58 protein-coding genes (2 of these 58 running past the window's edge) are annotated in these 54,999 nt (G+C 72.4%); 26 read left to right on the top strand and 32 right to left on the bottom strand.

All coding sequences use genetic code 11. The annotated features are described in order from the left end of the window. Together N912_RS0134255 and N912_RS0134250 are read right to left on the bottom strand one after the other, a co-directional pair. Positions 1–528, bottom strand: partial view of a purine-nucleoside phosphorylase gene (locus N912_RS0134255; protein ID WP_028925970.1) — the 5' portion only. 261 nt of this gene lie to the left of the window's left edge; 528 of the gene's 789 nt are visible here — the first part of the coding sequence; the start codon lies at positions 526–528; its stop codon lies beyond the left edge, outside the window. Continuing rightward, entirely contained in the window at positions 525–2,378 is a 1,854-nt protein-coding gene (locus N912_RS0134250) for a serine/threonine-protein kinase (RefSeq protein ID WP_051581197.1), read from the bottom strand. The genes N912_RS0134255 and N912_RS0134250 overlap by 4 nt, the downstream gene beginning before the upstream one ends. A gap of 114 nt (positions 2,379–2,492) precedes the next feature. Between N912_RS0134250 and N912_RS0134245 the strand changes: the two genes are divergently transcribed. The 3 genes from N912_RS0134245 to N912_RS0134235 all read left to right on the top strand — a co-directional run bounded on the left by N912_RS0134245 (position 2,493) and on the right by N912_RS0134235 (position 6,699). Next, complete coding sequence (locus N912_RS0134245) at positions 2,493–4,040, top strand: acyl-CoA mutase large subunit family protein (RefSeq protein WP_028925968.1); 1,548 nt, start codon at positions 2,493–2,495, stop codon at positions 4,038–4,040. A gap of 332 nt (positions 4,041–4,372) precedes the next feature. Beyond that, complete coding sequence (locus N912_RS0134240) at positions 4,373–5,623, top strand: amidohydrolase (RefSeq protein WP_037068093.1); 1,251 nt, start codon at positions 4,373–4,375, stop codon at positions 5,621–5,623. 155 nt (positions 5,624–5,778) lie between these two features. Beyond that, positions 5,779–6,699: a hypothetical protein gene (locus tag N912_RS0134235; protein WP_051581196.1), complete on the top strand. Its 921-nt coding sequence runs from the start codon at positions 5,779–5,781 to the stop codon at positions 6,697–6,699. Positions 6,700–6,725: 26 nt separating this feature from the next. Here the strand turns inward: N912_RS0134235 and N912_RS0134230 are convergent, their stop codons facing one another. Next, a complete protein-coding gene (locus N912_RS0134230) occupies positions 6,726–7,178 on the bottom strand; it encodes a gamma-glutamylcyclotransferase family protein (protein ID WP_028925965.1) in 453 nt (150 codons plus the stop codon). 59 nt (positions 7,179–7,237) lie between these two features. Between N912_RS0134230 and N912_RS0134225 the strand changes: the two genes are divergently transcribed. The 3 genes from N912_RS0134225 to N912_RS56415 all read left to right on the top strand — a co-directional run bounded on the left by N912_RS0134225 (position 7,238) and on the right by N912_RS56415 (position 11,719). Then, a complete protein-coding gene (locus tag N912_RS0134225; protein WP_028925964.1) occupies positions 7,238–8,638 on the top strand; it encodes an NAD(P)H-quinone dehydrogenase in 1,401 nt (466 codons plus the stop codon). 17 nt (positions 8,639–8,655) lie between these two features. Further along, complete coding sequence (locus tag N912_RS0134220; protein ID WP_084211488.1) at positions 8,656–10,437, top strand: glycerol-3-phosphate dehydrogenase/oxidase; 1,782 nt, start codon at positions 8,656–8,658, stop codon at positions 10,435–10,437. Between the two features lie 76 nt (positions 10,438–10,513). Continuing rightward, positions 10,514–11,719, top strand: coding sequence for an alpha/beta hydrolase family protein (locus tag N912_RS56415; RefSeq protein WP_156994227.1), 1,206 nt, complete (start codon positions 10,514–10,516; stop codon positions 11,717–11,719). 5 nt (positions 11,720–11,724) lie between these two features. On the opposite strand, the gene N912_RS0134210 is transcribed toward N912_RS56415, so the two are convergent. The 7 genes from N912_RS0134210 to N912_RS65335 form a co-directional block, all read right to left on the bottom strand. Then, on the bottom strand, positions 11,725–12,546 hold the full coding sequence (locus N912_RS0134210) for an ESX secretion-associated protein EspG (protein WP_028925962.1): 822 nt from the start codon (positions 12,544–12,546) through the stop codon (positions 11,725–11,727). Further along, positions 12,543–13,778 carry a hypothetical protein gene (locus tag N912_RS63995; protein ID WP_028925961.1) on the bottom strand — a complete coding sequence of 412 codons (1,236 nt, stop codon included), beginning with the start codon at positions 13,776–13,778 and terminating at the stop codon, positions 12,543–12,545. The genes N912_RS0134210 and N912_RS63995 overlap by 4 nt, the downstream gene beginning before the upstream one ends. A 6-nt stretch (positions 13,779–13,784) precedes the next feature. Then, the gene (locus N912_RS0134200; RefSeq protein ID WP_037068085.1) at positions 13,785–14,114 is read right to left on the bottom strand and encodes a hypothetical protein; all 330 of its coding nucleotides are present in this window, start codon (positions 14,112–14,114) and stop codon (positions 13,785–13,787) included. A gap of 75 nt (positions 14,115–14,189) precedes the next feature. Continuing rightward, entirely contained in the window at positions 14,190–16,004 is a 1,815-nt protein-coding gene (locus N912_RS0134195; protein WP_028925959.1) for an acetyl-CoA carboxylase biotin carboxylase subunit, read from the bottom strand. Between the two features lie 122 nt (positions 16,005–16,126). Beyond that, positions 16,127–16,567, bottom strand: coding sequence for an SCO6045 C-terminal-like domain-containing protein (locus tag N912_RS0134190; protein WP_028925958.1), 441 nt, complete (start codon positions 16,565–16,567; stop codon positions 16,127–16,129). Beyond that, the gene (locus tag N912_RS0134185) at positions 16,564–17,439 is read right to left on the bottom strand and encodes an MbnB/TglH/ChrH family RiPP precursor modification enzyme (RefSeq protein WP_028925957.1); all 876 of its coding nucleotides are present in this window, start codon (positions 17,437–17,439) and stop codon (positions 16,564–16,566) included. The genes N912_RS0134190 and N912_RS0134185 overlap by 4 nt, the downstream gene beginning before the upstream one ends. Then, a complete protein-coding gene (locus tag N912_RS65335; RefSeq protein ID WP_028925956.1) occupies positions 17,436–18,398 on the bottom strand; it encodes a TIGR04222 domain-containing membrane protein in 963 nt (320 codons plus the stop codon). Before N912_RS65335 ends, N912_RS0134185 begins: the two co-directional genes overlap by 4 nt. A 138-nt stretch (positions 18,399–18,536) precedes the next feature. On the opposite strand from N912_RS65335, the gene N912_RS0134175 reads away from it, so the two are divergent. Beyond that, positions 18,537–19,478, top strand: coding sequence for a hypothetical protein (locus N912_RS0134175; RefSeq protein ID WP_156994226.1), 942 nt, complete (start codon positions 18,537–18,539; stop codon positions 19,476–19,478). On the opposite strand, the gene N912_RS0134170 is transcribed toward N912_RS0134175, so the two are convergent. Continuing rightward, positions 19,405–21,465, bottom strand: coding sequence for an NACHT domain-containing protein (locus N912_RS0134170; protein ID WP_169748007.1), 2,061 nt, complete (start codon positions 21,463–21,465; stop codon positions 19,405–19,407). The genes N912_RS0134175 and N912_RS0134170 overlap by 74 nt on opposite strands. 210 nt (positions 21,466–21,675) lie before the next feature. On the opposite strand from N912_RS0134170, the gene N912_RS65330 reads away from it, so the two are divergent. Further along, positions 21,676–21,978, top strand: coding sequence for a hypothetical protein (locus N912_RS65330; protein WP_028925953.1), 303 nt, complete (start codon positions 21,676–21,678; stop codon positions 21,976–21,978). Between the two features lie 29 nt (positions 21,979–22,007). Here N912_RS65330 and N912_RS0134160 read toward each other — a convergent pair whose 3' ends face one another. Genes N912_RS0134160 through N912_RS0134150 form a run of 3 tightly spaced genes read right to left on the bottom strand, consistent with a single transcriptional unit; the run spans position 22,008 to position 23,984 of the window. Further along, positions 22,008–22,451, bottom strand: coding sequence for a SufE family protein (locus N912_RS0134160; protein WP_245645624.1), 444 nt, complete (start codon positions 22,449–22,451; stop codon positions 22,008–22,010). Beyond that, complete coding sequence (locus tag N912_RS0134155) at positions 22,448–23,341, bottom strand: sulfurtransferase (protein WP_028925951.1); 894 nt, start codon at positions 23,339–23,341, stop codon at positions 22,448–22,450. Before N912_RS0134155 ends, N912_RS0134160 begins: the two co-directional genes overlap by 4 nt. A 10-nt stretch (positions 23,342–23,351) precedes the next feature. After that, positions 23,352–23,984, bottom strand: a complete 633-nt coding sequence (locus N912_RS0134150) for a Maf family protein (protein ID WP_028925950.1) — start codon at positions 23,982–23,984, stop codon at positions 23,352–23,354. 306 nt (positions 23,985–24,290) lie between these two features. On the opposite strand from N912_RS0134150, the gene N912_RS60980 reads away from it, so the two are divergent. The 5 genes from N912_RS60980 (at position 24,291) to N912_RS0134125 (ending at position 27,919) form a co-directional block, all read left to right on the top strand. Continuing rightward, positions 24,291–26,156: an ATP-binding protein gene (locus N912_RS60980; protein ID WP_169748006.1), complete on the top strand. Its 1,866-nt coding sequence runs from the start codon at positions 24,291–24,293 to the stop codon at positions 26,154–26,156. Then, on the top strand, positions 26,153–26,557 hold the full coding sequence (locus tag N912_RS0134140) for a roadblock/LC7 domain-containing protein (RefSeq protein ID WP_028925948.1): 405 nt from the start codon (positions 26,153–26,155) through the stop codon (positions 26,555–26,557). Before N912_RS60980 ends, N912_RS0134140 begins: the two co-directional genes overlap by 4 nt. A gap of 53 nt (positions 26,558–26,610) precedes the next feature. Further along, positions 26,611–26,949, top strand: coding sequence for a DUF742 domain-containing protein (locus N912_RS0134135; RefSeq protein WP_169748005.1), 339 nt, complete (start codon positions 26,611–26,613; stop codon positions 26,947–26,949). After that, entirely contained in the window at positions 26,930–27,523 is a 594-nt protein-coding gene (locus N912_RS0134130) for a GTP-binding protein (protein ID WP_028925946.1), read from the top strand. The genes N912_RS0134135 and N912_RS0134130 overlap by 20 nt, the downstream gene beginning before the upstream one ends. Positions 27,524–27,613: 90 nt before the next feature. Next, on the top strand, positions 27,614–27,919 hold the full coding sequence (locus N912_RS0134125; protein ID WP_156994225.1) for a hypothetical protein: 306 nt from the start codon (positions 27,614–27,616) through the stop codon (positions 27,917–27,919). Positions 27,920–28,050: 131 nt separating this feature from the next. On the opposite strand, the gene N912_RS0134120 is transcribed toward N912_RS0134125, so the two are convergent. Then, entirely contained in the window at positions 28,051–28,641 is a 591-nt protein-coding gene (locus tag N912_RS0134120; RefSeq protein WP_156994224.1) for a hypothetical protein, read from the bottom strand. 171 nt (positions 28,642–28,812) lie between these two features. Next, positions 28,813–29,526 carry a helix-turn-helix transcriptional regulator gene (locus N912_RS0134115; protein ID WP_028925943.1) on the bottom strand — a complete coding sequence of 238 codons (714 nt, stop codon included), beginning with the start codon at positions 29,524–29,526 and terminating at the stop codon, positions 28,813–28,815. An 88-nt stretch (positions 29,527–29,614) separates the two neighbouring features. Here N912_RS0134115 and N912_RS0134110 point away from each other — a divergent pair, with 88 nt between their 5' ends. Further along, a complete protein-coding gene (locus tag N912_RS0134110; protein ID WP_051581195.1) occupies positions 29,615–30,046 on the top strand; it encodes a hypothetical protein in 432 nt (143 codons plus the stop codon). Between the two features lie 23 nt (positions 30,047–30,069). On the opposite strand, the gene N912_RS64705 is transcribed toward N912_RS0134110, so the two are convergent. From N912_RS64705 to N912_RS0134090, 4 genes are read right to left on the bottom strand one after another with little or no spacing between them, the layout of a single operon-like run. Next, on the bottom strand, positions 30,070–30,492 hold the full coding sequence (locus N912_RS64705) for a PIN domain-containing protein (protein ID WP_028925941.1): 423 nt from the start codon (positions 30,490–30,492) through the stop codon (positions 30,070–30,072). Beyond that, complete coding sequence (locus tag N912_RS64700; RefSeq protein WP_169748004.1) at positions 30,489–30,776, bottom strand: DUF6364 family protein; 288 nt, start codon at positions 30,774–30,776, stop codon at positions 30,489–30,491. Before N912_RS64700 ends, N912_RS64705 begins: the two co-directional genes overlap by 4 nt. Positions 30,777–30,815: 39 nt before the next feature. Continuing rightward, a complete protein-coding gene (locus tag N912_RS0134095) occupies positions 30,816–31,067 on the bottom strand; it encodes an acyl-CoA carboxylase epsilon subunit (protein ID WP_028925940.1) in 252 nt (83 codons plus the stop codon). Next, positions 31,067–32,701 (bottom strand): acyl-CoA carboxylase subunit beta, encoded by a 1,635-nt coding sequence (locus N912_RS0134090; RefSeq protein ID WP_028925939.1) that lies wholly within the window; start codon positions 32,699–32,701, stop codon positions 31,067–31,069. The genes N912_RS0134095 and N912_RS0134090 overlap by 1 nt, the downstream gene beginning before the upstream one ends. A 22-nt stretch (positions 32,702–32,723) precedes the next feature. On the opposite strand from N912_RS0134090, the gene N912_RS0134085 reads away from it, so the two are divergent. Beyond that, positions 32,724–33,545: a biotin--[acetyl-CoA-carboxylase] ligase gene (locus N912_RS0134085; protein WP_028925938.1), complete on the top strand. Its 822-nt coding sequence runs from the start codon at positions 32,724–32,726 to the stop codon at positions 33,543–33,545. Positions 33,546–33,549: 4 nt separating this feature from the next. On the opposite strand, the gene N912_RS0134080 is transcribed toward N912_RS0134085, so the two are convergent. After that, on the bottom strand, positions 33,550–34,458 hold the full coding sequence (locus N912_RS0134080) for a hypothetical protein (protein ID WP_156994223.1): 909 nt from the start codon (positions 34,456–34,458) through the stop codon (positions 33,550–33,552). Between the two features lie 89 nt (positions 34,459–34,547). Between N912_RS0134080 and N912_RS0134075 the strand changes: the two genes are divergently transcribed. Continuing rightward, complete coding sequence (locus tag N912_RS0134075) at positions 34,548–35,033, top strand: PH domain-containing protein (protein ID WP_028925936.1); 486 nt, start codon at positions 34,548–34,550, stop codon at positions 35,031–35,033. A gap of 60 nt (positions 35,034–35,093) precedes the next feature. Continuing rightward, the gene (locus N912_RS0134070; RefSeq protein ID WP_028925935.1) at positions 35,094–36,257 is read left to right on the top strand and encodes an LLM class flavin-dependent oxidoreductase; all 1,164 of its coding nucleotides are present in this window, start codon (positions 35,094–35,096) and stop codon (positions 36,255–36,257) included. 6 nt (positions 36,258–36,263) lie between these two features. On the opposite strand, the gene N912_RS56400 is transcribed toward N912_RS0134070, so the two are convergent. Together N912_RS56400 and N912_RS62635 are read right to left on the bottom strand one after the other, a co-directional pair. After that, positions 36,264–39,560 carry a DEAD/DEAH box helicase gene (locus N912_RS56400; protein ID WP_245645622.1) on the bottom strand — a complete coding sequence of 1,099 codons (3,297 nt, stop codon included), beginning with the start codon at positions 39,558–39,560 and terminating at the stop codon, positions 36,264–36,266. Between the two features lie 173 nt (positions 39,561–39,733). Next, positions 39,734–41,452 carry a 2Fe-2S iron-sulfur cluster-binding protein gene (locus N912_RS62635; RefSeq protein ID WP_051581193.1) on the bottom strand — a complete coding sequence of 573 codons (1,719 nt, stop codon included), beginning with the start codon at positions 41,450–41,452 and terminating at the stop codon, positions 39,734–39,736. A gap of 344 nt (positions 41,453–41,796) precedes the next feature. On the opposite strand from N912_RS62635, the gene N912_RS0134035 reads away from it, so the two are divergent. Beyond that, positions 41,797–42,534 (top strand): hypothetical protein, encoded by a 738-nt coding sequence (locus N912_RS0134035; protein ID WP_028925930.1) that lies wholly within the window; start codon positions 41,797–41,799, stop codon positions 42,532–42,534. A gap of 25 nt (positions 42,535–42,559) precedes the next feature. Here the strand turns inward: N912_RS0134035 and N912_RS0134030 are convergent, their stop codons facing one another. The 3 genes from N912_RS0134030 to N912_RS0134020 are packed head-to-tail and all read right to left on the bottom strand — an operon-like array spanning position 42,560 to position 44,336. Continuing rightward, a complete protein-coding gene (locus N912_RS0134030) occupies positions 42,560–43,018 on the bottom strand; it encodes a MaoC family dehydratase (protein WP_037068076.1) in 459 nt (152 codons plus the stop codon). Continuing rightward, positions 43,015–43,776 carry an inositol monophosphatase family protein gene (locus tag N912_RS0134025; protein ID WP_245645642.1) on the bottom strand — a complete coding sequence of 254 codons (762 nt, stop codon included), beginning with the start codon at positions 43,774–43,776 and terminating at the stop codon, positions 43,015–43,017. Before N912_RS0134025 ends, N912_RS0134030 begins: the two co-directional genes overlap by 4 nt. Before the next feature lie 41 nt (positions 43,777–43,817). Next, on the bottom strand, positions 43,818–44,336 hold the full coding sequence (locus N912_RS0134020; protein WP_028925927.1) for a GtrA family protein: 519 nt from the start codon (positions 44,334–44,336) through the stop codon (positions 43,818–43,820). Positions 44,337–44,423: 87 nt separating this feature from the next. On the opposite strand from N912_RS0134020, the gene N912_RS0134015 reads away from it, so the two are divergent. The 4 genes from N912_RS0134015 (at position 44,424) to N912_RS0134000 (ending at position 48,484) form a co-directional block, all read left to right on the top strand. Further along, positions 44,424–45,638, top strand: a complete 1,215-nt coding sequence (locus N912_RS0134015; protein ID WP_028925926.1) for a 5-(carboxyamino)imidazole ribonucleotide synthase — start codon at positions 44,424–44,426, stop codon at positions 45,636–45,638. After that, positions 45,638–46,144: a 5-(carboxyamino)imidazole ribonucleotide mutase gene (gene purE / locus N912_RS0134010; RefSeq protein WP_028925925.1), complete on the top strand. Its 507-nt coding sequence runs from the start codon at positions 45,638–45,640 to the stop codon at positions 46,142–46,144. Before N912_RS0134015 ends, purE begins: the two co-directional genes overlap by 1 nt. Before the next feature lie 75 nt (positions 46,145–46,219). After that, entirely contained in the window at positions 46,220–46,882 is a 663-nt protein-coding gene (locus N912_RS60965) for a DUF4190 domain-containing protein (protein ID WP_156994222.1), read from the top strand. A gap of 444 nt (positions 46,883–47,326) precedes the next feature. Beyond that, positions 47,327–48,484 (top strand): acyl-CoA dehydrogenase family protein, encoded by a 1,158-nt coding sequence (locus N912_RS0134000; RefSeq protein ID WP_028925924.1) that lies wholly within the window; start codon positions 47,327–47,329, stop codon positions 48,482–48,484. A gap of 207 nt (positions 48,485–48,691) precedes the next feature. Here N912_RS0134000 and N912_RS0133995 read toward each other — a convergent pair whose 3' ends face one another. Genes N912_RS0133995 through N912_RS56390 form a run of 3 tightly spaced genes read right to left on the bottom strand, consistent with a single transcriptional unit; the run spans position 48,692 to position 50,300 of the window. Then, positions 48,692–49,528: a DUF5753 domain-containing protein gene (locus N912_RS0133995; protein WP_028925923.1), complete on the bottom strand. Its 837-nt coding sequence runs from the start codon at positions 49,526–49,528 to the stop codon at positions 48,692–48,694. 5 nt (positions 49,529–49,533) lie between these two features. Continuing rightward, a complete protein-coding gene (locus N912_RS0133990) occupies positions 49,534–50,088 on the bottom strand; it encodes a DUF6879 family protein (RefSeq protein WP_028925922.1) in 555 nt (184 codons plus the stop codon). After that, positions 50,088–50,300, bottom strand: coding sequence for a hypothetical protein (locus N912_RS56390; protein ID WP_037068073.1), 213 nt, complete (start codon positions 50,298–50,300; stop codon positions 50,088–50,090). Before N912_RS56390 ends, N912_RS0133990 begins: the two co-directional genes overlap by 1 nt. Before the next feature lie 112 nt (positions 50,301–50,412). Here N912_RS56390 and N912_RS0133980 point away from each other — a divergent pair, with 112 nt between their 5' ends. Then, positions 50,413–50,649: a hypothetical protein gene (locus tag N912_RS0133980; protein ID WP_028925921.1), complete on the top strand. Its 237-nt coding sequence runs from the start codon at positions 50,413–50,415 to the stop codon at positions 50,647–50,649. On the opposite strand, the gene N912_RS0133975 is transcribed toward N912_RS0133980, so the two are convergent. Continuing rightward, positions 50,650–51,285 carry a hypothetical protein gene (locus tag N912_RS0133975; RefSeq protein WP_051581190.1) on the bottom strand — a complete coding sequence of 212 codons (636 nt, stop codon included), beginning with the start codon at positions 51,283–51,285 and terminating at the stop codon, positions 50,650–50,652. Between the two features lie 91 nt (positions 51,286–51,376). Here N912_RS0133975 and yczE point away from each other — a divergent pair, with 91 nt between their 5' ends. Beyond that, entirely contained in the window at positions 51,377–52,051 is a 675-nt protein-coding gene (gene yczE / locus N912_RS63985; RefSeq protein ID WP_051581189.1) for a membrane protein YczE, read from the top strand. A gap of 83 nt (positions 52,052–52,134) precedes the next feature. Then, positions 52,135–52,824, top strand: a complete 690-nt coding sequence (locus N912_RS0133965) for an SDR family NAD(P)-dependent oxidoreductase (RefSeq protein ID WP_028925919.1) — start codon at positions 52,135–52,137, stop codon at positions 52,822–52,824. Here N912_RS0133965 and N912_RS56380 read toward each other — a convergent pair. After that, positions 52,821–53,387: a TetR/AcrR family transcriptional regulator gene (locus tag N912_RS56380; protein WP_051581188.1), complete on the bottom strand. Its 567-nt coding sequence runs from the start codon at positions 53,385–53,387 to the stop codon at positions 52,821–52,823. The two genes, N912_RS0133965 and N912_RS56380, sit on opposite strands and share 4 nt — an antisense overlap. Before the next feature lie 82 nt (positions 53,388–53,469). On the opposite strand from N912_RS56380, the gene N912_RS0133955 reads away from it, so the two are divergent. Then, a complete protein-coding gene (locus tag N912_RS0133955) occupies positions 53,470–54,216 on the top strand; it encodes an SDR family NAD(P)-dependent oxidoreductase (protein ID WP_037068069.1) in 747 nt (248 codons plus the stop codon). Here the strand turns inward: N912_RS0133955 and N912_RS56375 are convergent. Beyond that, a protein-coding gene (locus tag N912_RS56375) for an MFS transporter (RefSeq protein ID WP_037068067.1) crosses the window boundary here: on the bottom strand, positions 54,148–54,999 show its 3' portion. The gene runs 609 nt beyond the window's last position; 852 of the gene's 1,461 nt are visible here — the last part of the coding sequence; its start codon lies off the right edge, out of view — the gene reads right to left on this strand; the stop codon is at positions 54,148–54,150. The two genes, N912_RS0133955 and N912_RS56375, sit on opposite strands and share 69 nt — an antisense overlap.

The raw sequence follows: 54,999 nt of genomic DNA, 5'->3' as shown, positions 1-54,999 counted from the left end.
CCCGGCGTACACCCCGTCGGCCAGCGAGCCGTCCACCTCGCGGGCGAGCGCGCGCAGCCGCGCGGAGTACAGGTCGGTGAGGTCCACGAACCGCGCCCCGACCAGCGGCGAGCGCGCGGTCAGGTTGACGTGGTCGCTGATCAGCACGGGCTGGCCGACGGACAGCCCCTCCCGGATGCCGCCGGCCGCGTTGGTCAGCACCAGGATCCGGCAGCCGGCGGCGGCGACGGTCCGGGTCGCGTGCGCCACGGCCGCCACGCCGTGCCCCTCGTACAGGTGGGTCCGTCCGAGCAGGACCAGCACCCGGTGCTCCCCGACGCGGACCGACCGGACGGTGCCGCCGTGGCCGACCGCGGTGGGCGGGGTGAAGCCGGGCAGCTCGGCCATGGCCAGCTCGGCGTCGGCGGTGCCGAGCGCGTCGGCGGCCGGGCGCCAGCCGGAGCCGAGCACCAGCGCGACGTCGTGCTTCGGCACCCCGGTGCGCTCGGCGAGCGCGGTCGCGGCCTCGGCGGCCAGACCAGCGGTCACGGGCGGAAGCCCTTGACGATCGACGTGAACAGCTGCTGGGTGCCGGTGCCCGCGCGGTCCGCCGGCACCGTCAGCCGTACCACCCACAGGTCGGTGCCCTGCTGGGTGAGCTGGGCGTAGGTGACCCTGCTCACCGCGCCGCGCGCGCCGGTCACGTTGGTCCGGTAGCGGATCTGGTTGCCGGCGTTCTCCAGCACCGTGACGTTGCTCACGCCGAGCCCGGCCGGGGTCAGCCCGTTGACGAACTCGGCCGCCTGCGCGGGATGGGTACGGGTACCGGGGGTCTTGTCGAAGCGCAGCTCGCGGGAGCCGTCCGGGCTGACGTACCGCACCGACATCACGTCGTTGTCGCCGACCAGCCGGTACTCCTCCCAGCCGTTCGGCACCGTGGCGTTGAACCCGAGCGCGCTGTTGCCGTATCGCTGGGTGGAGTCGACGTGCGGCTTGAGCTGCACGGCCTGGCCACCGGCCGGGCTGACCACCGAGGTGCTCCACGGCGACTGGCCGACGAGCACCCGGGTGGCGACCCAGCCGACGCCCGCGCCGCCGACCACCGCCAGCGCCCCGGCCAGCGCCAGCGGCATCGCCAGCCGGGCGGACAGCTTGGCCTGCGGGCGCGGTGCCGGCGGGGCTTGGCGGGCCATCGGCGGGCGGTTGGGCGCCATGCCGGGCCCCGGCGCGGGCTGCCAGCTCGGCCGGGGACGCCTGGCCGGCATGCCACCGGGCGGGCTCTGCGCGGGCGGGGGGCGCTGGGGATCCTGGCGGGGCGGGGCCGGCAGCGGTCCGGGCTGGGTGGACAGCGGGGTGGCGCCGGAGCGCGCGTTCCAGTGGCCCGAGCCGGTCTGCGCCGGCGGTGGCGCCGGGGCCGCCATGCCGGACGAGGTGCCGCGCGCCGAGGAGCCGTTCATGCCCTCCGGCGGGCTCTGCGGGCCGACGTCCTGCTCGAGCGGTGCCGACGGCGGCGGCGAGAACGCGTCGGCCGAGCCGGGAAACAGCGGGTCGTCCGGGTCCGCCAGCAGCGGGCGCAGCCGGCGGCGCACCTCGCTCAGCGCCATCCGCTGGTCCGGCTCCTTGACCATCAGCGCCGCGATCACGTCCGCCAGCGGGCCGCCGACGTGGACCCGGGGCACGTCGCCGTGCACCACGGCGGTGACCGTCTTGACCGGGTCGCCGTCCACGTCGTAGGGCGGGCGGGCCTCCACGGCGGCGAACAGGGTGGCGCCCAGGCCCCACAGGTCCGCCGCGGGGGTGACGTCCTGGCCGGCGGCGACCTCCGGCGCGATGTAGGCCGGCGAGCCGAGCACCAGGCCGGTCGCCGTCATCGTCACGTCGTCGCGCTTGCGGGCGATGCCGAAGTCGGTCAGCTTGATCCGCCCGTCGTGCGCGACCAGCACGTTGCCCGGCTTGACGTCGCGGTGCGTGATGCCCGCCCGGTGCGCGGCCTGCAGCGCGGCCGCCGTGGCCAGCCCGACCGAGGCGGCCTGGCCGATGCCCAGGCGGCCCTGCTCGCCGATCACCTCGGAGAGGTTGCGGCTGGGCAGCAGCTCCATCACCACGAACGGGTCGCCGGAGACGTCCACCACGTCGTACAGCGTGATCACGTTGGGGTGGGAGAGCCCGCCGAGCGTGCGCGCCTCGCGCATCATCCGCTCGCGCATCGACTCCATCTCGCCCTTGGGCACGCCCGGCGGCACCCGCAGCTCCTTGATCGCCACCGCGCGGTGCAGCACCTCGTCATAACCGGACCACACGGTGCCCATCGCGCCCGCGCCCAAGGGTTCGGTCAGCCGATAGCGCTCGGCGATACGGCGCGGCTCGGTGTCCTCTGGGGTGGAACCCGGTGCCGACATACCCGCCATTCTCCCGATCCGGTCCGACAGTGTTGCGCCTACCTTCATTCTTTTACCCTCGGCGCCGCCCCGAGTAGCGTTTTCCGCACGTCCACGGGTCGGAGGTGGTCAGCGGTGACGGGCAGGCGGGCCGAGTCCGGGTTCGAGATCCGAACGGTGTACGGACCCGAGCGGCCGGGCGAGTACCCGTTCACCCGAGGCGTCTACCCGTCGATGTACACGACGCGGCCGTGGACCATGCGACAGTACGCCGGGTTCGGCACCGCCGCGGAGTCCAACCGCCGCTACCACCGGCTGATCGAGGCCGGCACCACCGGACTGTCCGTGGCGTTCGACCTGCCCACCCAGATGGGCCTGGACTCCGACGACCCGCGGGCCGCCGGCGAGGTGGGCAAGGTCGGCGTGGCCATCGACTCGCTGGACGACATGCGGGTGCTGCTCGACGGCATCCCGACCGGCGAGGTGTCCACCTCGATGACCATCAACGCCCCGGCAGCCGTGCTGTTGCTGCTCTACCAGCTGGTCGCCGCCGAGCAGGGCGTCGACGGGTCCGCGCTGACCGGGACCGTGCAGAACGACGTGCTCAAGGAGTACATCGCGCGCGGCACCTACATCTACCCGCCCGCCGAGTCGCTGCGGCTGACCAGCGACCTGTTCGCCTACTGCGCCGCCGAGCTGCCGCGCTGGAACACCATCTCGATCTCCGGCTACCACATGGCCGAGGCCGGCGCGAACCCCGCGCAGGAGATCGCGTTCACGCTCGCCAACGGCATGGAGTACGTCCGGGCGGCGATCCGCGCCGGGCTGGCCGTGGACGACTTCGCGCCCCGGCTGTCCTTCTTCTTCGTGGCCCGCACCACGCTGCTGGAAGAGATAGCGAAGTTCCGCGCCGCGCGGCGGATCTGGGCGCGGCTGATGCGCGAGGAGTTCGGCGCCACCAACCCGAAGTCGATGATGCTGCGGTTCCACACCCAGACCGCCGGCGTCCAGCTGACCGCCCAGCAGCCCGAGGTGAACCTGCTCCGGGTCACCGTGCAGGCGCTGGCCGCCGTGCTCGGCGGCACCCAGTCGCTGCACACCAACTCCTTCGACGAGGCGCTCGCGCTGCCGTCCGAGAAGGCCGCGCGCCTGGCCGTCCGCACCCAGCAGGTGCTCGCCTACGAGACCGACCTGACCGCGACCGTCGACCCGTTCGCCGGCTCGTACGCGGTGGAGGCGATGACCGACGAGGTGGAGCGGGCGGCCGTCGACCTGATCGACGCGGTGGAGAAGCGCGGCGGGGCCGTCGAGGCGATCGAGCAGGGCTTCCAGAAGTCCGAGATCGAGAAGACCGCCTACGGCACCGCCCAGGAGATCGAGGCCGGCGAGCGGGTGGTGGTCGGGGTGAACAGGTACCGCCTGGACACCGAGGAGCCCTACGAGCCGTTGCGCCCGGACCCGGAGCTGGCCCGCGAGCAGGCCGCCCGGCTGGCGGCGCTGCGCGACGAACGGTCGTCGCACGAGGTCAGAACGGCCCTCGACGCCCTCCGGAAGGCCGCTTCCGGAGGCACGAACGTGCTCTATCCGATGCGGAACGCCCTGGCCGCGCGGGTAACTGTGGGTGAAGTCTGTTCTACGCTGCGTGATGTGTGGGGCTCCTACCAGCCACGCGATTCCTTCTAACGGGCTCGGCGGTGCGCCCGGTGGCTCGAGGGGTCAGTCTTATGTTGAGAGTCAGGCGGTCGGCCACTGCTGCGAGAGGTGAGCGGCATCACTAGCCGTTCGTCCTCACGGTTTCGACCGGTTGTCCGGGGCGCCCCACCGTCCGCAGCAGATCAGTAACCCCTTACCGAGGCGGTGTCCGGTAACGCCCTGTTTCCGGGTTCCCGGCCATCTGGGTGATGCACCATATGGGATAGCGACGTTGGTCGGGGTTCGTTCCGCGCTCACGAGGCCGCGATTCGGCCACCCGGGTCATCGTCGACAGGGACTGATCGAATCGGTGGTGGTACCCGGTGTCTGTGCTCGACGGGCGCACCGAACTGTTGGCCGCTCAGGCCATCAGCCCGGCGCGGCCGGTGACCGACGTCGGCCAGGGTAAGGGGCCGAGCTGGCTGGACGGCTGGCTGACTGCGCACAACCGCGAGCTGGTGACCTGGCGGCGTGCCCTGCACGCGCGCCCGGAGCTGGCCCGCCAGGAGAGGCTGAGCACCGCGATGGTGGCCTCTCGGCTGGTGGACGCCGGTTTACGGCCGGAGATCATGGCCGGCGGCACCGGTCTGATCTGCGACGTCGGCTCCGGCGACCACTGCGTGGCGCTGCGTGCCGACCTGGACGCCCTGCCGCTGCACGAGCGCACCGGGCTGCCGTTCGCGTCCAGCGTGGACGGTGTGATGCACGCCTGCGGGCACGACGCGCACACCGCGATGCTGCTCGGCGCCGGGCTGGCGCTGGCCACCGCGCCCACCCTGCCCGGCCGGGTGCGGCTGATCTTCCAGCCGGCCGAGGAGGTGCAGCCCGGCGGCGCGCTCGACCTGGTCGCCGCCGGCGTGCTCAAGGACGTCGAGCGGATCTTCGCGCTGCACTGCGACCCCCGCCTGCCGGTCGGCCAGCTCGGCACCAAGGTCGGCCCGATCACCTCGGCCTGCGACGTGCTGGAGATCCGCCTCACCTCGCCGGGCGGCCACACCTCGCGCCCGCACCTGACCGCCGACCTGGTGCACGCGCTCGGCCTGCTGATCACCCAGCTGCCCTCGCTGCTCTCCCGCCGGGTCGACCCGCGCTCGGGCACCGTCCTGGTCTGGGGCGCCGTCGAGGCCGGCCAGGCCGCCAACGCCGTGCCCCAGGCCGGCATGCTGCGCGGCACCCTGCGCACCGGCGACCACCAGATCTGGACCGAGCTGGAGCCGCTGGTCCGCTCCCTGGTGACCGCCATACTCGCCCCCCTCGGCGTCGGCTACGTCCTGGACCACCGCCGCGGCGTCCCCCCGGTCCACAACGACGCCCTCTCCGCCGGCCTCCTCCACGACGCCGCCGTGGCCGCCCTGGGCCCCGACGGCGCCACCGGCACCGAACAGTCCAGCGGCGGCGAAGACTTCGCCTGGTACCTAGAAGACGTCCCCGGAGCCATGGGCCGCCTAGGCGTCTGGTCCGGCGACGGCCCGCGCAAAGACCTCCACCAACCCACCTTCGACCTGGACGAACGCGCCCTCCCGGTCGGAGTCCGCGTCCTAGTCCACGCCGCCCTAGCAAGCCTGGCCGCCTAAACCCTCAAGCTCGCGCGCGCAACCGCCCGCGAGTCGCGGATTTTGTCAGGGTGAGTCGCGGATTTTGTCAGGCCGCCCATCCACAGGTGGACGGGTTGTCCACAGCCGCGCGCTGACCCGGCTCGCTGCCGGCCGACACGCGCGACCGTGGAGGCATGACCGGTGAGCGAGGGCTGCACGGCGCCTACCTCCGCAAGGACCTGATCGAGCGTCTCGGCCGCTATCGGGTCGACGCGGACATCCAGCGCGGTGTCCTGCGGCGGCTGTGGCCGGGCGTGCTGGTGGATGCGAGCCGGTTCCTCGACCCGCGCACCAGGGCCGCGGCAGCGCTTCTGTCGCACGGGAGCCGCTCCGTGATCGCGGGGGCCACGGCCACCGGACTGCACGGCTGCACGGCGATCGAGTGCGCCGACACACACATCGCCGTTCCCTACGGCCACCCCTCACGCAGCCGTGACGGACTCGCGGTGCACAACTGCCCGCTGCCGCCGGACGATGTGATCGATATTGACGGCCTGCGCGTCCTCACCCTGGACCGGGTGATCAGCGATCTGCTGTGCACCGCCCGGCCGCGCGACGCGATCGCCGCCACCGACCAGGCGCTCGCGTGCCAGCCCGACGAGCGGCGCGCGGCCTTCCGCGCCCGGGTCGGCCAGCGGCTTGCGGACCGCCGTGACCCGCGCGGAACGAAACGCGGCGCTCGGCTGCTCGGGCTGGCTTCGGGCCGGGCCGAGTCGCCGCCGGAGAGCTGGCTGCTGCTCGAAGTCGTCGACCTCGGGTATCCGGTGCCCGAGGCGAACTGGGAGTTGCGCGCTCCGGACGGCGTCCTGTTGTACCGGCTGGACCTGGCCTGGCCGGAGCAGCGGATCGTGGTGGAGTACAACGGGTACGCGGTTCACGTCGATCGTGAGGCTGAGGACGAGTGCCGGGCCGAAGACCTGCGGAGACGAGGGTGGATCGTGATCGTCGCCACGAAGGACGACCTGCGGGACAACACCCGGCTCGCGCTGGTCCTTAGGCAGTCGTTTCGGCGGCGGGGCCACCGTTGGTCTGACGAAATCCGCGACTCACCCTGACAAAATCCCCGACTCGCGGTGGGGTTTTACGGGCCTACGTTTCGGGAGGGGCGGGTGCGGAGGGCTTGGACGTAGTCGGCGGGGGCGCCGGCTTGTTCGGCGGCGTCGGCCATGACGCCTAGGTAGCGGGCGGAGGGGAGGCCGCCCTCGTAGGCGTCCAGGACGTAGAGCCACGCCAGTTCGGTGCCGGAGAGGGTGTGGACGCGCAGGCGGAGTTTTTTGTGCAGGCCTAGTTCGCCGCCTTCCCAGCGGTCCAGGACGGCTACGTCGGCGTCTGTTACGTCGTAGAGGACTACGAAGACTTGGGAGGTGGGGTCTTCGACCACGGTGGCGAGCGCGCCCTCGGGGCCGTAGTCTTCGCCGCCGAACGTCAAACGCCAGCCCATCAGCCAGCCGGTTCCGGCCATGGGCGAGTGTGGGCACCGCTCCTTCATCTGAGCGGGGTCCATGTTGGACCCGTAGGCGGCGTAGAGCGACACCCGGACAGCCTAGTGTCTAGGGGGATATCACGGCGCGAGCGGGAGGGGAGCGGGGCTCGGTGAGCCGGATTGTGATCTTGGGAGGCGGCCCGGCGGGGTACGAGGCGGCTCTGGTCGCGGCCCAGCACGGGGCCGATGTGACGGTCGTCGAGCGGGACGGCATGGGTGGCGCGTGCGTGTTGGACGACTGCGTGCCGTCCAAGACGTTCATCTCGTCGGCCGGCGTGCGCACCGAGCTGCGGCGGGCGAACGAGCTGGGCATCGAGGCGGACCAGGACGCCGGGGTGGACCTGAGCCGGATCAACGCTAGGGTCGGGGCGCTGGCCAGGGCGCAGTCCGCCGACGTGCGCGCCCGGCTGGAGCGGGAGGGGGTACGGCTGGTCGCGGGCAGCGCGAGGTTCGGCGAACCCGGCGGTGCGGCGCCGCACACCGTGCTGGCCAGCACGAACGACGGCGGAACCGAGGAGGAACTGCCGGCCGACGTGGCGCTGGTGGCCACCGGTGCCACCCCGAGGGTGCTGCCCGGCGCCGAGCCGGACGGCGAGCGGATCCTGACCTGGCGGCAGCTCTACGACCTGGACAAGCTGCCCGAGCACCTGATCGTGATCGGCTCCGGGGTGACCGGCGCGGAGTTCGTCTCGGCGTACACCGAGCTGGGCGTGCGGGTCACGCTGGTGTCCAGCCGGGACCGGGTGCTGCCGGCCGAGGACGCCGACGCGGCCACCGTGCTGGAGGACGTGTTCGCCGACCGGGGCGTGGCCATCCTGGCGCGCACCCGCGCCGACGGCGTCCGCCGCGACGGCGACGGGGTGGTGGTCACGCTCGCGGACGGCAGCACGGTGGAGGGCTCGCACGCGCTGATGACCGTCGGCTCGGTGCCGAACACGGCGGGGATCGGACTGGAGGACGTCGGCATCAAGGTCGACCGGGGCGGGTTCATCCCCGTCGACCGGGTGTCGCGGACCACCGCCCCCGGGGTGTACGCCGCCGGCGACTGCACCGGCGTGCTGATGCTCGCCTCGGTGGCCGCCATGCAGGGGCGGATCGCGATGTGGCACGCGCTGGGCGAAGGCGTGGCGCCGATCAAGCTCAAGACCGTCGCGGCGGCCGTGTTCACCCGCCCGGAGATCGCCACCGTCGGGATCAGCCAGGCCACCATCGACTCCGGCGAGGTGCCCGCGCGGACCATCATGCTGCCGCTGGGGACGAACCCGAGGGCCAAGATGCAGGGGCTGCGGCGCGGGTTCGTCAAGCTGTTCTGCCGGCCGGCGACCGGGGTGGTGATCGGCGGCGTGGTGGTCGCGCCGGTGGCCAGCGAGCTGATCCTGCCGATCGCGATGGCCGTACAGAACAACCTCACGGTCAACGACCTGGCGTACACGTTCTCGGTGTACCCGTCGCTGTCCGGCTCGATCACCGAGGCCAGCCGCCAGCTGATGCGCCACGATGACCTGGACTGATGATCTCGGCCGACCGGATGGGTGCGAACGGAGGGGGTAGCCCGGCCGCCCGCGCTAGGGTCGTCGGTGTGGAGCAGGCAGCGATAGGGGATCTCGGCCGGCTCGGACCGGCGGAACGCGAACGGAGCTGGCGGGCGTTGGCCGGCCAGCACGTCGACCTGCTGGTGATCGGGGGTGGGGTGGTCGGCGCCGGCACCGCGCTGGACGCCGCCACCCGGGGGCTGCGGGTGGCCCTGGTGGAGGCGCGCGACCTGGCCTCGGGCACCTCGTCGCGGTCGTCCAAGCTGTTCCACGGCGGGCTGCGGTACCTGGAGCAGCTGGAGTTCGGACTGGTCCGCGAGGCGTTGCGGGAGCGCGAGCTGATGCTCACCCGGCTGGCGCCGCACCTGGTCAAGCCGGTCAGCTTTCTGTACCCGCTGCACGGGCGGTTCTGGGAGCGCCCGTACGTGGCGGCCGGGCTCACGCTGTACGACACCATGGGCGGCGCCCGCTCGGTGCCCGGCCAGAAGCACCTGACCAGGGCCGGCGCGCTGCGGCTGGCGCCCGGGTTGCGGCCGGACGCGCTGATCGGCGCGGTGCGGTACTACGACGCGCAGGCCGACGACGCCCGGCACACCATGACGGTGGCCCGCACCGCCGCCCACTACGGCGCGATCGTGCGTACCTCCACGCAGGTGATCGACTTCCACCGGGAGGCGGACCGGATCTCCGGGGTGCGGGTGCGCGACGCCGAGAACGGCGCGGAGACCGACGTGTACGCGCACGTGGTGGTCAACTGCACCGGCGTGTGGACCGACGAGATCCAGCGGCTGTCCGGCGGGCGGGGGCGGTTCCGGGTGCGCGCGTCCAAGGGCGTGCACCTGGTCGTTCCCCGGGACCGGATCGTCTCGGACACCGGCATGATCCTGCGTACCGAGAAGTCGGTGCTGTTCGTCATCCCGTGGCGCAACCACTGGATCATCGGCACCACCGACACCGACTGGAACCTGGACCTCGCGCACCCGGCCGCGACCAAGGCGGACATCGACTACGTGCTCGAACACGTCAACCGGGTGCTTGCCGCGCCGCTGACCCACGACGACATCGAGGGCGTCTACGCCGGGCTGCGGCCGCTGTTGGCCGGCGAGAGCGAGGTCACGTCCAAGCTGTCCCGCGAGCACGCGGTGGCCAGGGTGGCGCCCGGGCTGGTGGCGATCGCGGGCGGGAAGTACACCACGTACCGGGTGATGGCCGCCGACGCGGTGGACGCGGCCGGCGCGGACATCCCGAACCGGGTGGCGCCGTCCATCACCGACCGGGTGCCGCTGCTCGGCGCGGACGGCTACCACGCGCTGGTCAACCAGTCCGAGCAGCTCGGCGCGCACTACCGGCTGCACCCGTACCGGGTCCGGCACCTGCTGGACCGCTACGGCTCGCTGCTGCACCACGTGTTGGAGCTGGCCGAGGGCCGGCCCGACCTGCTCACCCCGGTGCCGGCGGCGCCGGAGTACCTCAAGGTCGAGGTGGTGTACGCGGCCGCGCACGAGGGCGCGCTGCACCTGGAGGACGTGCTGACCCGCCGCACCCGCATCTCCATCGAGTACGCGCACCGGGGCGTGGACTGCGCGGTGGCGGTGGCCGAGCTGATGGCCGAGGTGCTGGGCTGGGACGACGCGCGGGTGCGCCGCGAGGTCGAGGTGTACACCGCGCGGGTCGACGCCGAGCGCGGTTCGCAGACCGAGCCGAACGACGCGTCCGCCGATGCCGTGCGCTCCGCCGCCCCGGAGGCGCGCCCGGACCTGGTCGAGCCGGTGGCCTGAACCCGCGGCTAGCCCTACCTCGAGCTGGGGTGCTGGTCGGAGTGTTCTTCGCCGGCCGAGGCGCGAGGGTTGGGGTATGCCTCCGATGCTTGGCGCCGCCCTCGGCGCCGTACTGATGTTCGTGTTCACAGCGGCCTGTGGCGGTCAGGATCGGCCGGTGGCCGGGTCCGCGGTCGCGCCGGAGCCCGCGCGGGGTGCGGTGGTCGCGACCGTGCCGTTGGCGGAGATGGATGTGAGCCAGGTGCGCGGCGTCCTGGCCGAGCAGGGGCTGGACACGTCCCGGGTGCGCTACGGGGTGAGCGCGCGGCGGGTGGAGTACGCCACGGTGGACCCGAACGGCCGGCCGACCACGGCGAGCGCGCTGGTCACGGTGCCGAAGACGGACGCGACGCGGGCCGAGCTGGTGTCCTGGCAGCACGGCACGACGGTGGCCCGCGCCGACGCCGGATCGGTGAGCGCGGACGGCTCGGACCGCGCGGCGGCGCTGTTCTTCGCCGCCGACGGGTATGTCGTGTCCGCGCCGGACTACCTTGGCCTGGGCACCGGCCCCGGCTTCCATCCGTACGACCACCTGCCATCGACGGTGACCGCCTCGGTGGACTCGCTGCGCGCCACCCGTGCGGTTGCCGAGCGGGACGGGCACCGGCTGGACGGGCGGGTGCTGCTCACCGGCCATTCGCAGGGCGGCCCGGCGGCGATGGCGGTGGGCCGTGAGCTGGCACAGGGCGGTTCGTTCCGGGTGGCCGGGCTGGCCCCGATCAGCGGGCCGCACGACTACGCCGGCACCCTGCACACGGCGGTGACCAGCGGGATCGCCAACGGCCCCGCGTACATGGCGTACCTGACGGTGGCCTGGAACCGGCTGCACCATCTGTACGGCACGCCGTCCGAGGCGTTCCGGCCGCCGTACGACAGGACGGTGGAGGGGCTGATGGACGGCAGCCACGGCCCGCGCGAGGTGATGACGGCGATGCCGCGCACCCTGGAGGAGCTGTTCACGCCGGAGTTCCTGGCCGGGCTGCGCCGTCCCGGGGGCGCGCTGGCCGATGCGCTGCGGGTGGCCGGGGCCAGCTGCGACTGGCGGCCCGACGTCCCGGTGCGGCTGTTCGCGTCCACCGGTGACCGGGACGTGCCGATCGCCAACGCGACGTACTGCCAGCGCGCGGTGCGGGCGGCCGGCGGCCGGGCCGAGGTGATCGACCTCGGCGCGGCGGTCGACCACTCGGACGCGTTCACCCAGGCGCTGCCGAAGGTGCTGGCCGGGTTCGAGCAGCGCCCGTGACCGGGTCAGATCCTGCCGGCGTCCGCCTCCGCCTCGGCGAGCAGCGTGTCCAGCCTGGCGTGCAGCCGGTTCGTGTCGGTGGGGGCGAGCGTCGTCCACTCCACGCCGTCGGCGGCGGTGGCGCGCTGCATGAGGTACCTGCCGTGGCGGGTGTCCAGCACGCCGACCACCTTGCGCAGCCGGTGCAGCACCCCCCAGTGGTCGGCGGCGAGCACGCTGAGCTGGCCACGCCGGCTGGTGGCGTGCAGGATCGCCTCCACCTGCTCGGCGTCGTCCTCGGTGAGCCCGCGCGCGGCCAGCGCCTCGGCCAGTGTCCGGCCGCCGCCCTGGCCGGCCTCGGCGGTGGCGGCCTCCAGGTCGGCGCTGGGCAGCGCGACGGCGTGCGCGGGACCGGGCCTGGCCGGCGGCAGCGCACCCAGCGCGGCGCCCACCGGCCCGGTCGCGCTGCTCAGGGTCACGGTGGCGTCCTGGCGGACGGCCAGCGCGGTGGCCCCGGGGTGCCCGGCGGCCACCACCCGCAGCTCGCGTCCCAGCCGCATCCGCAGCTCCACCTGGCGGCTGGGCACCGCGAGCAGGTGCATCAGCCGCACGACTTCGGGGTCGGGCCCGTTGATGTCGGCCAGGCCGCGCTGGCGCAGGCCTTGCCAGCCGGTCGCCACGATGCCCCGGCGCTCGGCGTGGGTGCGCCCCGGTGAGTCCAGCCGGAGCACCACCGGGGTGGCGCCGAGGCCGAGCCACTCCCAGAGGACGTCGAACTCCACCGCGGTGAGCACCCGTCGCCCCGGCCCTCGGTACTGCCGGTCCAACGCCGGCGCCGTCGTAGTCATTGCCCGATCACTGGCGGTGCCACCCATCCGTCGTCGGTGAACAGGTCGGAGTCGTCGAGCAGGAAGTCGGGGCGCTCGTACGTGGCGTCGTCACCGACCATCCCGGCGCCACCGAGCAGCGGCGGCACCATCGGGGCGGGCGGGCCCACCGCACCGGGGCGGCCCTGGCCGCGCGCGCCCGGGTCGGTGCCGGTGCCCCCGTCCGGCGGGCCGTGCGGCTGTTGCGGGCCGGGGGCGGCGGGCAGGCCGTCGCGCTGGTCGGGCACTGGCGAGGCCGAGGCGCCGCCGACCGGGACTGGTCGTTCCGGGAGCGGCTCCGCCCGCGTGCGGTCCGTGCCCCGCCGACCGGCCGTGGCCGGCCCGGTACCGCCGTCGCCGGGCCGTGACGCCTCCGCGCGCGGCCCCACCATCCGACCGGGCCGGACCGGCGCCCCGAACACCGCCCCCAGGGCCGTCGCGCCGTGCTGGACGGGGGAGACCGCCGCGACCGAACCCGGCCGGGCACCGGGGTGCGGCGTCACCGAAGCGCCCGCCGCGGCCACCGACACGGGCCGGCCGACGACGCCACCCCGGCCGCCGCCCGCACCGCCCGCCCCGCTCGCGCCGCTGACCCCGCCCATGCCGCTCATGCCGCTCATGCCGCCGCCCAGCCCGCGCACCCGGCCCGCCGCGCCGCCCCGACCGTCCGCGCCACCGGCCACCGCCCTGGCCGCCCCACCGCCCGCGCCCGCCGTGGGCGCCGGGGCGAAACCGCCGGTGGGTCGGGTCCGCGCGCACTCGGCGGCGTGGCCCTGCATCAGCTCCAGGGCGCGCTGCCGCGCGTTGGCGGCCGCCTGCTCGGCCTGCGCCCAGTTCGCCGCCGCCGGGCCCGTCGTCGGGGCCGCCGCGCCGGCGGGCGGTGCCGGGGCCGGTGGGGGCATCTCGGCGATCACCGTGCGGGCGCTCGCGGCCTGCTGGCCCGCCTGGTTGCCGGCCAGCGTGGCGCGGGTGGCGGCGGCCTCGGCCCACTGCGCGTGCTGGGCGATGCCGGCCCTGCCCGCGTCGGCGGCCATGCCCCGCCAGCCGATCCCGAACTCGGCGAGCGGCGCGTTGATCGTCCGCGACACCCCGCCCAACACCTGCGCGACCCGGGAGAACGCCGCCTGGCTCCGGGACGCCGCCGCCGGGTCACCGCCGTGCGCGAGGTTCCACAGCTCCTGATGGGACAGCCCGGCCAGCCGCTGGTCCGCCATGATCTTTTACGGTTCCAGCTTGGCGGCGAGCTCCGCGGCGGTGTCGTACTCCTGCCGGTCGTAGGCCTGCTGGATGGCGTCGAGCTGCTGGAGCACCTGTTGCAGCCGGGCGCGGTAGTCCCGCAGCTGCTGGCCGGCCTCGGCTGCGGCCTGGTTGAACTCGGACTGGTAGTCGACGCTGGCCTGGTCGGCCATGGCGGGCCGGGCGATCTGGAGGTCACCCTCCTGGCCGGCGTCCGCGAGCTGGTCGAACGCGCTCTGGAACGCCGACCGCAGCCGGGGGATCATGTGCGGCTCGAGCTTGACCCCGCCGGACCCGTTCGCGTCAGTGACCATGCCGACACGGTAGGAGCCGGCGAGCCCGCGCGGACCCGATCCGTCCAAACAGTTCGCGATCGCTAACGCCGCGGCTCAGGCGTCCTTGATCTCGCAGATCACGGTGCCCTGGGACACCGAGCTGCCGGCGCCGGCGGCCAGCCCGGTGACGGTGCCGCCCTTGTGCGCGGTGACCGGGTTCTCCATCTTCATCGCCTCCAGCACGACCACCAGGTCGCCGGCCGAGACGGTGTCCCCGTCGGACACGGCCACCTTGATGATGGTGCCCTGCATGGGCGCGGTCACCGCGTCGCCGGAGACCGCCGCGCCGCCCTTGCCGCCGCCCCGCTTGCGCGGCGGCTTGCGCGCCCCGGCCGCCGCGCCGCCGCCACCGACGACACCGCCGCCGACGCCCAGGGCCAGGTCGCCGGGCAGCGAGACCTCCAGCCGCCGCCCGCCCACCTCGACCACCACGGTCTGGCGCTCGGCGGGCTCCTCGGCGTCCTCGCCGGCACCCCCGGTGAACGGGGCGACGGTGTTCTCCCACTCCGTCTCGATCCAGCGGGTGTGCACCGTGAACCCGTCCGCGTCCAGCGCGGCGAACGCCGGGTCGTCGACGACCACGCGGTGGAAGTCGAGCACGGTGGCCATGCCCTCGACGGTGAACTCGGCGAGCGCGCGCCGGGAGCGTTCCAGCGCCTGCGCCCGGTCCGAGCCGGTGACGATCAGCTTGGCCAGCAGCGAGTCGAACTGGCCGCCGATCACCGAGCCGGACTCCACCCCGGCGTCCACCCGCACCCCCGGCCCTGCCGGGTACTCGATGCGGCTGACGGTGCCGGGCGCGGGCAGGAAGTTGCGCCCGGCGTCCTCGCCGTTGATCCGGAACTCGATGGAGTGCCCGCGCGGCTCGGGGTCCTCGGTGACGTTCAGCCGCTCGCCCTGCGCGATGCGGAACTGCTCGCGCACCAGGTCCAGCCCGGAGGTCTCCTCGGACACCGGGTGCTCGACCTGCAGCCGGGTGTTCACCTCCAGGAACGAGATCAGCCCGTCCTGGCTGACCAGGAACTCGACGGTCCCGGCGCCGTGGTAGCCGGCTTCCTTGCAGATCGCCTTCGCGGCGGAGTGGATGGTGGCGCGCTGCTCGTCGGTCAGGAACGGCGCGGGGGCCTCCTCCACGAGCTTCTGGAACCGCCGCTGCAGCGAGCAGTCCCGGGTGCCGACGACCACCACGTTGCCGTGGGTGTCCGCGAGGACCTGGGCCTCCACGTGGCGGGGCTTGTCCAGGTAGCGCTCGACGAAACACTCGCCGCGCCCGAACGCGGCCGTAGCCTCCCGGACCGCCGACTCGAACAGCTCGGCGATCTCCCTGCGCTCGCGGGCCACCTTCATGCCGCGCCCGCCGCCGCCGAACGCCGCCTTGATCGCCACCGGCAGCCCGTGCTCGTCGGCGAACGCCTCGACCTCGGCCGCGTCGGCGACCGGGTCTTTGGTGCCGGGCACCAGCGGGGCGCCCGCGCGCATCGCCAGGTGCCGGGCGGTGACCTTGTCGCCGAGGTCGCGGATGGCCTGCGGGGTCGGGCCGATCCAGGTCAGGCCCGCGTCGATGACCGCCTGCGCGAAGTCGGCGTTCTCGGAAAGGAACCCGTAGCCGGGGTGGATGCCGTCCGCGCCGGAGCGTTTCGCCGCGCCGATGACCTTCTCGAAGTCGAGGTACGACTCGGCCGCCGTGTTTCCACCGAGCGCGAACGCCTCGTCGGCGAGGCGGACGAACAGCGCGTCACGATCCGGCTCGGCGTAGACGGCCACGCTGCGCAGGCCGGCGTCGCGGCAGGCGCGGATCACGCGCACGGCGATCTCGCCCCGGTTCGCGATGAGCACACTGCGCAACTGACGGGTCGCCTCGGCGGCCACGGTGCCTCCCCCGTAGGAATGGGCTCAACCTTCGATCGGCCGAGTCTAGGCGGCGGCCAGTGCTCGTGCCGATGCCCCGTCGCCGCGACACCGCCCACATTTTGTTGCACGTTTCCGACCGGTCAGGCGCCGAATACCCAGGCCCTGCCGAGCACGCCGACCGCCACCCCGCCGGGTACCCGCCGCAGCGCCGGCCCACGCCGAGGGCGCGGCCGGGCCGTTCCGTCGTAGCGCGCGGTCACCTCGCGCACCGCCAGCTCGGTCGCGGCCAGCGCCGGCAACCGGCCCAGGAACGCCAGCTCACGGGCCAGGTCCCAGCCGTCGGCCAGCGCGCCCTTGGACGGCCGCCCGCGCGCCCACCTGCCGAAGCACTCCGGCCACTCGGCGCCGAGGCCGGCCGCCAGCCGGGGCCAGGCCACCGCCACCTCCCCGGCCCGCTTGGCCCGCAGCGCCCGCTCGGCGACCCGGACCCGGCCCTCGTCGAAGCCCGCCGGCACCGCCGCGCCGGCCACCAGCGCGGCGACCAGCGCGGCCTGCCTGGCGGCCAGCGTCGGGCGGCTCATCGGACACCCGCCAGGTCGTCCTGTGGGGTGATGCGGGGCAGGCCGGCGGCGTCGGCGATCGCATCCAGCTCTGTGCACAGCGCCGGGGCCGGCGGGTAGTGGCCGTCGCGTTCGAGCAGGAGCGCGGGCGGGCGGGCCCTGGCGCACAGCTCGTGCACCAGGTCGAGCACGGGCGCCGGGGTGGTTGCGGTGTGCGTGTCGTGGTAGATCCCGGCGCCGTCCGCCTCGCCGCCGGCGACGTGCGCGTACGCCACCCGCTCCAGCGGCAGCCGGTGCAGCTCGGCGAGCGGGTCGACATCGCGGTTGCGGGCGTTGGCGTACACGTTCGCCACGTCGAGCAGCAGCAGGGCGCCGGTGCGGTCGAGCAGCTCGGTCAGGAAGTCCGCCTCGGTCAGCTCGTCCTCCGGCCAGTCGAACAGCGCCGCGATCGGCTCCAGCGCGAGCGGCACGTCCAGCTCGGCCTGGACCGCGCCGACGTTGCGGACCATCACGCCCAGCGCCTCGCGGGTGCGCGGGATGGGCAGCAGGTGCCCGGCCTCCATGCCGCCGGCCCGCACGAACGCCACGTGCTCGCTGACCAGCGGGGCGTCCAGCGCGCGGGCGGCCGCGACGAACCGGCCGACCCGCTCGGGGTCCAGCGGCTCGGCGCCGCCGAGGGACAGCCGGGTGCCGTGCGGGACGACGGTAACGCCGCGCCCGCGCAACGCCTCCAGCGCCGGCGGCGGCTCCGGCTCGGCCCGCCCGTGTGGGGCCAGCGCCTCCGCCACGACCTCACAGAACCGCAGGCCGGGCAGCTCGGCGATCAGGCCGGCGATCTCGGGCCGCCAGCCGATGCCCAGGCCGAGCCGGGGGAGGGACGCCGGGGCGCTCATCCTCCGCACCCCCCACCGCCACCGCCACCTCCGCCGCAGCCGCCGCCCCCACCGCCGCCGCAGCTCGACCCCCCGGAGCTGCCGCAGCCGGACGAGCCGCCCGACCAGGTGCTGGGGCTGCTACCGAAGCCGACGCCCGCCTTGGCCCCGACCACCTCGTCGGCGAACGACGGGTCGGCCGTCCACAGCGCCCCCGCGCCGAACGCGCCGACGGCCAGCGCCGCCGCCATCGCCCCGTTCGCCGTCCAGTCCGGTCGCATCGACGGGGACAGGTGCCGGTGCTCGGAGCGCAGCCGGGCCAGCTCCGTCTCGCCCAGCACGGTGCGCCGGGGCGGGATCGCCCGCAGCAGCACCGTCAGAACCCCCACCAGCAACAGGCTGAGCACCAGGTAGCCGATGGGCTTGCCGTCCGAGGCGCCGGCCATCAGACGCACCACGCCCAACGCGAACACGGCGACCATCGCCCAGTGCCACCGTCGGAAGGCCGCCCGGTCCCGGTCGCTGACCAGCAGCCTTCGCCGGACCAGCTCGTCACGCAGCGCATCCAGGGCCGCGGCCACCGGTTCCCGCCGGACCAGCCGGGTGACCTTCGGCGAGGAGCCCGCCTCGTCCAGGATTGCCCGCTCCAGCCGGGGCAGCCACCCCGAGGTCGGGGTGCCGACCCGCTCGCAGCGGTGGTCACGCCCGCGCACCAGGCCGGCCACCCGCAGCGAGCTCAGCGCCGCGATCATCGCCAGCTTGGGGCCGCCGTTGAGGTACGCGGCCAGGTACGGGCCGTCGCCCTCCGTCTCCAGCACGTGCGTGCCGTACGCCGGCGCCCGGCGGGTCCGCATCGTGCGCCGGGCGGCCAGCGCCGCGATCATGATGAAGCCGGCCAGCGCCAGGTAGAAAAGCAGGAATGTCGGTCCGCTCAGGCCCCAGGTGTCACCCTGTGTCGGGGCAGCCGCGAGGTGTGTCATCTGTACGCTCCTTCCCCTCGTTGGAGCTGTACCTGTGGATTGTGGGCGGGGTCACCGGAAGGGGGCCAGGGACTTGAGCCGGGCTTGAGCTTGAGCAGAGCAAGATTTGAGGTTTCCGGCGACCCGGGGGAGCGGCCGATGACACGTAGCGCACCGGTGGCCGCCCTGCTCACGCTGGTGGTTGTGCTCACCGGGTGCGCGCGAGCCCCGGAACCGCCCGCGCCTCCGCCGACCGCGTCCACCCCCGCCGCCTACCAGGAGCTGCTGGACCGAACCGACCGCGAGCTGGCCGGCGCGTTCACCGCCATCGCGCGTGCGCCGACGCTGGACGTGCTGGACCGGACCGTGCTGGCCGCCGCCGGGGTGGCCAGCGGCGCCGCCGAACGGCTCGCGAACAGCGCACCGCCCGCGTCCGTGGCCGCCGAGAACACCGCGCTGGCAACCGCCCTGCGCCAGTTCGCCCGCGAGCTGGCCTTCCTGAGCCAGCAGATCAACCTGCGCGCGATCTGCGCCGGGCCGACCGCCGCCGCCGCGATCGCCACCGCCCCGGGCATGCCGGCGCTGCGGAACGCCTCGGCCGCGCTGGCCGCCGCGCCCCCCGACCGCCCGGACCGCCCGCCCTACCGCTGGGGCGCCGCGCTGCCGCCACCCGACGCCGCCGACGTCCGCCCGCCGCTGCCCAACGGCACCCTGGTGGCCGACCACCGCGCCCCCGGCCAGCCCGGCGACGGCGTCCTAGAAGTCCACAACGAGGCCACCGCCGACGCCGTCGTCGTGATGTCCACCGGCCAGAAGCCGCTGGCCTCGATCGCCGTCACCGCCGGCCAGGTGAGCCGCCTGGACGGCATCCCGGACGGCGACTACGACCTCTTCTACACCACCGGCCGCGCCTGGAACACCGACCTCGCCACCTTCAGCCGCGACTGCACCTTCCACCGCTTCACCGGCCCGACCTCACTGCGCACCCGCGCCACCCCCGCCGGCATCGAGTACACCGTCCAGACCATCACGCTGCGAGACGCCACCGACCAGCCCTCCGAGGACACCGCCGAGATCCCCCCGACCGCCCTACCCCGCTGACCGAGGTTCCGGCGGGGCCAGGTAGTCCTGAAGCTGAGCGTGCCGGAACTGGTAGGCCGTACCGACCGCTCGCACCAAGCCGAGCCGGTGGCAGTCCTGCAACATCGGCATGACCCGCCAGGGGACCGGCAGCCGACGGGGCCGGCGCAGCGTCTCCCGCAACGCCGCGGTCGTGAAGCCGCCCCAGGCCGTAGCCGGGGCGAACAGCAGGACACAGCACCAGCCCCACCGCCAGTCCGACCAGCAGCCCGGTCCAGGGCCCGCCCAGTACCCCGAGCACCAGCCCGGATCCCAGCCATGCGAACAGCCCAAACGCCGCGACCTCGGCGAGCTTGCGGCCGCGCCCGGCCACGCGGGTGTTGGGGTGCATGGGCGGGGTGTCGAGCTTCACCAGCATCTCGACCAGGTATCCGACTGCCATCCCCGTCGCCAGACCCATCACCAGCAGGCCGGCCATCAGCCTGGGCACCCGCATGAGCCCGACCTGATCCAAGACCAACATCCCTGAAGCGATCGCGAACACGATCACGGCAGCCACCTCCGTGGCAGCCTTGAGACGTCGCCCGAGGGTGCGGAGCGCCAGCCATGCTGCCAGCCCGAGCGGCAGCCCGACCAGCAGCGGGACCGTGAGCGCGCTCGCCACTCCGAATGCCCAGGCGGCCACCAGGCCGAGCGTCAGTGCGACCACGAGCCTGACGGTGACAGCAACGGCGCGGGGGCGGGTCGGGAGGGCGTATGCGGGCAGTTGCCACCAGTACCAATCTCGCGTCCCTCGGGCGCGCATCTGTTCGGCGAGCGTGGTGAGCCAGCGATGCAGGTCGCATCCGTTGTGCATGTGGGTGGAACGGCGTGGGCGAGCGGCGATCACGGCCGGGATGAGTTCCTCGAGCAGGTGCGCGCGCAAGTCGGCGACGGTGGTGAACGTACCGTCAGTGAGCGCCGAGGGGACGCGCGGAGAATCGGCGTACACGGCGCGCAACAACCACAGGCCGAGCGGCGTCTCGGTCACCGCCGCCAACCGAGGCGCGTCGCCACCGGCGAGGTCGCGCAGGATGTTCCGCCATTCTGGTCGGAGTTGGGGCGCCACATGTTTACGCAGGTAGCCGGCGGCATCTTTCGGTGTGAGGTAATCGGGGGCGATGACGAGCGCGCCGGTGAGCACATTGCCAGCCTCGGTGATCGCATCGCGGAACTCGGGACGACGGCTAGCCAGTACGTACTTGCCCGGCCAGGTTCGGTTCAGTGCGGTGATGATCGCGGCGCGGCGTCCGGGGTCGACCTCGTCCAGGCCGTCGAGGATGGGTAGCACCCGGCCCTGCGCGGCGAGCGCCTCGGCGGCCCGGTGACTGATCGCCCGCAGGTGCGGATACGACTGATCGAGCTCTGTGGCCAGCCAGTCCTGGAGCCGAGGCTCTGTGTCGGGGTCCCACCCGGACAGCGGTAGCAGCACCGGCACCGGCTCGCCCGGTTCCAGCTCGACGAGCAGCTCCCGCAGCAGCTGCACGGCCAGGGTGGTCTTGCCGGTGCCCGGTCCGCCGGTGATGACCAGACGCCCACGACGCAACGCCCGGAACTGCTCGGCCAGCAGCCCGATAGCGGCGGAGCTGTGCGCGAAGGTCAACGGCTCGCCGCGGGTGATCGCGTCTGGCTGGTCCATCGGTCCGTTACCGCTCAGCCGCCACCGCACCGGCATCGGCTCCTCCAGGTTCCGAAGCTGGGCCTCGTCACTCCACCATTCGCGGACTCGCCCCGCCAGGGTCGCCGCCGCTTGGTCTACCTGCTCGGCGGTCGCGGGCAGCCCGGCCGCCCTCCGGCGCTCCACCTCCCCGCTCACCAACGTGACGATGACACCGGCGCCGGCGAGCAGGTACGCCAACATCGAAGCGGTCTCGTCCGCCGCCGACGAACCCTGCCCGACGCGGACGATCACCACGAACGCCAGGCTGCCCACCAGCACCGCCAGGCTCGCGACGGTCGTTCGCGACAACCAGCGACTGACGCGGGGCCCGGGCATCGAACCGGATCAACTCCTGGCGCAACCACACCGATCAATAAGGGGTACGCAGGATTGTGACCGGCCGGTGCCGTGCCCAGGGGCAGTTTGGCCGATTTCGTTCACGGCAGCCGGCCGCGCCCGGGCGATGCTCGCGTGAGGGCGTGGAAGGGCACCGGATGCGAACCGTTAGGCTTCGCGGCCATGGGCGTCCCCCCGGAGCTGGATCGCAAGGTTCGCCAGCTCGACAACGACGTGCAGGCGATCTACGTCATGCTCGCCGACATCTCGGCCACCCAGCGCCGCCAGGGCATGCGGATGGAAGAGATCGCCGGCAAACAGGACGAACTCGCCAGCACGCAGGCCGAGCAGGGCGTCAAGCTGGATCAGCTCGCCGCCAAGCAGACCGAGCAGGCCGTCACGCTGGCCGAGCACGGTGCCATGCTCACCGATCATGGAAAGAAGCTGGACACGATCATCGAGCTGCTGCGCTCGAACGCGTCCTGACACCCCGTGCCGCGCGCCGTTCCGGCTGGTCAGGACGCGGCGGCGCGGACCTGGTTCTTGATCCGGGCGAGCATGGCGGCCATGCCGCGCAGTCGCAGCGGGCTGACCGCCTCGCCGAGGCCGAGCGCGAGGTAGAAGTCGTTCGGAACGGCGAGGACGTCATCGGCGGTCTCGCCGTCCAGCCCGGTGTGCATGATCGAGGCGAAGCCCCGGGTGGTCGGGGCCTCGGGCGGGGCGTCGAAGTACAGGTGCACGATGCGCTCGGCGTCCACCTCGACGGCCAGGAACAGCGGAGTCTGGCACTCGTGGACCTGCTCCATCTCCTCCCGGTGCCCGTCGTACTTGGACGGCAACGCCGGCAGTTCTTCGGAAAGCTCCAGCAACAGCTGCAGCCGGTCCTTCACCCCGACCTCGGAGAAGTCCTCGACGAGCTCCGCCAGCCTCGGCGGCAGCCCGTTCACCGCCGTACTCACGTCACGGAGCCTCGTTCGGACCCGGTCACGATCGGCACCCGCACGGAGTTGCCCCACTCCGTCCAGCTGCCGTCGTAGTTGCGGACGTTCTCGAAGCCGAGCAGGTGGGTGAGCACGAACCAGGTGTGGCTGGAGCGCTCGCCGATACGGCAGTAGGCGATCACCTCGTCGGACGGCGCGAGGCCCTGTTCGCCCTGGTAGATGGCCTCCAGCTCGTCGCGGGTCTTGAAGGTGGCGTCCTCGGCGGCGGCCCGGGCCCACGGCACGCTGGCCGCGCCGGGGATGTGCCCGCCGCGCACCGCGCCCTCCTGCGGGTAGTCGGGCATGTGCAGCAGCTCGCCGGAGTACTCGCCGGGCGAGCGGACGTCCACCAGCGGCCGGCCCAGGTGTTCGAGCACCTGCTCCTTGAACGCCCTGATCACGCTGTCGTCGCGCTCGACCACGGGGTAGTCCACCGGGTCCGGCTTGGAGGCCTCCCTGGTCAGCTCGCGGCCCTCGGCGACCCACTTGGCGCGGCCGCCGTCGAGCAGCCGCACGTCGGGGTGGCCGAACAGGCTGAACACCCACAGCGCGTACGCCGCCCACCAGTTGTTCTTGTCGCCGTAGATCACCACGGTGGTGTCGCGGCCGATGCCCTTCTCGCCGACCAGCTCGGCGAACCGCCGGCCGTTGACGTAGTCCCTGGTCACCGGGTCGTTCAGCTCGGTGTGCCAGTCGACCTTGACCGCGCCGGGGATGTGGCCGGTGTCGTAGAGCAGCACGTCCTCGTCGGACTCGACGACGGCCAGCCCGGGGTCGTCGAGGTGTTCGGCCAGCCACCCGGTGGTGACCAGGCGCTCCGGGTGCGCGTAGGCGGCCAGCTTCGGGTCTGTGTCGTTCGGTACCGGCATGCTCGCGAGGCTAGTCCTGTTTCCAGAGCTCGGTCACCACGACACCCACGTCGGCGAGCAACCGGCGGACCAGCGGCAGGCTGATGCCGATCACGTTGGACGGGTCGCCGTCGATGCCCTCGACGAACCAGCCGCCCAGCCCGTCCAGGGTGAACCCGCCGGCCACCGCGAGCGGCTCCCCGGAGGCGAGGTAGGCCTCCAGCTCGGGCTCGGTGGGCCGGCCGAACCGGACGGTGGTCGCGGCATGGCCGACGGCGACCTCGCCGACCGCGCCGCCGGACAGCCGCAGCACCGCGTGCCCGGTGAGCAGCTCGCCGGTCCGGCCGGCCATGCCCGTCCAGCGCCGGCGCGCGGCCTCCACCGTGCCCGGCTTGCCGACCAGCTCGCCGCCCACGAACAGCATCGAGTCGCAGCCCAGCACCACCATGTCGGCGTGCTCGCCCCCCGAACCGGCCAGCCGCTCGCCCACGGTGGCCGCCTTGGCGCAGGCCAGCGCGGCCACCTGGCGGGCCGCAGGGGCGTCGCGGACGGCGGTGAGCACGCCGTCCTCGTCGACATCGGACACCTCGACCAGTGGGTCCAGACCGGCGGCGCGCAGCACCCCGAGCCGGGCCGGCGACGCGGACGCGAGCACAACCTTCACGGTGGCTGAGACTAGTGAGGCACAGCGGAAGTACTGTTGCGAGGCTCCGCCATCCGGCGCTCGCGCGAATACTCCGTTTGCCGGTAGTGGGTTGTGCGGAAAGTGGAAAGACTCACGTCGGTGCGCGCTTTCTCGAGATGACGGCTATGGTCGCCGTCGGTAGCTCCCCGATCGAATGTTGGATGCCGACAAACAGATGATGAGTCGATCACGCCGTATTGCTCTATTCGGCCCAGTCATCACCCGGAGAGGAGGTGGACGGGTCCGATGATGGACACGCTCTGGCGTTATCTACCACTCGGTAACATGCTGGACGAGGAGGCCTGGGCTCGTCGGCACCGCATTGTGCTGATCGTACTGGCAGTGCATCTACCAGTACTCTTCGTGTTCGGCCTGGTGCTGGGATTCAGCCCGCTGCGATGCGCCGAGGTTGTCGCGGTGCCCGCCGCGTGCGCCGGTCTGGCGTGGTGGGTCAAATACCGCCGACTGGCCTCGATCATTGCCACCGCGGGCCTGACGTTCTGCTCGATTTCGTTTGTCGGGTTCAGTCACGGATCGATCGAGGCCCATTTCCACTTCTTCATCATCATCGGGTTCATCGCGCTGTATCAGGACTGGATTCCGTTTCTGTGGAATGTCGTGTTCACCGCGCTGAGCCACGGGATCGGGTCCTGGCTGTTCCCGCACCTGATCTTCAACCACCACGCCGCCCAGGCCAGCCCCTGGATCTGGTCGGGCATCCACGGCTTCTCGGTGGCCTGCGCCTGCGTCGGGCTGCTGCTGTTCTGGCGGATCAGCGAGGACGACCAGCAGCGGATGTACCTGGCCAAGCGGATCGCCGACTCGGAGGCCGGGCGGCGGCGGTTCACCTCCGACCTGCTGGTCAACCTGGCGCGACGCAACCAGAAGATGCTCTACCGCCAGTTGGAGATCATCAACCAGCTGGAGGACAAGGAGCGCGACCCGGACGCGCTGTCCGAGCTGTTCAAGCTGGAGCACCTGGCCACCCGGGTGCGGCGCAACGCGGAGAGCCTGCTGGTGCTCTCCGGCGAGGAGACCTCACGGGTGTGGGGCGCGCCGGTGCCGCTGCGCGAGGTGGTGCAGGCCGCCATCGCGGAGACCGAGGACCTGGACCGGGTGACCTTCTCGGTGGACGAGCGGCTGTCCGTGGCCGGCAACTGCGTCGCGGACCTGACCCACCTGCTGGCCGAGCTGACCGAGAACGCCGTGCGGTTCTCCCCGCCGGGCTCGACCGTCTCGATCGCCGGCCGCCCGTACCCCAAGATCCCGGGCGCCGAGCTGATCACCATCGAGGACTGGGGCGTCGGCATGCCGCCGGAGGACATCGTGGCGGCGAACGAGCTGCTGTCCAGGGCGCCGGACGTGGACCTGTCCGAGTCCCGTCAGCTCGGCTTCCACGTGGTGGCCAGGCTGGCCAACCGGCACGGGCTGGAGGTCTCGCTCACGCCGACCCCCGGCTGCGGGGTGACCGCCGCGGTGGTGCTGCCGCCCGAGCTGTTCGGCCCCGGGCAGCAGCGGACGCCGGGTGGACGGCACCTGCAGCGCGGCCCCGGGCAGCCCAGGCCGGCCCTCGGGGTCGGCAAGGTCGGCGCCCGGCCGCGACACGCCAGCGAGGCCGACGACGAGGCCCCTGTGACGAGCACCGGGACGAGCACCGGGACGAGCACCGCGACCGCGGAGACGGCCGGGTCGTGGGAGCGGAACGGCGTCGCGTCGAGCTCGCAGTGGGGACGCTGGTGGAGCGAGGACGAGGAACCCGCGCCAACGCCGAGGGCACGGCCGAGGCCAACGCCGAGGCCGAGGCCGAGGCCGCAACCTCAGCCAGAGCGGGCGGCGGCGGCCATGGCGGCGCGCGCCCGACCGGTCCCCGCCCCCGAGATGAACGTGGCCGACGATCCCGACCCGCCGCCCACGCTCAGCCGCCGGCGCCCGCAGACGCACCTGGCTCCCGAGCTGCGCGGCCCCGCCCGCGAACGCGCCCCCGAGCCGGACCACCCGGTGCCGGCCCCCAGGGCGCCCTCGGCCACCGACGCGCTGTCCCAGTACCAGGCCAGCCGCCACGCCGCGCGCGCCGACGCCGAACGGCGGGATGCCGAGGAGCATCAGGACGCCGACCGCCACGCCGATGCCGAACAGGAGGCGCCGAGATGACCTCGAAGCGCGGCCAGCTGGACTGGCTGCTCAACGACTTCGTCAAGGCCACCCCGGGCGTGCGGCACTGCGTGGTTGTCTCCGGGGACGGGCTCCCGCTGGCCGCGTCCGAGCAGGTCGGCGACGCGCTCGCGGACCGGCTGGCCGCCGCCGCGTCCGGGCTGGTCAGCCTGGCGCGCGGGGCCGCCACCCTGCTCGAGGCGGAGCCCGTGACCCAGACCATCGTGGAGATGTCCGGCGGCTACCTGTTCGCGACGGCGGTCAGCGCGGGCTCGACCCTGGTCGTGCACACCGAGCGGCAGTGCGACCTCGGCATGATCGGCTACGAGATGACGATGTTGGCCAGCAGCGTCGGGCACGCGCTGACCCCGGCGGCCCGTTCCGCCAAGGCCACCCGATGAGTGGTGGCTGGGGCGGTGGTGGAACAACACAGCCGGACCGCGCCGGTCGCGTGGTGCCGGTCTACGCGCTGACCAGGGGCCGGACCCACACCGAGAGCGGCATGGACATGCCGGTCGAGGCAATGGTGACGGTCAGCGGTCACGGCGCCCGGCTGGCCACCACGCTGGACTTCGAGTACCGCACGATCATCGAGCTGGGTGGCCGGCGGCCGGTCTCGGTGATCGAGATCGGCGCCGCCCTCGGGGTGCCCGTCGGCGTGGCCAGGGTCCTGGTCAGCGACCTGGCCGACGCCGGATACCTGGTGGTACACGCACCACCCCCGACCACCACGGCTGGTGGACCCAGCCGAGCGCTGCTGGAAAGGCTGCTTGATGGACTCCGCACCCTCTGAGCTCACCGCCACCCGCACGGAGGTGTCGGCCCCGATCCCGCTCAAGATCCTGGTCGCCGGCGGATTCGGGGTGGGCAAGACGACGATGGTCGGCGCGCTCTCCGAGATCCCGCCGGTGAGCACCGAGCAGGAGATGACCACGCTGTCCGAGGGCGTCGACGACGTCTCCCAGGTGGCCGAGAAGCGGACCACCACCGTGGCCATGGACTTCGGCCGGATCACCATCGACGAGTCGATGATCCTCTACGTGTTCGGCACCCCCGGCCAGAACCGGTTCTGGTTCATGTGGGACGAGCTGACGGTGGGCGCGGTCGGCGCCGTGGTGCTGATCGACCTGCGCCGGGTGGACGACTGCTTCGCGGCCATCGACTTCTTCGAGAGCCGCCGGGTGCCGTTCGTGGCGGCGATCAACGAGTTCGACGACACCGCCGCGTTCACCGACGCCCACATCCGCGACGCGCTGGTGCTGCCCGCCGACTGCCCGGTGGTACGGCTGGACGCGCGCAACGCGGACTCCTGCCAGGCGGCCCTGATCGCGCTGGTGGAGCACGCGCTGGCGCGCTCCGAACGCTGACGGCGCCGGATCACCACATCGCGCGCCGCCGGGCCGCCAATGTGCCGGTACCACGCGTTCGCCCGGCCCACCCACATCAGCGTCACGGCCGTGCCCACCCACGCCACGCCGACCAGCGCCGTACGGACCTCCCCCGCCGCCACCCACCCGCAGATCGACGTCACCAGGCCGCCGATGACCGTGATGACCACCCGTGCCCAGCCCCGCCCCTGCTGGGCCAGCGCCGCCAGCACCAGCAGGCCCGCGCACAGCACGTGCACGGCCAGCAGGAACAACATGATCACCGCCACGATCTCGGCGCCGAAGCCGGTGCCGAAGCCGTGGGCGGCGACCTCGAACGCGTACCCGGCCACCGGCACCAGGCCGAACACCCCGGCCAGCCCGGCGCCCAGATAGGTCAGCACCAGCCCCGCGACGAGCGTGCCGGGCCGGCGTCGGGTCGTCTCCGGGTCGTTTCCCCAGCTCGCCGGGTAGGACAGCAAACCGGCCGGCACGTCGCCGGGCCAGCCCGGCCAACCCGCCCGCACCTACCCCGCCGGGTGTCGGTGCCGCGCCCTGTACTGGAACCAGGCGGTGGCCCGGCCGGTCCACAGCAGCCCCACCGCCACCGCGATCCACGCCGTGCTCAGCAGCCCTCCCAGCTTGCCCTGCACGACCAGCGAGATCAGGTTGAGCGCCACCGCGATGCCGCCGATCACGGTCAGCGCTATCCGTCCCCCGTTCCTGCCCTTGTTGGCCAGCACGGCGGGCAGGATGACGATCGCGCCGAACACCAGGACGAACAGCGCGACCGCCACGAGCACGAAGGACAAAGCTTCCCTGGGCGCGCCCAGCCCGCTGGCGAACGCCGTCGAGAACTCGCTGTTGGCCGACCCGATCAACAGGACAAGGCCGATCAGGACCATCACACCGCCCCCGATGTAGGTCATGACCAGCCCGGCGATCACCGTCCCCGGCATCCGCACGGGCGTCTCGGGGCCGCTCGCCCAGCCCGCCGGATAGGGCTGCTGCTGCCAGCCGGCCGGACCGCCGGGGGCGCCCTGCCACTGCTGTTGGGGCCAGGCATCGGGAGCCGGCTGACCGGTCCACTCGGGCTGTGGGGGCTGAGGGCTGTTCATGTCGGCTCCTCACTCGAAGGTCGGCCCGCGCGGGCCGTGATCGTCGACCACGACCGAGTGAGGCCCCGTGCGGGTTGGGCGCGCGATCGGACCGTCCCCCGAAATGACCAGCGGTCTTCCCAGTACAGCACAGGGGCACCGGGCGGGGGTGCCCGTTTACGCCAAACGGCCCTATGAGTCCGGGCGGGACCCGTCGAGGAGCTGGACGCAGCAGTGGTCGGGGCGGGGTGCGAGGCGGGCGGTGATGCCGGTGGCGGCGAGGCCCTCCAGTACGCCGTCGATGAGGCGCAGGTTCATGCCGCACACGAGCTCGGTGTGCTGGCGGGCCAGCGTGTCGAACGGGCAGTTGGCCAGGACCACGGTGTCGCCCTCTTCCCGAGGCTCGAATCCGAACTCGCGCAGGGTGGGCAGCACCGCGACGTGCGTGTCGCCGGCCGTGCGGGCGGCTTCGCCGATCTGGATGCCGAGTTGGTGGGCTCGCCGCCCCAGCGTGGTGCCGGGTGGCTGGCCGCTGGCCTCGGCCTCCTGGAGCGCGTCGGCCAGCAGCCGGGCGGCCAGCTCGTAGCGCCGCTCGGGCAGCGAGACCGCGATGTGCCTCGCCGAGCGCCGGTACAGCTTGGACGGGCGGCCGGCGCCCGGGCCGCTGCGTCCGGTGCGTCGCTCGTAGACGACCTCCAGCAATCCCTCGGCCACCAGCTTGTCCAGGTGGAACGCCCCCGTCGCGCGGGGCACGCCCGCCGCCGCCGCGGCCTCGTCCCGGCCGACCGGCGCGGGCTGGCCCACCACGAACTCGTAGAGCCGCCTGCGGGTCGGCTCGCCGAGCGCGGCGATGGCGGACACGTCCCCCTGGACGTGGGAGGGCCGTGTCTCGTCGACGTCACCCATTCTAAAACTCACTTCTGTTGACTAAAGAGGTCGAAGCTTTCTAAGGTTAGCGTGAGTTGCCGTTAGAAGCCGTCAGAAGGAGGAAGTCATGTCCACCGAGCTGTCCCCGTCCGCGCTCGGATCGCTGCGATCCGACCCGGCCCGTCAGGCGTTCGTGCTGCTGCGCACCGTGTTCACGGTGGCGCCGATCCTGTTCGGGCTGGACAAGTTCACCAACCTGCTGGTCGACTGGCCCACCTACCTCGCGGGCTGGGTCGACAACCTGGTGCCGGGCACCGCGCATCAGGCCATGCTCGCCGTCGGCGTGATCGAGATCGTGGCCGGGCTGGTGGTGGCGGTGGCGCCCCGGTTCGGCGGCCTGCTCGTCGCCGCCTGGCTGGCCGGCATCATCGTCAACCTGCTGACCGGCCCCGGCTTCTACGACATCGCGCTGCGCGACTTCGGCCTGCTGGTCGCCGCGCTGGCACTGGCCCGGTTGGCTGCGCGGTACGCCCCCGCCCGGCGCGGGCATGCGGCCTGATCCGGCAGGCGCGCCGATCGCCCCTACGAACCGGGCCGGAACGGGTTGCGCACCGTCAGCTCGCCGAACCGCCTGCCGTGCTGGAGGTCCTCGGTCAGCAGCGTCGCCGCGCCGGCCAGCATGGCCGCTTCGACGATCATCGCGTCCCAGAAGCTGACGCTGTCGTGCTCGTGCAGGATGCTCGCGGACACGATCAGCTGCGGCGTGGTCTCCACCACCGCCCACTCCGCGTAGTCGGCGACGATCGTGCGCGCCGTACTTGGGCTCAGCTTGGGGTCCAGCTTGGTCGTTGCGACGTTGTAGAACTCCTGGAGTACCTGCGTGCTGAGCGCACCTTCGCCGCTCTGCCAGAGCTCGGTGAGCAGTGTGTCAGCGGTGGCTGACTTGACTCGTTCTCTCGGGTCGTGAGCGTAGATCAGTACGTTGGTGTCGACGAAGACGGTCACGAGCCGTAGCGACCGAGTCGCTCGTCGTATAGCTCGTTCCTGGACCAACGGCGCTCGGTGTTGTCGGTGCCGGCAAGGCGGGCGCGCTCGGCGCGGGTCTGCTCCAGGATGCGCAGCGCGGACTCCCGAGCCCGCTGGTAGCGCTCGTCGGCCTCGGTCAGCTTCACGATCTGTTCGGCGACCAGGCCGCTGATCGAGGTACCCCGGCGCGCCGCCAGCACCTTGGCGCGGTGGATCAGCTGTTCGTCGAGCTGCACCGTCACGTTCCGCTTCGCGGCATCCACGGCCACAGTCTACTACGTGGAGCACGCAAGATACTGTGGTCAACGGGGTAAGGTGGAGGCCCTCCAGGCGCCTGGCCCGGGGTGCAGTGGCGGGCGCAGGGCGGCCGCTCGGTCCACCCAGACGCTGCGGCCCCGGGCGTCCTCGGCGGCGGGCGCGGGCGGGGTGGAGGCGGCGGCCGCTAGTACGGCGGTCAGGGCGGCCAGTTCGGCGTCGTCCGGGTCGCCGCGCACCACTCGGAACAGCGCGCGCCGCTGCTCGGGCGTCTGCTCGTCCGGCGTCTGCTCGGCCATCAGAGCGGGATGTTTCCGTGCTTGCGGGCCGGGGCGGCCTCCCGCTTGGTGGCCAGGGTGCGCAGCGCGCGGCCCACGTGCCCCCGGGTGTGCGAGGGCGGGATGACCGCGTCGATGTAGCCGCGGTCGGCGGCGATGTACGGGTTGCAGAGCGTGTCCTCGTACTCGGTCTGCAGCTCCGCGCGCTTGGCCGCGAGCTCGTCGCCCTCCAGCGGGCGCAGCTCCTTGCGGTACAGGATGCTCACCGCGCCCTGCGCCCCGGTGACGGCGATCTGCGCGGTGGGCCAGGCGATGTTCAGGTCCGCGCCCAGGTGCTTGGAGCCCATCACGTCGTACGCCCCGCCGTAGGCCTTGCGGGTGATCACGGTGACCTTGGGCACGGTGGCCTCGGCGTAGGCGTAGATCAGCTTGGCGCCGCGGCGGATGATGCCGTTCCACTCCTGGTCGGTGCCGGGCAGGAAGCCGGGCACGTCCACGAAGGTCAGGATCGGGATGTTGAACGCGTCGCAGGTCCGCACGAACCGCGCGGCCTTCTCGGATGCGTCGATGTCCAGGCAGCCGGCGTACTGGGTGGGCTGGTTGGCCACCACGCCGACGCTCTGGCCCTCCACCCGGCCGAAGCCGACCACGATGTTCGGCGCGAACAGGGCGTGGACCTCGAGGAACTCACCGTCGTCCACCACCCGCGTGATCACTTCGTGGATGTCGTACGGCTGGTTCGGGGAGTCCGGGATGAGGGTGTCCAGCTCCAGGTCGGTGTCGGACAGCGAGTCGGCGATGGACCCCTCGACCGGCTCGGACGGGGCGAACCGGGGCGGCTCGGAGAGGTTGTTGGACGGCAGGAAGCTGAGCAGCTCCTTGACGTAGGACAGCGCGTCCGTCTCGTCCTCGGCCAGGTAGTGCGCCACCCCGGACTTGGTGTTGTGCGCCCGCCCGCCGCCCAGCTCCTCGAAGTCGACCTCCTCGCCGGTCACCGTCTTGATGATGTCCGGGCCGGTGATGAACATGTTGGACGTCTGGTCCACCATCACGGTGAAGTCCGTGATCGCCGGCGAGTACACAGCGCCGCCCGCGCACGCGCCCATGACCAGCGAGATCTGCGGGATCACCCCGGACGAGCGGACGTTGCGCATGAAGATCTCGCCGTAGAGCCCGAGCGCGACCACACCCTCCTGGATCCGCGCCCCGCCGCCGTCGTTGATGCCGATCACCGGGCAGCCGATCTTGGCGGCCAGGTCCATCACCTTGACGATCTTCTCGCCGTAGACCTCGCCCAGCGAGCCGCCGAACACCGTCGCGTCCTGGCTGAACACCGCGACCGGCCGCCCGTCGACGGTGCCCGAGCCGGTCACCACGCCGTCGCCGAGCGGGCGGTTGGCGTCCATCCCGAAGTTGGTCGAGCGGTGCCGGGTCAGGGCGTCCAGCTCGACGAACGAGCCGGGGTCGAGCAGCTGGTCGATCCGCTCGCGCGCGGTCTGGCGGCCCTTGGCGTGCTGGCGCTCGATGGCCTTCTCGGTGCCGGCGTGGATGGCGGCGTCGTGGCGGCGGTACAGGTCGGCCAGCTTGCCGGCGGTGGTGTGGATGTCCGGCTCCTCGGCGGGCGGCTCGCCGATCGGCTGCGTCGCTGTACTCATAGGTGCGTACCTTAGTGACGCCATGGACGAACACGCCGACTCAGCACTCGACGTCACAGCACTGCGGACCGAACTGGCCGGCGTCGTCGCCAAACTGGACGTGGTGGAACGCACCGGGTCCACCAACGCCGACCTGCTCGCCGCCGCCCGCTCCGGGGCCGCGGACCGGACGGTGCTGGTCGCCGAGCTGCAGGAGGCCGGCCGAGGCCGGTTGGACCGCCGCTGGACCTCACCGTCCCACGCCGGGCTGACGTTCAGCGTGCTGCTGCGCCCGATCGGGGTGCCGCCGTCGCGGTGGGGCTGGCTGCCGCTGCTGGCCGGGGTGTCGCTGGTGCACACCATCCGCTCGCTCACCACCGTCGACGCCGCGCTCAAGTGGCCCAACGACCTGCTGCTCGGCCCGCCGCACGACCGCCGCAAGGCGGCCGGCCTGCTCGCCGAGGTGGCCAACGGAGGCGACGACCCCTCCGTGGTGCTGGGCATCGGCCTGAACGTCCGTACCCGAGCCGACCAGCTCCCCGACACCGCCACCTCGCTGGCCGCGCAGGGCGCCGACGTCCCCCGCGCCGAGCTGCTGACCGCCCTGCTGCGGCGGTTGCTCGCCGACGAGGCGGCGTGGCGGGAGGCCGGCGGCGACCCGGACGCGAGCGGGCTGCGCGCGGCCTACCGGGCGGCCTGCGCGACCCTCGGCGCCAGGGTCCGCATCGAGCTGCCGGGCGCCGAGCGGACGCTGTTGGCCGTCGCGGAGGACGTCGACGAGGACGGGCGGCTGGTGGTCCGCGAGCCGAACGGCGTCACCCGTGCCGTCGCGTCCGGAGACGTGGTGCACCTTCGCGCGGTGTGAGGCCCTACGGGCGGGCGAGCTCGTCGGCGAGCGTCTGGACGCTGGTGAACCGGTCATCGTGACCGCGCAGCTCGGCGTAGGTGACCACGGTGATCGCGGTGCTCAGGACGAAGTACGGGAAGATGAACGCCGCCACCATCACCACGCTGGTCACGGACCATGCGATCGTGCCGGCAACGCCGGGGCTGATGGACGAGACCAGCCCGCCCAGGAGGGCCACCGGAATGATGGCCACGTACGGGATCATCTGGGTGACCAGCCAGCCGAGCAGCAGCCTGCCGAGGGTCGCCCAGAACCGTCCGCTGATCAGGTCGAAGCATCGGGTGGCGTCGGTGCGCTCGATGACCACCACGCAGGCGAGCGAGGCGTTGAACACGGTCATGAGATAGATGCCGGGGATGACCAGCAGAAAGAACCCGAGGATCGCGACCACGCCGGTCAGCAGGGTCCAACCGGCCAGCGGCAGCACCCGTCGCAGGCCCACCCGCAGCGCGTCGGCGATCGTGGCGTGCCGGCCGGCGGCGTCCGTCACCGCGAGGTGGATCGAGGCGCCCTGCCCCACCATGGCCGCCAACACCGCCACCAGGATGCAGAGCATCATGATCACAGAACCGACGGTGTCGACGGTGTAGGCGGTGGTGGACCCCGGGGCGGTGTCAGGGTGGAAGGCGCCGGCGGCGGACGAGGCCGCGATACCGGTCCCGACCACCAGACCCATGATCCCGCCGGCAATCAACGTGATCAGCGAGAGCCGCCAGAAGCTGCGCCGGACGACCCCGAACAACCTGTTGAACCAACCGCCGAAGTCGGTGGCGATCAGCGGGTCGGCGGGCACCGGGGACCAGCCGGGCGGCGGGTAGCTCGGGTACGGCGGAAAGCCGGCCGGCGGCGGACCCACTGGCGGGTTCGACATGGCCGAACGTTAGCCGGCCGACACCGTCGAAGAAGAACGTTTTGCGGTCCTACCGCACCGAACCCCGGCGCCGGACTACCGTAGCGGGCGTGGCCTATCCGGACGAGCTGCTGGTCACCGGCGAAGAGGTGCTCGCCCATCGGCATCCGCACCCCAAGATGCTGGTCATGCCGGGGTTGGTTTTCCTGGTCACCGTGGGCGCGGCGGCCTACCTCGCCGCCGTGGTCAGCCACCAACCGTGGCGGAGCTTCGGCTGGTGGGGGATCGCGCTGGCGGCCGCCGCGGTGATCGGCTGGTTCTCGGTGGCGCCGCTGCTGCGCTGGGCGTGCACCCACTTCGTGCTCACCGACCGCCGGGTCCTGGTCCGCGAGGGCGTGCTCACCAGGACCGGCTTCGAGATCCCGATGCACCGGATCACCAGCGTGCACTTCCGCCAGACCATGTTCGAGCGGATGCTCGGCTGCGGCACCCTGAGCGTCGAATCCGCCTCCGACGAGCCGCTGGACTTCACCGACGTGCCCGGCGTCGAGGAGATGTACGGCCTGCTCTACGAGGCCGCCGACGGAACCCGCTAGCCCGAAGCAACCTGCCCGCAACGGTGTCGGCCGTCACATTCGACCCGTACGTTGAGGCGCATGAGCAGACTGCGCTTCGGCATCTTCCTGGCACCGTTCCACCCGGCGGGAGAGAACCCGACGCTGGCCCTGCAGCGGGACCTGCGCCTGATCGAGCACCTGGACTACCTCGGCTACGACGAGGCCTGGATCGGCGAGCACCACTCGGCGGGCAGCGAGATCATCGCCTCGCCCGAGGTGTTCATCGCGGCGGCCGCCGAGCGCACCCGGACCATCCGGCTGGGCACCGGGGTGATCTCGCTGGCGTACCACAACCCGCTGTGGGTGGCCGAGCGGATGGTGCTGCTCGACCACCTGACCAAGGGCCGCGCCATGCTGGGCGTCGGGCCGGGCTCGCTGCCCACGGACTCGGCGATGATCGGGCTCGACCCGACCCAGACCAGGGAGCTGCTGGAGACGAACCTGGACGTGGTGATGCGGCTGCTGCGCACCGACGAGCCGGTCACCGTCGACACGGCCACCCACTCGCTGCGCGAGGCCCGGCTGCACCTGCGGCCGTACTCCGACTTCGACGTCACGGTGGCCGCCGTGGCCTCGCCCACCGGGCCCCGGCTGGCCGGCCGGCACGGCGTCGGGCTGCTCTCCGTCGGCGCCACGCTGACCGCCGACGGGTTCGACGCGCTGGCCCACCACTGGAACGTGATGGAGGAGCGGGCGGCGACCTTCGGCACGAGCGTGGACCGCGCGACGTGGCGGCTGGTCGGGCCGATGCACATCGCGGAGACCCGCGAGCAGGCCTACCGCGACGTCGAGTTCGGCATCGAGCAGTGGTTCCGCTACTTCCAGCGGGTGGCGGCGTTCCCGCAGATGGCCGTCGAGGGCGGCGACGTCCGGCAGATGATCGACTTCGTGAACTCCGCCGGCATCGGCGCGATCGGCACCCCGGACGACGCCAAGGCCCAGGTGCAACGGCTGGTCGACCAGTCCAACGGCTTCGGCTCGTACCTGCTGATGGCGCACGAGTGGGCCAACCCGGAGGCCACGCACCGCTCCTACGAGCTGATCGCCCAGCACGTCATGCCCGAGTTCCAGGGCCAGGCCTGGTCCACCCTGGCCGCCAAGCAGCGCGCCGTGGACACCCGCTCCGGCCACGTCGAACAACAGCACCGGGCGGTGGCCCACATGACGGAGAAGTACGAGAAGGAGCTCGCCGACAAGGACTGAGGCAGGTCAGGAGCCGTCGAGCGTGGCGGCAAGGACGTCGAAGTAGCGCAGGTGCCGCCAGCTCTGCTTGTTGCCGATGACATAGAGCCGTCGCTTGGCCCGGGACACCGCGACGTTGAGCAGGTTCGGTGACCGGGCCGCCCAACGCCGTGCGCCGTCCTTGGACGGTGCGGTCCCGAGTACGATGATCACGACGTCGGCCTCCTGCCCCTGCACCGTGTGGATGGTGCCGACCCGTTCGGCTCGGGCCTTACCGACGCGGTCCTTCGCCCTGCCCACCACCTCCCGGAACGGGCTGACGACGCGAATGTCGTGGCAGCCTTCCATGGCCAGCTCGTCGAGTAGGTCCGCGAGCGCGTCACCCTCCGCCGGCACCCAGTTGCCGGACGCATCGCCCCGCACGTCCAGCCAGCGGTTGCGGCCCGGGTACCCGGGCCGAGGGACCGTGCCGTAGATCATGAGGTCGCCGCCGTAGGCGATCGCGTTGGAGATGTCGAACATCGGCCGGTCGCAGCGGCGGTGCACGCGCAGGGGCGTGCCGATCCACACGGGATCGCCCCCGTCCACATCGGGGAGGTTCGTGCCGAACCGGGCGTGCCGGTCGGCGACCAGTTGCACCGACGTGTTGTCCGGCAGCCAGCGCTCGCCCACGCCGTCGATCCGGCGCAGCGTGTGCTGGGCCGAGGAGGGCAGCGTCACGACCGGTTCGAGCTGCTGTGGATCACCGACGATCACGGTGCGCCTGGCCCGCCATATGCCGCCGGCCGCCTGCTGCGGTGTGGCCTGGCCGGCCTCGTCGATGAGTAGCCAGCCCAGCGCCTCCCTCGGCACATCGGCGAACAGCCGGGGCAGCGATGCGAACGTCGTGGAGACCAACGGAACCACCAGGAACAACGACCGCAAGGCGGCCAGCCGCACCGGCGGCGGCACCGGCAGGTTGTTTCCGATCACCCGGACCGCGACCGCCAGGTTGTGCTGCAACGCGACCCCGGCTCCGAGCGCGAAGGCCTTGTGCAGCCGCAGGGCCGCCAGGAACAGGCGGTTGCGCGCCTCGGTGAGCTCCCGGTCGGCCCACGGGGCGCAACGCTGCATCTGCTCGTCGGACAGGTTCGTGCTCAGCGGCACCGTATGGGGCCACCGACGCCTGGCCGCCTCGATGTGCCGGTGTGCGTCCGCGAGCCGCCGGGCGGCGACGTCCCTGTCGTTGCGCAGGCGAGCGAACTCGGCGTCCGCCCGGGCCAGCCGCTCGTGCAGGTCCGTGAGCCGCCCGTCGACCTGGTTCCAGTGACGTTTGCGCTCCGCGCGCTGCTCGCCCAGCTCGGCGTGCTCGCTGTGCCATTCCCGGCCGGCCCGCAACCCGGTCGACAGCGATACCCAGAACCCGGGTTTGTGCAGCCTGTGGTTCTGGTACTCGTCGTCGACGGCCTGGTAAGCGCTCGCGGCGGCGGCGAGCTTCTCCACGAACCGGTTCGACTCGGCCGCGAGTTCGTGGCGGGCCCGCTCGACCTCGCGGAGCCGTGCGTCCGAGTCGTCGATGTGACGTTGGCACGCCGGCACCTCGGCGATCGCGTCGGCCACCTGTTGACGCTCGGCGGCGAGCCGCTGGACCTCCGCGGACGCCCGCTGGAAACCCGCCACGGCGCCGTCCCAGTCCGGGACCGTCTCGGGGGCGGTGCGGGCCTGTTTCAGGAGGTCGAGCATGCCGGGGAGGTCGGCGTTCTTGAGCCCCCACCAGAACCCCTGCGCAAACTTTCCGCGCAAGGACCGCTTCCCCAGTTGGGCCGCGACGAGGCCCCAGGCCGGTTCACCGAGCAGGTGGGACGCCAGCGCGGTGAAGTAGTCGACGGATATCGCCGCGTCCAGCACCTCGTCCGGTCGAGGCGCGATGGCGGCCGTGCCGGGGATCTCCTTGGTGACGTTGGCGGCCGCATCGTTGCCCTGGGTGGCCAGCACGATCTCGAACCCGGTGAGGGCCGGGTCCAGCGAGCGTATCGGCGCCCGGTAGTTCTTCGACAGCTGGACGCTGCCCAGTTCGGCGGCGAACGCGTCCGCCGGATCGCGCAGCTCGGCGAGTCGGGCGGCTCGGTCGACCACGACCGCGGCGAGCACGTCTCGCAGCATCGTGGTCTTGCCGGTCCCTGGCGGGCCGTTGACCGCGAAGATCCCGGGCGCGTCGCCGAGCTCGGCCATGATCTGGTTCACCGCGAACTGCTGGCTGAGCACCAGTGGTTTGTCCGGGTCGGTCGGCCAGCGGCCCGCGGGGATCAGCTTGGGCTCGACCCCGGCGATCACCTGACCGCCGTCCAGCCGGACGTCGACCCGCTGTTCGGGTGGGGCGTCGGGGGAGTCGGCCAGGTAGCGGCGCAGGCCCGTGCCGATGTCCCCGTCACGGACCGCGGCCTGCAGCCGAGCCAGATCCTCCGCTATCTGGCTGTTCAGGAAGTCGTGGTCGCTCGGGTTGTCGGTGTCTCGCACCAGCCGGCAGTGCACCCGGACACCCGACGGTCGGAGGGCCTGCGTGACGCCCAGGTGCTCGGCCAGATCCTCGACGAACTCGTGCAGGTCGGCGGCGGTCATCATGCGCGGCGCCCGGAGCGCCTGCTCGGCGGCGGGCTCGGCATCCCGGTCGGGCGGCTGGTCTTTCTCCCCCTCCGGTGGGGTGAGCAGCTTCTCGGCGAACTTCCCGGCCACCGCGCCGGCGATGCCGCCCAGCACGGGCCCCGCCACCGAGCCCACCGCCACCGCGGTCGCCGCCGTGACGGCCTGCCCGGTCGCCTTGGCCCCTTCCTTCACGGCATCGCGTGCCGCGCCCACGGCGTGCTGACCGATCTCGGCCAGCATCGTGGACCCCTGCCCCTGCTTGTCCTGGTCCGAAGGCTCCGGCGGAGCCAACCGGTTGAGAGCGAGCGAGAAGCCCCGCTGTTCGTCTTCGAACCCGTCCAGCCAGCGCGGGTCGCCAGGCCCCGGCGACACCGTGCGGCCGACCGCCCAGGCACACGACGCCAGGGCGGCGGAGTCTTCGACAAGCCGGCCGTCGCCGTCCAGCGTGAACGCGAACAGCGCGGTGGTACCGCCCTGCCGGCCGTCCGGTTCCTGTGTGTCGCCGCCGCAGACGGAGGCCAGGGTCTCCCGTACGGCGTCGAGCTTGTACAGGCCGCCGTACACCGTGAACCGCCACGTCCGACCGCGATCCAGCCGCCGCTCGGCGATCGGATGGCCAGGCTGCCACGGGGCGAGGTGGTTGGCGGGCACCTCGAGCGTGACCTGCTTGGCGTCCGGGGTCAGGGTGTCGGTCTTCCGCACCGTTTGCGGACTGAACATCTCGACGGCACGCCAGAAGGCCACCAGCCGTGACGCACGCTCATCAACCCGATTCACGGCGTAGCCCCTCGTGTCTGGTCCTCCGGCGCGACGGTCAACGTACGGGACCGGTGGTGGTGCCGAGGCCTGTTTCGGGGATTGGAGCGACTTTCGGGCTAGAGGTCGAGGGTGAGGCGGTCGCCCTGGGCTCGGGACACGCAGAGCAGGATCTCGCCGGCCGCGCGTTCGGCGTCGGTGAGGACGTTGTCGCGGTGGTCGGGGACGCCGTCGAGCACGGTGGCCCGGCAGCGCCCGCAGCGGCCCAGCTCGCATCCGCCGGTGAGCGAGGGCACCAGGTGCGCCACGGCGCCCAGGATCGTCTGGTCGCCCGAGACGCGCACGGCGGTTCCGGTGCGGCGCAGCTCGACGTCGAACTCGGCGCCGTCGGCCTGGCCGGGCGGGGAGAAGCGCTCGGCATGCAGCGTGAGGTCGGGGCGCGCGGCGACCAGCTCGGTCATCGAGCTGATCATTCGCTCGGGGCCGCAGCAGTAGACGGCGGTGCCCGGTTGGAGGCCGTCGACGATCGTGCGCAGGTCCGGGCGGCCGGTCTCCTCGGAGGCCACGATCTCGACGTGGCCGGGCGCGATCGCCATCACCTCGTCGATCAGCGCCATGCCCGCCCGGGACCGGCCGATGTAGATCAACCGCCACGGCTGCTGCCCCCGGGCCAGCGAGCGCGCCATCGGCAGCAGCCCGGTGATGCCGATGCCGCCGGCCAGCAGCAGGTAGGCGCTGGCCGGTTCCAGGGCGAACGCGTTGTCCGGCGGCGCCACCATGAGCCTGGTGCCGATGCGCAGTCCGTCGTGCATCTCGCGGGAGCCGCCCCGGCCGGCGTCGTTGCGCAGCACCGCGATGCGGTAGCGGTCGCGTTCGGTCGGGTCGCCGTAGAGCGAGTAGTGCCGCAGCCGCCCGGACGGGAGCAGCACCTCGATGTGTGCCCCCGGCTCCCACTCCGGCAGCGGGGAGCCGTCCGGCGACCTCAGGATCAGCGACACCACGCCGTTCGCCTCCCAGGTGATCTGGTAGATCAGCAGCGACAGCGGGTGGGTGAGCGAGGGGTCGGTGTTGATGTGGGCCACGGCGTCGGGCCCGGCCTCGGCCGGGACGGTGGTTGTGGCGGTAGCCGGAACGGTGGCCTGGCGGCCGTTCCGGGCGTGCAGCCGCCACGCGATCACGCACGGCGCGAGCCCGACGGCGGCGGCCCGGATGTTGTCCAGCGCGGACGTCCCGGTGGGCTCGGCGAGCACCGTGTGCGCGCAGGCCAGGCCGAACAGCGGAACGGTGAGCACGTGCGTGCGTCGCCACACCCGCCACGGCAGTATCCCGCGTACCGCCGAGGCGATCACGATGGCGATCAGCAGCCAGAACGCGAGCACGCCGCACGCCTGGGCGAGCGGCCCGGCCGCCCTGGTGAACGGCACCACCACCTGCAGCGCGCCGATGCCGAGGTCGGGCACCAGCGAGACGAAGCCGACGTGCACGGCGGTGAACGACACCGCGAGCACCGCGACGAAGACGTGCACCCTGGTGACCGTCGCGCGATCGCCCATCCCGCCCGACACGGTGGACAGAATCAGCCCGCCGGTCGCGGCCAGGGCCAGCAGCAGCAACGCCGCCAGGCCGCCCAGCCGCTCGATCAACCGCAGCGCCACCAGCCCGGGCCGGGGTTCGTCGATCAGGGCGAGGTCGGGCAGCACCAACATGGCCAGCACGACCGCGACGACCACTCCCGTCGACGCGTTGCGCGTCCGGGGCCACCACGGCGGGCGCGGCGGTCCGAGCAGCGGGATCGGCGGCCACCGCGCGGACTCGGCGACGAGCAGGCGTGCGTTCACCTGCCTGACCCGGGTCGGACGCGCGAGCCGGCTGTTCGGCCACTGTCTTGGATGCATGGGGGTGGGGGGCGGCCACCGCGACAGGGCGTCGTCTACGTGGCCAGTTCTTGGTTACCTCGGGGAGCGCACGGACTGGGGAGAGGGGGGAGCCACGGCGGCAGGACACTACCAGCACCACCCCGCCGGGCCACCGGTGGTCGCTTCCCGTGGGGTGATTCGTTGTAACACGTGAGGTTGAGACATACAGGTGATTCGCGCGGCGCAGCTTGGCCGGGGCGGACGACACTGCCAAGATCCGTCGCGTGACCGCGCCAAGGCCTCCGCTAGCGGGCCAGACGAACGCAATGCCCGCATGGGCTCGTACCACCATCTACACGCTCGGCGGGATAGCGGCGTTCTGCATCCTGCTGAGTTCGTGCTGGTCGCTGGCATCGCTGGCGGTACAGGCGGGGCTGGGGTGGCCGCAGTTGCTGCTGTTGCCGGTTGCGATGGGCCTGGGCGCGATCGTGGCCGGGGTGCTGTGGGTGGCCGGGCAGGGCCAGATGCGCGACACCGGCAAGTGGGCGACGATAGCGCTGGTGTTCGCGTTCGCGGTGTTCAACGCGGCGGACAACCTCGCGCGCCACGACGTGCTCACCGGCGGCCAGCTGATGGTGATCTCGGTGGTGATCGCGGTGGTGTTCCCGGTGACGGCCGGGCTGCTCGGGCACATCGCGCGGCTGGCCCGGTCGGTGCCCACCCGCTACTCGTTCGCGGCGTCGTCCGCCGCGTCCGCCGCGTCGAAGAAGGACAAGGACGGCATCCTCACGCGCGTCAAGCAGCGGGTGGCCCGCAAGCGCGACGACGCCGACAAGCGGCCGACGGTGCCGGTACCCACGTCGGTGGGCACCTCGGCGGGGACGTCCTCATCGACCTCGACGTCAGTGGGATCGTCGTTGTTCGGCGACTCGCAGTCGCGGTCGACGTCCTCCTCCTGGTGGCCCCGGCAGGACAGGACCGAGGACGTCTCGCTCGACCGCGATCGCAACGGCGACCAGACGACGCTGCCCTACCAGGCCACCCCGGACCAGCGGGAGAACTGACCCCGTTCGACGTCCCGGTCGGGAGTCAGGACCCGACGCGGATCAGGGCGGTGAACCGGAACCGGAACACGCAGTCCTCGCCCCGGTGCATGGTGGCCAGCACGTCCACCAGCCCGAGCCACGGCTTGCTCCGCGATACCCGCGACCCGAGGATCTCGGCGCGCGCCGCCAGCACGTCGCCGGGGAACACCGGCGCCGGCCAGGTGCACTCGCCGCCGCCGGGGGAGCCCAGCGAGTCCGTCCGGCTGAGCACCCCGTCCACCCAGGCCCGCATCCACAGCGACGCGGTGAACCAGCCGGACGCGCACAGCCCGCCGAGCACCGGGTTGTCCTTGGCGGCCACCGGGTCGACGTGGAACGGCTGCGGGTCGAACCGCCGGGCGAACGCGAGCATCTCCTCGCGGTCGATGGTGACGTCGCCGAGCTCGAACACCCGCCCCTCGACGAAGTCGCCGAACGCCAGTCGGGTCTCGGAACGGGTCACGACTCGGTACCTCCCAGGATCGCCAGCGCGGCGTCGTGCAACGAACCGTTCGAGGACAGCCCGCTGCCGCCGTCGAACCGGTCCCGCCCTTCCAGGTCGGTGAACCGCCCGCCGGCCTCGGTCACGATCAGCTGTATCGGCGCCAGGTCCCAGGCGTTCGCCTCGCCGTCGATGCCGATGTCGATGGCGCCCTCGGCGACCAGCATGTGCTGCCAGAAGTCGCCGTACGCGCGCACCATCCAGCAGCGGGAGGCCAGCTCCAGGTACCTGTCCAGCTCGCCGCGCTCGTCCCAGGTGCTCAGCTCGGTGGTGGACAGGCTCGCGTCCGCCAGCTCGCCCACCCCGGACACCGTCAGGCGCCGGGCCTCGCCGCCGCCGTGGCGCGCGTACGCCCCGCCGCCCGCGCTCGCCCACCAGCGCCGGCCCAGCGCGGGCGCGCTGACCACGCCCACCACCGGCGCTCCGGCGTCGGTCAGCGCGATCAGGGTGGCCCACACCGGGACCCCCCGCGAGTAGTTCTTGGTGCCGTCGATCGGGTCCAGGATCCAGCCCCTGCCGGACCCGCCGGATCCACCCGACCCGCCGCGCTCCTCGCCGAGCACCACGTCCCCGGACCGCCGCTCGGCGAGCACCGCCCGCAGCGCGTCCTCGGTCGCGGTGTCCGCGTCGGTGACCGGGGTCCGGTCCGGCTTGCGGCTCACCCGCAGGTCGGCGGCCTGGAACCGGGCCAGCGTGATGGCGTCGGCGGCGTCCGCCATGCCCAGCGCGAGCGACAGGTCGTCGTCCCAGTCGGTCGTGCTCAGCGCTCCACCACCGGGATCGGCCGGGTGCGCGCGTCCTGGTGCGGGAACACGAACCGCCGGAACGCCCACCACCGGAAGATCATGCCGACCAGCACGCCGATGATCTGGCCGCTGACGAAGTCGGCGATGTGCTCGGACAGCAGCGACACCGTGGGCACCTTGAGGTCGAGCACGTAGCGGGAGATGAACAGCGGCGCGGAGTAGACGCCTACGCCGATCCCGCTGATCAGCATGTACAGGAACGCCTCGTGGTGGCGCTCGCGGCCGCCCCGGGTGCGGAACGACCACTCCCGGTTCAGCGCGTACGAGGCAATGGTCGCCACCACCACGGAGATCACTTTCGCGGTGACCGGCTTGTGTTCGAGCACCGTGCCCTTCAGCGCCAGGAACACCGACGTGTCGATCACCCAGGTGGTGCCGCCGACGAGGGCGAACTTGACGAGCTCACGGTGCCGGATCGCCACATCGCGGTACGGCTGCGGGATCCAGCCCAGTACCGTTTCGACCACCGTCACACCGGCAGTCTAAGAGACGGTCCCCCGAGCGTGTCCGGCCTATCGGCGCAATCGGTCCGCTCACGGCCCATATATCCTTCTCCGCCCGTGGACCCACGAACCAGCACGCCGGTCGTCGGCATGGTTGGCGCCGGCCAGCTGGCCCGGATGACCCACCAGGCCGCGATAGCGCTCGGCCAGTCGCTGCGGGTGCTCGCCCGCGACCGCGACGAGCCGGCCGCGCTGGTCTGCCCGGACGTGGTGCTCGGCGACCCGGACGACCCGGCCGCGCTCGCCGAGTTCGTCAAGGGCTGCGACGCGGTGACCTACGACCACGAGAACGTGCCGAACGAGCACCTCGCCGCGCTGGCCGACTCCGGCGTGCCGCTGCGGCCCTCGCCGAAGGCCCTGGTGCACGCCCAGGACAAGCTGGTCATGCGCGAGCGGCTGTCCGCGCTGGGGGTGCCGTGCCCGCCGTTCCGGGCGGTCACCGCGCCGGACCAGGTGACCGCTTTCGGGGCCGAGCACGGCTGGCCGGTGGTGCTCAAGGCGCGCCGGGGCGGCTACGACGGCCGGGGCATCTGGATGCTGGACGACCCGCTGCACGCCGCGCCGCTGCTGTCCGAGTCGCTCGGCGGTGTTGATCAAAGGGGCACGCCGCTGCTGGTCGAGCAGCGGGTGCGGATGCGCCGCGAGCTGGCCGCGCTGGTGGCCCGCTCGCCGTTCGGGCAGGGCGCGGCGTGGCCGGTGGTGCACACCGTGCAGGACAACGGCATCTGCGTGGAGGTGATCGCGCCGGCCCCCGGGCTGTCCGCCGAGCGGGCCGAGGCGGCGCAGCGGCTGGCGCTGCGGATCGCCGACGAGCTGGACGTGGTGGGCTTGCTCGCGGTGGAGCTGTTCGAGCTGGACGGGCCGGGCACGGACGGCACCGGCCTGGTGGTCAACGAGCTGGCCATGCGCCCGCACAACTCCGGGCACTGGACCATCGAGGGCTCCCGGACCTCGCAGTTCGAGCAGCACCTGCGCGCGGTGCTGGACTACCCGCTCGGCGCCACCGAGCCGACGGCGCCGGTCACCGTGATGGCGAACGTGCTGGGCGGGTCGCCCTTGCCGCAGATGAGCCTGGACGAGCGACTGCACCACCTGCTCGCCCGTTTCCCCGACGCCAAGGTGCACCTGTACGGCAAGGCGGAGCGCCCCGGCCGCAAGATCGGACACGTCACCGTGCTCGGCGACACCCTGGACGAGGTCCGCCGGCGCGCCACACTAGCCGCCCGGTACCTGTCCGAGGCACGCTGGCGCGACGGCTGGGAGGGGCAGTGATGGTGGACGACGAGCCGATCGTCGGCGTGATCATGGGTAGCGACTCGGACTGGCCGGTGATGTCGGCCGCCGCCGAGGCGCTCACCGAGTTCGAGGTGCCGCACGAGGTGTCGGTGGTCTCCGCGCACCGCACCCCGCGCCGGATGCTCGACTACGCCGCCGGCGCCGCCGACCGCGGCCTACGGGTGATCATCGCCGGCGCCGGGGGCGCAGCCCACCTGCCCGGCATGGTGGCCTCCGCGACGCCGCTGCCGGTGATCGGCGTGCCCGTACCGCTGGCCAAGCTGGACGGCCTGGACTCGCTGCTGTCCATCGTGCAGATGCCCGCCGGCGTGCCGGTGGCCTGCGTCTCCGTCGGCGGCGCGCGCAACGCCGGCCTACTGGCCGTCCGCATCCTCGCCGCCGCCGACCCGTCGCTGCGAGACCGCATGTCCGCCTACCAGTCCGACCTGGAACAGCTCGTCCTCGCCAAGGACGCGGCACTTCGCGCCTCGCTCGAGGATTAGCGCCGACACGAGGTAACGCCGATGTCGTGGGGAGCGACTACCAATCTGCCTCGACTGGAGACAGGACTCCCCAAAATGATCAATAGCGACCCCGGTCAGCGCTATTTCCAGCAATATCCTGGAAACTATCCACCGCCGTACGCTCCGCCCTCGCCGCCCAAGCCCAAGAACGGTTTCGGGATCACGGCATTAGTAGTTGGGCTGATCGGACTATTGACCTGTCCGGTTCCGGTGTTCGGCTGCCTGTGCGGGATAGTCGCTGTCGTGTTCGGCCTGCTGGGCCTTGGTCGCGTGTGGCGGGGCGAAGCCGGCAACAAGGGTGTGGCCTGGTCAGGCACGGTGATCGCCGGCCTGGCCGTCGTGGCGAGCGTCGGGATCTTCGCGGGCGGTATGGCCTCGACGGGAACGTCCGCCGCCGGCGGTGCCGCGCCGGTTTCGACCCCTGCCGTCGCTCCGAACACGCAGCCGACGCTGGCCCCTCCAGCACCTCCGCCGGGGGTCGGTGACGGTACATACGCGGTTGGTATGGACCTTAAACCGGGCACTTACCGGACCGCCGGGCCGGCTCCCAACCCGATCTTCAAGAACTGTTACTGGGCTCGCCTGCGTGACACCTCGGGCGAGTTCAAGGCCATCATCGCCAATGGCAACTCCCAGGGTCCGGTCACCATCACGGTCCAGCCATCGGACGGTGCCTTTCACACGCAGGGATGCCAGCCGTGGGTGAAGATCAAGTGAGCTCCCGCCTCAGGCCGGGCCGAGGGGGTGGCGGAAACCTCGTTGCCGTCCCTGGCGCCCTGGCCGTAAGTTGGCGGTACACGGGAAAGGAGGTGGTCCAGCGTTGAATAGCTACAGGACTCGTGAGGTGGCTGTCCGCTAGCACCGAGAATCCTTGACGGTCGTGGAAACCGGCTCGGTGCCGGTAATCCGAGACAGTCACCCGACCCCCGGGCTCCAAGCCGTTGTCCAGCTTGGCCACGCCGCGCGCGTGGAACACGGCCCGGGGGTCGTCTCGTTTCTGGTAGACCGCCCGCGAGTCGGGGCTCCTGGCACACCGAGTCGGGCGTCTCAGCACAGCGAGTCGCGGTTGCCGGCACACCCGGTCCCGGCGCGGGCCGCGCTCCGGGTCTCGTTGATATCGGCCCCTGTCGGGCGGGGTTACTTGGCAGTAGCATCGGGTTCGTGAACCCTGACTTCGAGGTGTACCGGCTCGCCGAGGAACACGAGGAGCTGCGCGCGGCCGTCCGGGCGCTGTCCGAGAAGGAGATCGCGCCGCACGCCGCCGAGGTCGACGAGGCGGCCAGGTTCCCGACCGAGGCGCGCGAGGCGCTGACCGCCGCCGGGTTCCACGCCGTGCACATCCCGGAGCGGTTCGGCGGCGGCGGGGCGGACGCGGTGGCCGGCTGCATCGTGATCGAGGAGGTGGCCAGGGTCTGCGCCAGCTCCTCGCTGATCCCCGGGGTGAACAAGCTGGGCACCATGCCGGTGCTGCTGGCTGGCTCGGAGGAGCTGTGCAAGCTGGTCATGCCGTCCATCGCCGACGGCGAGGCGATGATCTCCTACGCGCTGTCCGAGCGGGAGTCGGGCTCGGACGCGGTGGCGATGAAGACCAGGGCGCGCCTGGACGGCGATCGCTGGGTGCTCAACGGCGGCAAGGCGTGGATCACCAACGCCGGCGTCTCGCGGTGGTACACGGTGTTCGCGGTGACCGACCCGGAGAAGGGCGCGAACGGGGTGTCGGCGTTCGTGGTGCACGCCGACGACCCGGGGTTCGAGGTGGGCCCGAAGGAGCGCAAGCTCGGCATCAAGGGCTCGCCGACCTGTGAGATCTACTTCACCGACTGCTCCATCCCGGCCGAGCGGATCATCGGCGAGCCGGGCACCGGGTTCAAGACGGCGATGCGCACGTTCGACCACACCCGCCCCACCATCGGCGCCCAGGCCGTCGGCATCGCCCAGGGCGCGCTGGACGCCTCGCTGGCGTACGTGAAGGAACGCCGGCAGTTCGGCCGCGCGGTGTCGGACTTCCAGGGCGTGCAGTTCATGCTCGCCGACATGGCGATGAAGGTCGAGGCGGCGCGGCAGATGGTCTACGTGGCGGCGGCCAAGGTGGAGCGCGGCGAGAAGGACATGACGTTCTTCGCCAGCGCCGCCAAGTGCTACGCCTCGGACGTGGCCATGGAGGTCACCACCGACGCCGTGCAGCTGTTCGGCGGCGCCGGCTACACCAGGGACTTCCCGGTCGAGCGGATGATGCGCGACGCCAAGATCACGCAGATCTACGAGGGCACGAACCAGATCCAGCGCGTGGTGATGGCCCGCCAGCTGCTCAAGCGGTGATCACTGCGGCGTCCTGGCAAGCCTGCGTGCCGCGCGAAGCATCGTGCCTGGTCAGAACCCGTGAGTGGATAGCGGTGTCATAGCAACCCTATCCACTCACGGGTTCTGACCAGCGGAAACGGCGGCTAGGGGCACAGCGGTGCTCGGGGTCGGAGCCGTACGCGATGGTCTCCTGCTCGCGAACCCGGTGCGCCGAGCGGTGATCGTTCAGGGCAGCGCGCGGTATTCGGCGGCGATGCGGTGTGCGAGCGTGGCGGCGTCCGCGCCGAACAACGCCAGCCGTTCCAGCTCGGTGAACAGGTCCTCGTAGACGGCCAGGTCGTACTCCTCGGTCATGATCGCGTGCGCGGTCTTGGTGCCGACGGTGACGGCGCGACGGTCGTAAAGGTGGAAGCCGTGCAGCACGCCCATGGGCGCCGGCGTGGTCCACGGTATGAGTCCGACGCGAACGTGCTCGGCCCGAGTCGTCCACCGTGCGATGTGGTCGAGCTGCTCGGCCATCAGCGCGGCTGAACCCAGTTGCCAGCGCAGCGCGCCCTCGGACTGGATGAAGGTGAACCGGTGATCGGGGTCGTCGAGTATGCGCTGCCGATCAAGCCGAGCCGCGACGGCGCGCTCGGCTTCTGTTGCATCGACGTCACCGCGAGCGAAGATCACTCGGATGTAGGCCTCGGTCTGCAACAGGCCGTGGACCATGGTCGGGTGAAACGCGCGGATATGCCTCGACTCGGCTTCGATCTGACCGATGCGCTGCTGGTAGGAGGCCGCGCCTCGGCTCAGGATGACCCTGGCCGGCACCACTTCGGACTTCAGCTCGTCGGCCAGCTCGCGGACCCGGCGCCGGTCCGCCTCAGAAGCGCCGTAGGCGGTGGCCAGCGCGGCGGCTTCGTCAGCGGTCGGCCGGTAGAGCCCGCGCTCCACACGCGACACGGAGTGCTGACCGAGGCCGGCCCGTCGACCGGCCTCGGTCTGGGTCAGGCGCGCCGCCGCGCGCAGTGCCCGCAATGTCCGGGCGAGCTCATCCCGGCCACCGCCGTTCGCCATACGGTTCAGGATGCCCGGTTGGCCCGGTGTTCCTCCGGCCGGGCCGCCCACCAGGGCTCGAACGGCTCCGCCGCCGCCCACGCGATGTCCCGGGCCTCCCGGTACTTCGGTAGCACCTCGTCACCCAAGACCTCAGCGCCGACGAAGTGGCCTTCATCGTCGTAGTGCATGCGTACCACCTGCTCGTCGTCGAGCAGATAGAAGTCGTGGCGGAGAAGGCCTTCCGGCCAGGGTTTCTTGCCGAGATCGAGGATGCGAATGTCCTCGCCGGCCTTCACGTTGTACGCATAACCCCATTCGCAGGCGAACCGAGTGCGGTCGATCAGCGGCGTCGGCACCGCCCAGACCTTGTATCGGTACAGGCCCCGGGCCTGTTCGTCCCGCAACTTGTCGAGCCACCGTCCCTTGCGGTCCATGTCCGGTTCCGGCTCGCCGGCCAGGTAGCGTTCCAGGTCGTTTCCGGTGGTCGGCACGTTGTAGACCTCGAGTGCGTCGAATCGGAACTGTGTCTTCCTGGTGTGGGCTTGCAGGTACTCCTGGAGTTCTGGAATGTTCAGCATCAGTCACCGTCCGGGAAGAACAAGCGCCTGGGCACCTCGGACAGGACTTCGCCGGGCGGCACATCGAACGCCGCCAGGAGTTCTGGGTCGGTCACTTTCCGGCCCTGTACGTAGATCGGGTCTGACTGGCCGCGAATCGCCTTCACTGCGGGACACACTTCCTCTTCCGTGCAGTCGCCACGCAGCGTGATGATCTCGAACTTCCTGGCCATCGGGTCTCCCCCCGGTTTGAAGTGGCCGGTTCAGTGTGCCCGGCCCCGAGCTGTCTAGTCAAAAGCAACATGTCTGTGCTAGACATCTACTAACTGCATGAGAGGAGTCGCGATGCGCGAGCGGGGGCTGCCGCTGCCGGTGGTCTACGGGGTCTGGGAGGTGCCGCGCCGGATCACGGATGACCGCGTGATCGACTCGGTGTGGATGGTGGAGGCGGACGCGGAGGACCGGGCGTTCATCCGCAGCGTCCGCGCGCATCGGACGGTGTACGTCGTGTCCTGGGACATCCAGGCGTTCGGGACCGGGCGGCTACTGCACGAGTTCGTCGACGGCAAGCGCGCTCGGTGATCAGCCCGCGGCCGGGACCCGGGGGCGGGTCAGGGCGAAGGCCACCAGCAGGCCGCCGACGCCGACGAGCACGCCGTGCGCGATCCGCAGCGACGGTGGGCCGAAGAACTGCGGGAGCAGCAGCACCAGGCCGGCGGCCAGCGGGACCGCGACCCAGCGCGTGGTGAGCCCGGAGCGGGACAGCGCCAGGAACGCCGCGACCCCGGCGGCCGCCAGCGCGAGCAGGCCGGCGAGGAACAGGGTGGCCGCCGCGGGCTGGTAGCGCACCGTGTCGAACAGCGGGAGCAGGGCGGGGGTTCCGTCGGCCAGGGCACGCCCGGCGATGGCGTGCAGTCCGTACACCTCGGCGCCGTAGTACGGCAGCACCAGGCCGGCGCCCACCCAGCCGAGCACGCAGGCCACCGTGGCCGCGCCGGCGCCGGGACGGTCGCGCGCCAGGTCGCGCAGGAACAGCAGCCCCAGCCCGAGCAGGATGAAGCTCACGATCGCCAGCAGGTGCGCCACCAGCCACGCCGAGGAGCCGACCGCCTGTGCGCCGGCCATGGTCGTCTCGTCCGAGTACGGCCGGATGGCCGGGTACCCGGCGAACAACACACCGGCCAGGCCGAGGCACGCGGCACAGCTCCGTGATCGCATGCCGGACAGTTGACCGCGGCGGCACCCGAAAGGCCACTGTTTTCGAATTGGCTCTCGATAGAGCGGCGGGCGTCGGCGAGTGTGGTGTCCCGTGGCCTCCCGCACCGTGAACCTGAACCTGTCCCCGGTCTCGCTCCGGCGCCGGCCGGTGACCAGGCTGGCGCAGCTTTTCGCCGGCCTGGTGCTCTACGGGCTGAGCATGGCGCTCATGATCCGCAGCCAGCTCGGGCTGGACCCGTGGGACGTGCTGCACCAGGGGCTGGCGGAGCGCAGCGGGCTGACCTTCGGCACGATCACGGCGATCACCGGGGTCGCCGTGCTGCTGGCCTGGATCCCGCTGCGGCAGCGTCCGGGCGTCGGGACGGTGGCCAACGTGGTGGTCATCGCGGTGGCGGTGGACGTCGCGCTGGCGCTGATCCCGGACGCGACGAGCATGTGGTGGCGGATCCCGCTGATGGTGTTCGGCGTCGGGCTCAACGGGCTGGCCACCGCGTGCTACGTGGGCGCCCGGCTCGGCCCCGGCCCGCGCGACGGGCTGATGACCGGGCTGCACGCGCGCCTGGGCTGGTCGGTGCGGGTGTCCCGGACGTTGATCGAGGTGACGGTGCTGGCCAGCGGTTGGCTGCTGGGCGGCACGGTCGGGGTGGGGACCGTGCTCTACGCGCTGGCCATCGGCCCGCTGGCGCAGTTCTTCCTGCCGTTCGTGGTGTTCCGGGACCGGGCGGCCGAAGCCACCGCCCCGGCCCCATGCCCGGCCGAGGACTAGAGCGCCTCGCTCGGGTTGTCGGTGACCTGGGCTAGCGTCGTCGCGCGCCGGACCGACGAGCGAGGCGAGCGGAGGGGGCGGCGATGGCGGGCGAGGTGGCGGTGGTCACCGGGGCGGACCGCGGCATCGGCAGGGCCTGCGCGCTGGCGTTCGCGGCGCGGGAGATGCCGGTGATCTGCGTGGGCCGGTGGCGAGAGCCCTTGGTCGAGACGGCGGAGATGGTCGGCGAGCGGGCCACGGCGGTGGTGGCCCACCTCGGGTCCGAGCGCGGGCCGGACAAAGTGCGCTTGGCGGCGGCCCTCGGGGGTCAGGTCCGCGCGCTGGTGCACGCGGCGGCGGTGCAGAGCGTCGGCTCGCTCGAAGAGATCGACAGGATGGAGTTCGACGAGCTGCTCGACATCAACCTGGGCGGCCCGCTGTTCCTGACCCAGGCGCTGCTGTCGCACTTCGCCGACGGGGCCGGCGTGGTGTTCGTGGGCAGCCTGGCCGCCGTGCGGGGCCGGCCCGGGTGCGCCGCCTACGCGGCGAGCAAGGCGGCGCTGCACGGGCTGACGGTGAACCTGGCCGCCGAGCTGGCGCCCCGGGTGCGGGTGAACTGCGTCGATCCCGGTGTCGTGGAGGGGGAGGAACTGGACCTGGAGCGGGAGGCGCGCCCCGGCGGGCGGCTCGCGCAACCCGAGGACGTGGCCGCCTCGATCGTGCACCTGGCGCTGGACGCCAGCCACTGCACGGGCGTCATCATGCCGGTGGACGGCGGCTACACGGCCCGCTAGCGACGGCCCAGCCACTCGGCGAACACGGCCATCGCACCGTCGGTCCGCTCGGCGTCGGCGGTGAGCAGCCGGTCCAGCAGCAGCCCGCGCGCCGCGGCGATCAGCAGCGTGGTGGTCGCCGGGTCCAGCCGGTCCTCGTCCGGCCGGCGGAGCGCCACGGCCAGGCCGTCGAGCCAGTCGGTCACCATGTCCGTGCCGCCGTTCTCGTAGGCCTCCGGGCGGTGGATCGCGTCCACGTACACCTCGAAGAACAGCCGCAGGTAAGGCGCGCGCTCGTCCGCCGCGAGCCAGTCCCACAGGTCGGTGAGCAGCTCGGACGGTGAGCCGCCGGACGTGGCGAGGTGCTCGGTGAGCAGCGCGGACTCGCGCCGGCGCACCTCGGCCAGTATCTCGGCGACCAGCCGTTCCTTGCTGCCGAAGTCGTAGAGCAGCATCCGGGTGCTGGTGTCCAGCGCGGCGGCCAGCGGGCGCAGGCTCAGCCCGGCCAGGCCGTGCTCGAGCACGTAGTCGGTGGCCCTGGCCAGCGTCCTGGCGCGCCTGGCCGGGTCGGGGGGTCGGGCCACTGCCATTCCTCTCGACAGGACATACCGTGCGATGTCAGTGTTTATGACACGAGCGTTTCAACAATTTGAGGAGGGGTCAATCATGGCGGACGGCGGCGTCGCGGTGGTCACCGGTGCGGGTAGCGGTATCGGCAGGGCGTGTGCGCGGGCGCTGGCGGCGCGGGGGCTGCCGGTGTACTGCGTGGGCCGGCGGCCCGAGCCGCTGGAGCGGACCGCGGAGATGATCGGCGAGCTGGCCACCGTGGTCCCGGCGGACATCGGCACGGAGGCCGGCGTCGCCTCGGTACGGGAAGCGGTGTCCGGCGAGGTGCGCGCGCTGGTGCACGCGGCGGCCATCGAGGGCGTGGCCAGCCTGGCCGGGACCGGCCGCAAGGAGTTCGACGAGCTGGTGGGCGTCAACCTCGGCGGCCCGTTCTTCCTGACCCAGGCGTTGGAGCCGGTGTTCGCCGAGGGCGCCGGCGTGGTGTTCGTGGGCAGCATCGCCGCCGTTCGGGGCCGGGCCCGGCACGCCGCCTACGCCGCCACCAAGGCCGGGCTGCTCGGGCTGACGGTGAACCTGGCCGCCGAGCTGGCGCCCCGGGTGCGGGTGAACTGCGTGAACCCCGGCGGCGTGCAGACCCCGATGTTCGAGCAGGCGGTGGCCGAGGTGCTCGGCGCCATGGACGAGGAGGAGGCCGCCCGCACGATCACGGCCGAGCAGGCCCGGATGCTGCTCGGCCGGATCGCGGAGCCCGAGGAGCTGGCCGCCTCGATCGTGCACCTAGCCCTGGACGCCGGCTACTGCACCGGCTCGGTCCTCGCCGTGGACGGGGGCTACACGGCGCGCTAGCGGCCGGTGGCGGGGCAGCAGCGCCAGCGCGGCGGCCAGGCCCAGGGTGGCCAGCGCGGCCGCGATCCCGAACGCGACCCGCTGGCCGTGGGTCAGCGCGAGCAGCGGCTCGACACCGGCATCAGCGGAGGCGCGGGCCACGGCGGCGGTGATGCTGGTCGCCACCGCGAGGCCCAGCCCGGTGCCGATGGAGAACGAGGTGTCCACCAGCCCGGCGGCCACCCCGGAGTCGCGCTCCCGGGCGTCGGCCAGCGCGGCGATCTGCGAGCAGACGAACGCGGCGCCCATCCCGACCCCGAACACCAGTTGGCCGACCAGCAACACCGCCAGCGAGCCCGTCGAGGACACCTGGGTGAGCAGCAGGCACGAACCGGCCATCAGCGCCACCCCGACCGCGGTCACCCGCCGGGTGCCGAACGCGCCGGCGGCCCGCTGCGCGGTCATCCCGCCGGCCACCGAGGCGACCGTCATCACGGCGGCCACCAGCCCGAACCGCAACGGCGACCAGCCCAGCACCCGCTGCACGTGCTCGGTCAGCGTGACCAGCATGCCGTCCACCGTCATGCCGGCGAGCAGGATCACCACGTTGCCGCCGAGCAGCCCGCGCGAGCGCAGCAGCCTCGGCGGCGCCAGCGGCTCGGCGGAGCGGGCCTCGACCACCGCGAACGCCGCCGCCAGCAGCACCGCGCCGGCCAGCGCGGCGACCGTGTCGGCGGCCCACCCCGAGGCCGGCACCTCGATGATCGTGTACACCAGTGCCACCAGCGCGCCGGTCACGGTCAG

The organism is Actinospineispora acaciae DSM 45401, assembly GCF_000620785.1.
In the GTDB taxonomy this organism is placed as follows: Bacteria; Actinomycetota; Actinomycetes; order Mycobacteriales; family Pseudonocardiaceae; genus Pseudonocardia; species Pseudonocardia acaciae.
Note: the sequence above shows the minus strand (reverse complement) of the source record. Positions and strands in the feature narration are given on the sequence as shown.

Bases quoted from the DNA above. Each gene is read 5' to 3' on its own strand.
- N912_RS0134250 (WP_051581197.1), bottom strand. From the start codon at position 2,378: ATGTCGGCACCGGGTTCCACCCCAGAGGACACCGAGCCGCGCCGTATC.
- N912_RS0134235 (WP_051581196.1), top strand. From the start codon at position 5,779: ATGACCGGTGAGCGAGGGCTGCACGGCGCCTACCTCCGCAAGGACCTG.
- N912_RS0134220 (WP_084211488.1), top strand. From the start codon at position 8,656: ATGGGTGCGAACGGAGGGGGTAGCCCGGCCGCCCGCGCTAGGGTCGTC.
- N912_RS56415 (WP_156994227.1), top strand. From the start codon at position 10,514: ATGCCTCCGATGCTTGGCGCCGCCCTCGGCGCCGTACTGATGTTCGTG.
- N912_RS0134210 (WP_028925962.1), bottom strand. From the start codon at position 12,546: ATGACTACGACGGCGCCGGCGTTGGACCGGCAGTACCGAGGGCCGGGG.
- N912_RS63995 (WP_028925961.1), bottom strand. From the start codon at position 13,778: ATGGCGGACCAGCGGCTGGCCGGGCTGTCCCATCAGGAGCTGTGGAAC.
- N912_RS0134200 (WP_037068085.1), bottom strand. From the start codon at position 14,114: ATGGTCACTGACGCGAACGGGTCCGGCGGGGTCAAGCTCGAGCCGCAC.
- N912_RS0134190 (WP_028925958.1), bottom strand. From the start codon at position 16,567: ATGAGCCGCCCGACGCTGGCCGCCAGGCAGGCCGCGCTGGTCGCCGCG.
- N912_RS0134185 (WP_028925957.1), bottom strand. From the start codon at position 17,439: ATGAGCGCCCCGGCGTCCCTCCCCCGGCTCGGCCTGGGCATCGGCTGG.
- N912_RS65335 (WP_028925956.1), bottom strand. From the start codon at position 18,398: ATGACACACCTCGCGGCTGCCCCGACACAGGGTGACACCTGGGGCCTG.
- N912_RS0134175 (WP_156994226.1), top strand. From the start codon at position 18,537: ATGACACGTAGCGCACCGGTGGCCGCCCTGCTCACGCTGGTGGTTGTG.
- N912_RS65330 (WP_028925953.1), top strand. From the start codon at position 21,676: ATGGGCGTCCCCCCGGAGCTGGATCGCAAGGTTCGCCAGCTCGACAAC.
- N912_RS0134155 (WP_028925951.1), bottom strand. From the start codon at position 23,341: ATGCCGGTACCGAACGACACAGACCCGAAGCTGGCCGCCTACGCGCAC.
- N912_RS60980 (WP_169748006.1), top strand. From the start codon at position 24,291: ATGCTGGACGAGGAGGCCTGGGCTCGTCGGCACCGCATTGTGCTGATC.
- N912_RS0134140 (WP_028925948.1), top strand. From the start codon at position 26,153: ATGACCTCGAAGCGCGGCCAGCTGGACTGGCTGCTCAACGACTTCGTC.
- N912_RS0134130 (WP_028925946.1), top strand. From the start codon at position 26,930: ATGGACTCCGCACCCTCTGAGCTCACCGCCACCCGCACGGAGGTGTCG.
- N912_RS0134120 (WP_156994224.1), bottom strand. From the start codon at position 28,641: ATGAACAGCCCTCAGCCCCCACAGCCCGAGTGGACCGGTCAGCCGGCT.
- N912_RS0134115 (WP_028925943.1), bottom strand. From the start codon at position 29,526: ATGGGTGACGTCGACGAGACACGGCCCTCCCACGTCCAGGGGGACGTG.
- N912_RS0134110 (WP_051581195.1), top strand. From the start codon at position 29,615: ATGTCCACCGAGCTGTCCCCGTCCGCGCTCGGATCGCTGCGATCCGAC.
- N912_RS0134095 (WP_028925940.1), bottom strand. From the start codon at position 31,067: ATGGCCGAGCAGACGCCGGACGAGCAGACGCCCGAGCAGCGGCGCGCG.
- N912_RS0134090 (WP_028925939.1), bottom strand. From the start codon at position 32,701: ATGAGTACAGCGACGCAGCCGATCGGCGAGCCGCCCGCCGAGGAGCCG.
- N912_RS0134085 (WP_028925938.1), top strand. From the start codon at position 32,724: ATGGACGAACACGCCGACTCAGCACTCGACGTCACAGCACTGCGGACC.
- N912_RS0134080 (WP_156994223.1), bottom strand. From the start codon at position 34,458: ATGTCGAACCCGCCAGTGGGTCCGCCGCCGGCCGGCTTTCCGCCGTAC.
- N912_RS0134070 (WP_028925935.1), top strand. From the start codon at position 35,094: ATGAGCAGACTGCGCTTCGGCATCTTCCTGGCACCGTTCCACCCGGCG.
- N912_RS0134035 (WP_028925930.1), top strand. From the start codon at position 41,797: ATGCCCGCATGGGCTCGTACCACCATCTACACGCTCGGCGGGATAGCG.
- N912_RS0134025 (WP_245645642.1), bottom strand. From the start codon at position 43,776: ATGGCGGACGCCGCCGACGCCATCACGCTGGCCCGGTTCCAGGCCGCC.
- purE (WP_028925925.1), top strand. From the start codon at position 45,638: ATGGTGGACGACGAGCCGATCGTCGGCGTGATCATGGGTAGCGACTCG.
- N912_RS60965 (WP_156994222.1), top strand. From the start codon at position 46,220: ATGATCAATAGCGACCCCGGTCAGCGCTATTTCCAGCAATATCCTGGA.
- N912_RS0133995 (WP_028925923.1), bottom strand. From the start codon at position 49,528: ATGGCGAACGGCGGTGGCCGGGATGAGCTCGCCCGGACATTGCGGGCA.
- N912_RS0133990 (WP_028925922.1), bottom strand. From the start codon at position 50,088: ATGCTGAACATTCCAGAACTCCAGGAGTACCTGCAAGCCCACACCAGG.
- N912_RS56390 (WP_037068073.1), bottom strand. From the start codon at position 50,300: ATGGCCAGGAAGTTCGAGATCATCACGCTGCGTGGCGACTGCACGGAA.
- N912_RS0133980 (WP_028925921.1), top strand. From the start codon at position 50,413: ATGCGCGAGCGGGGGCTGCCGCTGCCGGTGGTCTACGGGGTCTGGGAG.
- N912_RS0133975 (WP_051581190.1), bottom strand. From the start codon at position 51,285: ATGCGATCACGGAGCTGTGCCGCGTGCCTCGGCCTGGCCGGTGTGTTG.
- N912_RS0133965 (WP_028925919.1), top strand. From the start codon at position 52,135: ATGGCGGGCGAGGTGGCGGTGGTCACCGGGGCGGACCGCGGCATCGGC.
- N912_RS0133955 (WP_037068069.1), top strand. From the start codon at position 53,470: ATGGCGGACGGCGGCGTCGCGGTGGTCACCGGTGCGGGTAGCGGTATC.